Source organism: Pseudovibrio sp. W64, from assembly GCF_001623145.1.
Classification (GTDB): domain Bacteria; phylum Pseudomonadota; class Alphaproteobacteria; order Rhizobiales; family Stappiaceae; genus Pseudovibrio.
Window position 1 is genome coordinate 274,333 of sequence record NZ_LMCI01000043.1, and the last position, 50,597, is coordinate 324,929.

42 protein-coding genes and 1 pseudogene (1 of these 43 running past the window's edge) are annotated in these 50,597 nt (G+C 50.7%); 17 read left to right on the forward strand and 26 right to left on the reverse strand.

Annotated features, from left to right (window positions below; all coding sequences use genetic code 11):
- From nrdR to PsW64_RS25390, 9 genes are all read right to left on the reverse strand, one after another.
- Positions 1-377: the 5' portion of a transcriptional regulator NrdR gene (gene nrdR / locus PsW64_RS25350; RefSeq protein WP_063305413.1), read on the reverse strand. The gene continues 109 nt to the left of window position 1, outside the view; 377 of the gene's 486 nt are visible here — the first part of the coding sequence; the start codon lies at positions 375-377; its stop codon lies beyond the left edge, outside the window.
- 68 nt (positions 378-445) lie between these two features.
- Positions 446-1,759, reverse strand: coding sequence for a serine hydroxymethyltransferase (gene glyA / locus PsW64_RS25355; protein WP_063305414.1), 1,314 nt, complete (start codon positions 1,757-1,759; stop codon positions 446-448).
- A 183-nt stretch (positions 1,760-1,942) separates the two neighbouring features.
- A complete protein-coding gene (locus tag PsW64_RS25360; RefSeq protein ID WP_063305415.1) occupies positions 1,943-2,128 on the reverse strand; it encodes a DUF6898 family protein in 186 nt (61 codons plus the stop codon).
- A 160-nt stretch (positions 2,129-2,288) separates the two neighbouring features.
- Positions 2,289-3,635: a L,D-transpeptidase family protein gene (locus PsW64_RS25365; RefSeq protein ID WP_057464292.1), complete on the reverse strand. Its 1,347-nt coding sequence runs from the start codon at positions 3,633-3,635 to the stop codon at positions 2,289-2,291.
- Between the two features lie 504 nt (positions 3,636-4,139).
- On the reverse strand, positions 4,140-4,652 hold the full coding sequence (gene ldtR / locus PsW64_RS25370; protein WP_057464291.1) for a transcriptional regulator LdtR: 513 nt from the start codon (positions 4,650-4,652) through the stop codon (positions 4,140-4,142).
- A 155-nt stretch (positions 4,653-4,807) separates the two neighbouring features.
- Positions 4,808-5,752 (reverse strand): 3-hydroxyisobutyrate dehydrogenase, encoded by a 945-nt coding sequence (gene mmsB / locus PsW64_RS25375; RefSeq protein WP_244277358.1) that lies wholly within the window; start codon positions 5,750-5,752, stop codon positions 4,808-4,810.
- Positions 5,753-5,867: 115 nt separating this feature from the next.
- Positions 5,868-6,278: a DUF6163 family protein gene (locus PsW64_RS25380; RefSeq protein ID WP_057464290.1), complete on the reverse strand. Its 411-nt coding sequence runs from the start codon at positions 6,276-6,278 to the stop codon at positions 5,868-5,870.
- A gap of 58 nt (positions 6,279-6,336) precedes the next feature.
- Complete coding sequence (locus PsW64_RS25385) at positions 6,337-7,386, reverse strand: enoyl-CoA hydratase/isomerase family protein (protein ID WP_244277359.1); 1,050 nt, start codon at positions 7,384-7,386, stop codon at positions 6,337-6,339.
- Positions 7,387-7,547: 161 nt separating this feature from the next.
- Entirely contained in the window at positions 7,548-8,687 is a 1,140-nt protein-coding gene (locus PsW64_RS25390) for an isobutyryl-CoA dehydrogenase (RefSeq protein ID WP_063305416.1), read from the reverse strand.
- 467 nt (positions 8,688-9,154) lie between these two features.
- On the opposite strand from PsW64_RS25390, the gene hemB reads away from it, so the two are divergent.
- The 5 genes from hemB to PsW64_RS25415 all read left to right on the forward strand — a co-directional run bounded on the left by hemB (position 9,155) and on the right by PsW64_RS25415 (position 14,869).
- Positions 9,155-10,183 (forward strand): porphobilinogen synthase, encoded by a 1,029-nt coding sequence (gene hemB, locus PsW64_RS25395; protein ID WP_057464288.1) that lies wholly within the window; start codon positions 9,155-9,157, stop codon positions 10,181-10,183.
- A 34-nt stretch (positions 10,184-10,217) separates the two neighbouring features.
- On the forward strand, positions 10,218-11,459 hold the full coding sequence (locus PsW64_RS25400) for a threonine ammonia-lyase (protein WP_063305417.1): 1,242 nt from the start codon (positions 10,218-10,220) through the stop codon (positions 11,457-11,459).
- Between the two features lie 220 nt (positions 11,460-11,679).
- Complete coding sequence (locus PsW64_RS25405; protein WP_208981025.1) at positions 11,680-12,168, forward strand: RDD family protein; 489 nt, start codon at positions 11,680-11,682, stop codon at positions 12,166-12,168.
- 83 nt (positions 12,169-12,251) lie between these two features.
- On the forward strand, positions 12,252-14,084 hold the full coding sequence (locus PsW64_RS25410) for an SLC13 family permease (protein WP_063305418.1): 1,833 nt from the start codon (positions 12,252-12,254) through the stop codon (positions 14,082-14,084).
- 38 nt (positions 14,085-14,122) lie between these two features.
- A complete protein-coding gene (locus tag PsW64_RS25415; protein ID WP_063289211.1) occupies positions 14,123-14,869 on the forward strand; it encodes an arginyltransferase in 747 nt (248 codons plus the stop codon).
- A 16-nt stretch (positions 14,870-14,885) separates the two neighbouring features.
- Here PsW64_RS25415 and PsW64_RS25420 read toward each other — a convergent pair whose 3' ends face one another.
- Both PsW64_RS25420 and PsW64_RS25425 read right to left on the reverse strand, forming a co-directional pair.
- Positions 14,886-15,557 (reverse strand): uracil-DNA glycosylase, encoded by a 672-nt coding sequence (locus PsW64_RS25420; protein ID WP_208981026.1) that lies wholly within the window; start codon positions 15,555-15,557, stop codon positions 14,886-14,888.
- The gene (locus PsW64_RS25425) at positions 15,544-16,128 is read right to left on the reverse strand and encodes a LabA-like NYN domain-containing protein (RefSeq protein WP_057464284.1); all 585 of its coding nucleotides are present in this window, start codon (positions 16,126-16,128) and stop codon (positions 15,544-15,546) included. Before PsW64_RS25425 ends, PsW64_RS25420 begins: the two co-directional genes overlap by 14 nt.
- Before the next feature lie 823 nt (positions 16,129-16,951).
- Between PsW64_RS25425 and rpoZ the strand changes: the two genes are divergently transcribed.
- From rpoZ to recO, 9 genes are all read left to right on the forward strand, one after another.
- On the forward strand, positions 16,952-17,347 hold the full coding sequence (gene rpoZ / locus PsW64_RS25430; RefSeq protein WP_057464283.1) for a DNA-directed RNA polymerase subunit omega: 396 nt from the start codon (positions 16,952-16,954) through the stop codon (positions 17,345-17,347).
- A gap of 95 nt (positions 17,348-17,442) precedes the next feature.
- Positions 17,443-19,680, forward strand: coding sequence for a RelA/SpoT family protein (locus tag PsW64_RS25435; RefSeq protein WP_063305420.1), 2,238 nt, complete (start codon positions 17,443-17,445; stop codon positions 19,678-19,680).
- 24 nt (positions 19,681-19,704) lie between these two features.
- Complete coding sequence (locus tag PsW64_RS25440; RefSeq protein WP_057464282.1) at positions 19,705-20,298, forward strand: hypothetical protein; 594 nt, start codon at positions 19,705-19,707, stop codon at positions 20,296-20,298.
- A gap of 25 nt (positions 20,299-20,323) precedes the next feature.
- Positions 20,324-20,908 (forward strand): DUF2062 domain-containing protein, encoded by a 585-nt coding sequence (locus PsW64_RS25445; RefSeq protein WP_057464281.1) that lies wholly within the window; start codon positions 20,324-20,326, stop codon positions 20,906-20,908.
- Positions 20,909-21,060: 152 nt separating this feature from the next.
- Positions 21,061-21,480 (forward strand): holo-ACP synthase, encoded by a 420-nt coding sequence (gene acpS / locus PsW64_RS25450; protein WP_057464280.1) that lies wholly within the window; start codon positions 21,061-21,063, stop codon positions 21,478-21,480.
- Positions 21,481-21,625: 145 nt separating this feature from the next.
- Positions 21,626-22,375, forward strand: coding sequence for a signal peptidase I (gene lepB / locus PsW64_RS25455; RefSeq protein ID WP_206598980.1), 750 nt, complete (start codon positions 21,626-21,628; stop codon positions 22,373-22,375).
- A 140-nt stretch (positions 22,376-22,515) separates the two neighbouring features.
- Positions 22,516-23,223 (forward strand): ribonuclease III, encoded by a 708-nt coding sequence (gene rnc / locus PsW64_RS25460; RefSeq protein ID WP_057464278.1) that lies wholly within the window; start codon positions 22,516-22,518, stop codon positions 23,221-23,223.
- A gap of 46 nt (positions 23,224-23,269) precedes the next feature.
- Positions 23,270-24,190: a GTPase Era gene (era, locus tag PsW64_RS25465; RefSeq protein WP_063289384.1), complete on the forward strand. Its 921-nt coding sequence runs from the start codon at positions 23,270-23,272 to the stop codon at positions 24,188-24,190.
- A 63-nt stretch (positions 24,191-24,253) separates the two neighbouring features.
- Positions 24,254-25,009, forward strand: coding sequence for a DNA repair protein RecO (recO, locus tag PsW64_RS25470; protein WP_063305421.1), 756 nt, complete (start codon positions 24,254-24,256; stop codon positions 25,007-25,009).
- 21 nt (positions 25,010-25,030) lie between these two features.
- On the opposite strand, the gene PsW64_RS25475 is transcribed toward recO, so the two are convergent.
- Positions 25,031-25,345 carry a hypothetical protein gene (locus PsW64_RS25475; RefSeq protein ID WP_208981027.1) on the reverse strand — a complete coding sequence of 105 codons (315 nt, stop codon included), beginning with the start codon at positions 25,343-25,345 and terminating at the stop codon, positions 25,031-25,033.
- 371 nt (positions 25,346-25,716) lie between these two features.
- Here PsW64_RS25475 and parC point away from each other — a divergent pair, with 371 nt between their 5' ends.
- Positions 25,717-27,969, forward strand: coding sequence for a DNA topoisomerase IV subunit A (parC, locus tag PsW64_RS25480; RefSeq protein WP_063305423.1), 2,253 nt, complete (start codon positions 25,717-25,719; stop codon positions 27,967-27,969).
- A 108-nt stretch (positions 27,970-28,077) separates the two neighbouring features.
- Here the strand turns inward: parC and yjjX are convergent, their stop codons facing one another.
- The 4 genes from yjjX to dapA form a co-directional block, all read right to left on the reverse strand.
- Entirely contained in the window at positions 28,078-28,611 is a 534-nt protein-coding gene (gene yjjX, locus PsW64_RS25485) for an inosine/xanthosine triphosphatase (protein ID WP_063291603.1), read from the reverse strand.
- 119 nt (positions 28,612-28,730) lie between these two features.
- Positions 28,731-29,303, reverse strand: coding sequence for an orotate phosphoribosyltransferase (gene pyrE, locus PsW64_RS25490; RefSeq protein ID WP_063305424.1), 573 nt, complete (start codon positions 29,301-29,303; stop codon positions 28,731-28,733).
- 128 nt (positions 29,304-29,431) lie between these two features.
- A complete protein-coding gene (gene smpB / locus PsW64_RS25495) occupies positions 29,432-29,908 on the reverse strand; it encodes an SsrA-binding protein SmpB (protein WP_057464271.1) in 477 nt (158 codons plus the stop codon).
- A 67-nt stretch (positions 29,909-29,975) separates the two neighbouring features.
- Positions 29,976-30,854 (reverse strand): 4-hydroxy-tetrahydrodipicolinate synthase, encoded by an 879-nt coding sequence (dapA, locus tag PsW64_RS25500; RefSeq protein WP_057464270.1) that lies wholly within the window; start codon positions 30,852-30,854, stop codon positions 29,976-29,978.
- Positions 30,855-31,166: 312 nt separating this feature from the next.
- Here dapA and PsW64_RS25505 point away from each other — a divergent pair, with 312 nt between their 5' ends.
- Together PsW64_RS25505 and PsW64_RS25510 are read left to right on the forward strand one after the other, a co-directional pair.
- The gene (locus PsW64_RS25505) at positions 31,167-33,464 is read left to right on the forward strand and encodes a lytic transglycosylase domain-containing protein (RefSeq protein WP_063289220.1); all 2,298 of its coding nucleotides are present in this window, start codon (positions 31,167-31,169) and stop codon (positions 33,462-33,464) included.
- A gap of 299 nt (positions 33,465-33,763) precedes the next feature.
- Entirely contained in the window at positions 33,764-34,669 is a 906-nt protein-coding gene (locus tag PsW64_RS25510; RefSeq protein ID WP_063289221.1) for an alpha/beta fold hydrolase, read from the forward strand.
- Between the two features lie 66 nt (positions 34,670-34,735).
- On the opposite strand, the gene PsW64_RS25515 is transcribed toward PsW64_RS25510, so the two are convergent.
- The 10 genes and pseudogenes from PsW64_RS25515 to PsW64_RS25560 all read right to left on the reverse strand — a co-directional run.
- A complete protein-coding gene (locus PsW64_RS25515; RefSeq protein WP_063305425.1) occupies positions 34,736-35,968 on the reverse strand; it encodes a porin in 1,233 nt (410 codons plus the stop codon).
- Between the two features lie 485 nt (positions 35,969-36,453).
- Positions 36,454-37,602, reverse strand: coding sequence for a porin (locus PsW64_RS25520; protein ID WP_063305426.1), 1,149 nt, complete (start codon positions 37,600-37,602; stop codon positions 36,454-36,456).
- An 867-nt stretch (positions 37,603-38,469) separates the two neighbouring features.
- A complete protein-coding gene (locus PsW64_RS25525; protein ID WP_063305427.1) occupies positions 38,470-39,555 on the reverse strand; it encodes a porin in 1,086 nt (361 codons plus the stop codon).
- A 610-nt stretch (positions 39,556-40,165) separates the two neighbouring features.
- Positions 40,166-41,323: a porin gene (locus PsW64_RS25530; RefSeq protein ID WP_063289226.1), complete on the reverse strand. Its 1,158-nt coding sequence runs from the start codon at positions 41,321-41,323 to the stop codon at positions 40,166-40,168.
- A 763-nt stretch (positions 41,324-42,086) separates the two neighbouring features.
- A complete protein-coding gene (phnE, locus tag PsW64_RS25535; RefSeq protein WP_063305463.1) occupies positions 42,087-43,451 on the reverse strand; it encodes a phosphonate ABC transporter, permease protein PhnE in 1,365 nt (454 codons plus the stop codon).
- An 11-nt stretch (positions 43,452-43,462) separates the two neighbouring features.
- Entirely contained in the window at positions 43,463-44,338 is an 876-nt protein-coding gene (phnE, locus tag PsW64_RS25540; protein ID WP_063297570.1) for a phosphonate ABC transporter, permease protein PhnE, read from the reverse strand.
- 95 nt (positions 44,339-44,433) lie between these two features.
- Entirely contained in the window at positions 44,434-45,360 is a 927-nt protein-coding gene (gene phnD, locus PsW64_RS25545; protein ID WP_063305428.1) for a phosphonate ABC transporter substrate-binding protein, read from the reverse strand.
- A 40-nt stretch (positions 45,361-45,400) separates the two neighbouring features.
- Positions 45,401-46,246, reverse strand: a complete 846-nt coding sequence (gene phnC, locus PsW64_RS25550; protein WP_063289229.1) for a phosphonate ABC transporter ATP-binding protein — start codon at positions 46,244-46,246, stop codon at positions 45,401-45,403.
- A gap of 398 nt (positions 46,247-46,644) precedes the next feature.
- Positions 46,645-49,431: a bifunctional aconitate hydratase 2/2-methylisocitrate dehydratase gene (locus tag PsW64_RS25555; protein ID WP_063305429.1), complete on the reverse strand. Its 2,787-nt coding sequence runs from the start codon at positions 49,429-49,431 to the stop codon at positions 46,645-46,647.
- Between the two features lie 725 nt (positions 49,432-50,156).
- A pseudogene (locus PsW64_RS25560) lies at positions 50,157-50,597 on the reverse strand (hypothetical protein); the annotation flags it as partial.

Below are 50,597 nucleotides of genomic sequence, written 5' to 3' on the forward strand. Positions count from 1 at the left end.
CGCACATAAGCCACATCGTCAAGGGTTTTCAGCCCTTCCATGACCAAATGACCAATATCTTCCGCCACAACGTCACTTTCACCGGAGCTTTCCAGCTGCCGGACAAGCCCGCTCACCATACGCTCTATACGCTCAGGCTCAACAGGACGCTTGCGGGTTGCGATCAGAACAGAGCGCATCAGCTTTTCGCGATCAAAAGGTACTCGGCGCCCGTTACGCTTGATAACGGTCAGCTCGCGCAGCTGAACACGCTCAAAGGTGGTAAAACGACCACCACAAGTCTGGCAGACCCTGCGCCGACGGATAGCTGTATTATCCTCGGTCGGGCGCGAATCCTTCACCTGGGTGTCATCACCCCCGCAATATGGACAACGCATCTCGCCTGCCTCCTTACTTAAACACTAAAGAACCGCCGAAGGGTGTCCGGCGGTTCTTCTCGTTTAAATTAGTTTTTGTAGATTGGGAACCGGGCAGTAAGGGCCAGTACCTTCTCTTTGACCCGTGCTTCCACAGCTTCGTTGTCGTCAACGGAATTTGCTTTGCGCACACCTTCCAGAACCTCGGTAATCAGCTTACCGATTTCACGGAATTCTTCCTTACCAAACCCACGGGAAGTCCCAGCAGGTGTACCAAGGCGGATACCGGAGGTGATGGTCGGTTTCTGAGGATCAAGCGGAACACCGTTCTTGTTACAGGTGATGTTCGCACGGCCCAGAGAAATCTCTGCGTTTTTGCCGGTCAGTTCCATTGGACGCAGGTCAACCAGCATAAGGTGTGTGTCGGTACCGCCAGAAACGATATCCAGACCACCTTCAACCAGTGTCGCAGCCAGAACCTGTGCGTTTTCGACAACGTCTTTCGCGTAGGTCTTGAACTCAGGACGCAGCGCTTCACCGAAGGCAACAGCCTTACCAGCGATCACATGCATCAAAGGACCACCCTGCAGACCTGGGAAGATCGCGGAGTTGATCTTTTTCGCAATGTCAGCGTCGTTGGTCACAACCAGACCACCACGAGGACCGCGCAGGGTCTTATGGGTGGTGGATGTTGCAACATGCGCATGCGGGAACGGGCTTGGATGCTGACCACCAGCAACAAGACCTGCAAAGTGCGCCATGTCGACCCAAAGGTAAGCGCCTACTTCGTCAGCGATTGCGCGGAACGCAGCAAAATCGATCTCACGGGAGTAAGCAGAACCGCCAGCAATGATGATCTTTGGCTGGTGTTCTTTAGCAAGCTCACGCACCTCATCCATGTTGATGTGGCCAGTTTCAGTGTTCAGGCCGTACTGAACAGCGTTGAACCACTTGCCGGACAAGTTCGGGCGAGCGCCGTGTGTCAGGTGACCACCTGCATCAAGGCTCATGCCGAGCAGAGTGTCGCCTGGTTTCGCCAAAGCAAGCAAAACGGACTGGTTGGCCTGAGAGCCGGAATTCGCCTGCACGTTAGCAAAATCACAGCCGAACAACTCTTTTACGCGGTCGATTGCAAGACGCTCAACGATATCGACGTATTCACAACCACCGTAGTAACGGCGACCAGGATAACCCTCGGCGTATTTGTTGGTCAGGACGGAACCCTGCGCCTCAAGCACAGCGCGAGATACAATATTTTCCGAAGCGATAAGCTCAATCTCGTTCTGCTGACGAGTAAGTTCTTTATTGATTGCCTCGAGAAGCTCTGGGTCACCAGAAGCCAGGCTACCTGTAAAAAACTCTGGGTAGAGCGGCGTCGTAATTGGATTATCCGATACGGACATAGGTGGACCTCATGACAAGGTTGGAGCAACAAACTGACGAAACGTCCCAATATCGTTTCGCATTCCCATCCCGACAAGTTGTAGCTTCGGGTCCTAGCCCATTAACATATAGGGGGTAACGAACCAAGCGTTGTTCATAGGAATTGCGCAATACTATTGCTGCCATCACCCAAAATTTATGAATTACGCATCTTGAGGTTGTAATTTGCGTTCCAGCTTACGAAGTGCCAGCTGCTTCAGATGCGACTCGCTCGCATTACGAGGCCCCACAACAAACACCTCAACACCGCTGTGAGCACAAATTGCTGTCATGCGAACAGCATTCCCAACCACGCGCGTCTCAAAATAGACCTGCCCCAGCTTAGACATATGGCCCCTCGCCTTGCTTCTCTCAGATTCGTAAGTTGCCTGCCGTTTTAGCAGGTAAAACAGCGCAGCACAGGCATGCCCGCCGCCACATCCCCAAAAGAAAAGGGCCGCTCTGCATCTGGCAGAGACGGCCCTTCAAATCTGAAACTCTTGCAAAACCTTACTGAGCAGAGGCCTGCGCCATCGGATCAGCACTCGCGGCGTAAAGCCCATCCTTGTCGTAGATGTCATCCCGGAAGTGAACCATGCCATCGCTCAGCGCCCACGCAGTCACGTAGGACATGTGGAGCGGAATACGGCTCTTCATCTTCACATCCGTACGCTCACCTGAATTGATGGCTGCATCCACGCGGCTGCGGGTCCAGTCTGGTGTTGTCGACCCAAGCAACCATGTCACCAGCTCACGCACGTTCTGCACACGCACACAGCCGGAGGAATGGAAGCGATAACCTTCACCGAACAAAGACTGCTCTGGCGTATCGTGCAGGTACACTTGATGAGTGTTGTTGAAGTTGATCCGGATGCTGCCCATGGAGTTACCCTCACCCGGGTCCTGCGTAAAGCGATACTGGGTCGCTTCATCCGTATTCCAGTCAATCTCCTGCCACTGCTTTTCTTTGCCATACCAGTCATAGATATGAATGTTGTTCTTCGCCAGATACTGCGGATCCTTCTGCATCTTCGGAATCAGATCTTTCCGGATAATGCTGACAGGAACAGTCCAGTACGGGTTGAAGTTCACTTCATAAATCGCAGAGCTGAGGATCGGAGACTGGCGATCCTGCTTGCCAACAACAGCAGTGTGACGAGAGCGAACACGGCCATTTTCAACAACCTCAATGCGAGCTGCCGGAATGTTCACGTTCACATAGGTATCTGTCACGTTTTCAGCCAAAGCAGAAACGCGCTCCAGATTGGTCCGCAGCTGCTGCAAACGCACCTCAACAGGCACATTCATCGCAATCACGGTTGCCCGCCCCACAACACCATCCGGTGTCAGGCCATGGCGCAACTGAAAGCGGCGAACAGCTGAATCAACGTAACTGTCAAAAACCTCAGAGACGCCTGCATGCTGCGCCATGTCGCCTGAAACAATCAGGCGCTGTCGCAAAGCTGCAATTGCCGGTGCGCGCATACCAATGCGCAAAACTTTCTTGGTGGAGACCTCAGGCCAACCGCCATTGAGAGCGATACGTTCATAATCGAGAATCGCATCAATCATGTACTGGCTGGTCTGCTTGGAGATAATCGGAGCCACAAAATCAATCTGCTCCAAAGAAGAAACCCCCTCATCAAAGGTGTCTTCCCATTCCGTGCCCTGACCAACGATAGGCTGTGTAGGAGCAACCGGTGCCGGCTGACTGACAGCTTGCTGAATGCTGCCATTATAGGAAAGCAGGTCTGGAACCTTCACCTGTGCCTGTGCAGACATCATACCTGCAGAAAGGCCCGTACTCACAACGAGAGCCAGAGCAAACTTGCTGCGGTTTAAAAGAGGTGCCAACACGAATAGTTTCTCCTAGCAATCAGTCATTCTGTAAGATTCCATGTAACTTGGTAAACAGAGACTTAACATGGCAAATCTACATGGCATTATCTTGGCAAACTCGCAAGACTTCAGCCAAAAATCGGGGAGGAACATCTGTTGGTGAATTAAAGAAAGTGATCGATCCCCTGAACAAATCAGAGTTGACAGTTTCTAAATTTACAATGCCAACAGCACTTTTTCAGCCCGAAAAGTGAGAGCGTGTATTCCCCACTCAATGTGACCGTTTAATGGCTAATTACTCCAAGTGGGAAAAAGGTGGTTACGCAGCGAGCGTTGGTTTGCACCTAGTGCAAGAAAGCAACAATCAGCCCAACTTACTCACAGACGCCTTATCTGGAGCTGGCCCGCCACCCGCAGCAATCCCATACAAGCTTTGCCGCAAACCGGCCCTCATAACATGCAAAAACACCGCCCCCGGTGCATGGAAGCGGTGTTTTTTGAAAGCCCTGATATCGCCGAAAATTAAAGACGATAGAGGATTTGATCTGTCCAGAAGCGTTCCAGACGACGCAGGGACCGGTTCAGCTCTTCAAAGTTCTCGGTTGAGAGCTCACCAACCTGCTCAACAGAAAGAATATGACGACTGTAAAGGTCATCAACAATCTGAGCAATCTCGCGCCCTTTTTCCGTCAGGCTCACCCGCACAGAGCGGCGATCCATCTGGGAACGTTCGTGATTGATGTATCCGGTTTCAACGAGTTTCTTCAGATTATAAGAAACGTTGGAACCAAGATAATAACCGCGAGTACGAAGCTCGCCTGCAGTCAGCTCGGCGTCGCCAATGTTGAAAAGAAGCAGCGCCTGAACGCTGTTCACATCGGAACGACCCATCCGGTCAAACTCATCTTTAATGACGTCAAGAAGACGACGATGCAGACGCTCGATGAGCGTCAGTGCCTCGAGGTATGCAGGCTTAAGCCCTACCGTTTCTTCTTCTTGCGCCAAGACCTCAACGGCCCTGTTTGTATTGATCATCTGGTTGCGCCTCATGTCCATATTTTTCGTGCGTTCGTATTTTTATCAGCACTTGAAGCAAATTTACGCGACCGCTTCTAAGAACCGCTTAAGAGACACGATGAATTATTTCTTAATCACTAGCAAGCGTGTAGACCTTTCCGTTAACCCTCTGTTTACCCTGACTTCCGAAGCAAGTGGATGATGCCGGAGAAGTCGACGTTTTCCCCGCCATTGTTACAGTATTCCTCATAGAGCCGAGCCGCCTTTTCACCCATTGGTGTGTTAGCTCCGCTCGAATCTGCTGCCTCTTCCGCCAGTAGCAAGTCTTTCAGCATCATTGGCGCTGCAAAGCCGGGCTTATATTCATTGTTGGCTGGCGACGTCGGAACCGGTCCGGGAATCGGGCAGTAGGAGGTCAAAGACCAACACTGACCGGAGGACTTGGAGGAGATGTCGTAAAGCTTTTGTGGGTCCAGACCCAACTTTTCAGCCAAAACAAACGCCTCACAGGTACCGATCATCGAAATACCAAGCAACATGTTGTTACAGATCTTTGCTGCCTGCCCAGCGCCAGCATCACCGGCATGAACAATCGAGGCTCCCATAATATCCAGGAGCGGCTTAGCCCGTTCAAATGCAGAATCAGGCCCACCAACCATAAAGGTCAATGTGCCGTTCGCAGCACCCACAATACCTCCGGAAACCGGAGCATCGACCATGCCCATGCCAGCTTCGCTTGCTGCTTTTGCAACATCGCGACTGCTGTCCACATCAATAGTCGAGCTATCGATAAACAGCGTGCCCTTTGGTGCATGCGCAAGAATTCCATCTTCGCCCGTATACACGGCACGAACATGCTTCCCTGCTGGCAGCATGGTAACAACAGCCTGAACGTCGCGAACCGCTTCAACTGTTGACGAAGCAACTTGCCCGCCCGTAGCCTGAAACGCAGTACGCGCCTCTTCAGAAAGATCTACACCGACGACTTCATGTCCGGCTTTGACAAGATTTGCAGCCATAGGGCCGCCCATATTGCCAAGACCAATAAAAGCAACGCGAAGAACAGTTTCTCCCATTGCATCCTCCCGAAAATCGCCGTCCGTCAGGATTTTGAACATTTAGAACTTGCCCCAAGCTGATCACTTAGGGTTCGCTCAGATCAATTTGACGTGAACGGCAGTTTGCAAAACAGTAAATTTCAATGAGTTACAGACCAAACTGAACTTTGGTCGATCAGGCCCGTTCCTCTCGCTCTGCAAGGTAAAGCAGAACGAGATAAAGGGCGATTGCACTGATGTAGAATACGACCTCAGTCGGACTACGACCAAAGACCATGGGAAACACGGAATACATCACCACTTGAGCCAGTGAGCGGAACAGCCACATCACTGTTCCCCAGCTGGAAAGCAGCCACAGACCGATGGCAGTCACCAGATCGAGAATAGCGAAAAAGATAATGGTAGACTGCACTTGTACGCCGACGCTCTCAAACGGAGCACCGTCAATCAAGCGCACACCAAGTATTGCGCCCCAGTAGCTCAGGCCTGCAAACAGCATAAAGACGGCGAGCAGCCTGACATACGCATGCAGCAAAAACTGAAAGGAGGGAACCCTCTTCATCAGCTCTACAAAAACGCCAGGCATATCTAAAGCTCCACCTTACAAATCTGCCCCAATCAAAGGCAGTAAGCCCCTTGCCCCGTTAAAATACGAGGTCACCCCCCTTCGGTGACATAAAATGGGCCTCAACATCAACTGTTTTTATTTCATCGAGGCTTGAATGCTGCCATTTAGGGGCGTGATCCTTATCGATAATCACAGCTCGTACACCCTCATAGAAATCCTCGCCCAGCAGAATCTGCGAAACAATCCGATGCTCCATGACCATACACTCAGCCATGGAAAGCCCCGCACCGCGCCGCACCTGCTGAAAAGCAACTTCCATACTGAGCGGTGAGCGCTTGCCAATCGTTTCCAGAGCAGCAACTGCAAAGTCATCATGCTCCGAGCCCTGCAACTTGCGCAGACGGTCCACAACTTCCAGCGTACTCTCAGCGCCAAAGCACTCATCCACCACATCCGCTTTGGCATGTAGCGGCGCAGGCCCCGGATCAAACGCATAACGCGCCAGCACAGGCTCTACGTCCTGAGCCTCACACAGCGCCTCTGCCAACGCAGCCATATCCTCAGATTTCACCGCATGGGTCAAAATGCCGGTCCAGTAGCAATCCGCTTGCCTCAACCGCTCCCCGGTCATCGCGCAGTACATGCCCGTGTTCTGAGGCATTTTCGGCAGGAAGTGACTGCCGCCCACATCCGGGAAGAAACCAATCGCCGTCTCAGGCATGGCAAACATCGTCTTCTCACTGCCCACACGATACGCACCATGAACCGAGATGCCGACACCGCCGCCCATCACAATACCATCAAGCAGAGCAATCAAAGGCTTAGCGTAGCTTTCCATGTAAGTGTTGAGGCGATACTCATCCGCAAAGAACGGTAGGCTCACATCAATTTTCTCAGGCCCGTTTTCGGCAACCTGACGAATATCTCCACCCGCGCAAAAGGCCTTTTCACTGTTGCTCTTAATGAGAACATGATGAACCGCATCATCAATCAGCCAGCGCTCCAGCTGCCGGTGCATCGCAACGCACATCTCATGTGTCAGCGCATTCAGCGCCTTGGGGCGATTGAGAATGATAAGACCGGCATGGCCCTTCTCTTCAAAAAGAACATCAGTAGTTTCGGACAAGACTTCCCCCGCATATTCCTGTTGCACAGCGTACCTATTCATTTTGCTAAATTTGCTCAGCGTATCTCTGAAAAGTGGCGACCGGTTTTCGGATAAAGAAACGCAACATAAAAGCCAAAGCAGTTCCCTCCAAGCATCCTAGGAAGAACTGCTTCAGCAACTCAAGCTTTCATCAGCTCACGCGCCACGATGACGCGCATAATCTCGTTGGTTCCTTCCAGTATCTGGTGAACCCGCAAGTCGCGCAAATGACGCTCCAGCGGATAATCCTTCAGATACCCGTAACCACCATGGATCTGCAGCGCTTCATTGACCACCTTGAAACCCGTATCCGTCGCCAGCCGCTTGGCCATCGCCGCCATCTTGGTCGCCTGAGGGTCTTTCCGGTCCAGCAGAAACGCCGCCTTGTGCAGCAGCAAACGCGCTGCTTCCAGTTCCGTCGCCATATCCGCAATTTTGAACTGCAGCGCCTGAAACTGAGCCAGCGAGCGCCCAAATTGCTTGCGCTCATCCATGTATTGCAAAGCCCGGTCCAGACAGAACTGCGCGCCACCAAGTGAACAGGCCCCAATGTTCAGGCGCCCACCATCAAGCCCGGCCATGGCAATCGAAAAGCCTTGTCCCTCTGCGCCAACCAGGTTCTCAACCGGAACACGGCAGTCTTCAAAGATCACCTGCGCCGTCGGCTGGCTGCACCAACCAAGCTTATGCTCGTTGGCCCCAAAGGATAGACCCGGCGCATCCTTTTCAACCACGATACAGGATATCCCCTTCGGCCCATCCTCCCCCGTACGCACCATGCAGACATATACATCAGAGACACCGCCGCCAGAGATGAAGGATTTTGAGCCGTTGATCACATAATGATCACCATCCCGCACCGCCTTCGTGCGCAGCGACGCCGCATCCGATCCAGCCCCCGGCTCGGTCAGACAATAACTCGCCACCTTCTCCATGCTGCAAAGACCGGGGAGGAATCTCTGCCGGACCTCATCAGACCCAAACCGGTCCACCATACCAGCAGCCATATTATGGATAGACAAAAACGCAGAGGTAGAAACACATCCCTTGGAGAGCTCTTCAAAGATCAATGCCCCATCAAGACGTCCCAGTTGCGAGCCGCCCACATCTTCACGCACGTACAGCCCGCCCAGACCCAGCGCCGCTGCCTTGCGAAGCACATCCAGCGGGAAATGAGATTTCGCATCCCACTCTGCTGCAAAAGGCGCCATCTCCTCCTGCGCAAATCCGGCTGCCATATCCACAAAGGCACGTTGATCTTCGTTCAGTTCAAATTCCATGGAATCCGTCCTCCCGGCAAGCAGCCTCCCACAACCACCAGCCACAATATTAATGTAATTGCGTCAATCGGTAGACCCACACCAAAACTGCGTCAATTCTCGGAAAGACCAAGATAAGACCAATTGCTCAGTCAAAACAGCGCCCCGTACACAGCAACGTTCCAAAAACGCAATGCTTTCAAACCAACGCAACAAATCGCGCAAAGGTATAATCTACGAGTGATTCCCCGCTTGTTCCCCTCGCACTTCCAATCAGCCGAGAGGATAAGTCTGTCGTCCACCGTTTAATTGCTCTGAAAGCGAAAACCTTCCCGCGAATCTAAAGAACCTCTGGAACACAAAAAGAATTTGAGTTTCATCAAGCAAACTCCCCGTGCTATCTGACATCAAATGCCCTAGTAGTTTTGAGTAAACCGACGCTCTCAGAGCTAAAGACGCCACACAACAAGTCATTCAGGTGAGTTACCATGCCGTTTGCCAATGAATCGCATTCTTCCGTAGACATGAACCAGATTTTGAACGGCCGCCGAATGCGTCGCAATCGTCACAGCGATTGGTCCCGTCGTTTGATCCGCGAAAACACAATCACCACGGACGACCTGATCTGGCCAATCTTCCTGATTGATGGCGAGAAGAAAACCGAACCAGTCACCTCCATGCCAGGCGTTGAGCGCTATTCTGTCGATATGGCAGTGCGCGCCGCTGAGCAGGCTGCAGAACTTGGCATTCCGGTTATGGCACTGTTTCCAAACACCGACCCTGATTTGCGCGACGAAATGGGCACCGAAGCACTGAACGACAGCAACCTGACCTGCCGCGCGCTGCAAGCCATCAAGGCCGAAGGCTTCCCTGTTGGCCTGATGACAGACGTTGCGCTGGACCCTTACACCTCTCACGGTCACGATGGCCTGATGGCAGGCGACAAGATCATCAATGATGAAACCGTAGATCAGCTGTGCCGTCAGGCTCTTATTCAGGCAGAAGCTGGCTCTGATATCATTGCACCTTCTGACATGATGGATGGCCGTATCGGTGCAATCCGCTATGCGCTGGACAATAATAACTTCGAAAACCTGCAAATCATGGCCTACTCCGCAAAGTATGCCTCCGCATTTTATGGCCCGTTCCGCGACGCTGTTGGCTCCAACTCAAACCTGAAGGGCGACAAACGCACCTATCAGATGGACCCGGCCAACACGGACGAAGCGCTGAAAGAAGCTGAGCTGGATCTGGATGAAGGTGCAGACATGATCATGGTGAAGCCGGGAATGCCTTACCTTGATATTCTCCGCCGCATCAAAGACGCCTTCCTTGCACCAACCTACGCCTATCAGGTCTCCGGCGAATACGCCATGATCTGCGCAGCAGCGCAAAACGGCTGGATGGACAAAGACAAAGCCATGCTGGAAAGCCTGATGGCGTTTAAGCGTGCCGGTGCAGATGGTGTCTTAACCTACTTTGCACCTGAACTTGCGAAAAAGCTAAACGGCAAATAAAGCCCGTAAAACAAGACACCTGCGAGAACAAAACATGCCAAAGGTGGCCTCACCTCTTCTCACCCTTTCAAAGATTGAAGAGGCTGCAAACAACATCAAGGGCGCGGTGATATCAACACCGCTCCTGCCAGCCGCTCAACTGGATGCCATCACAGGCGCCACTGTTTTCGTCAAATACGAGAACATGCAGGCCACCAATGCCTTCAAAGAGCGCGGCGCCCTGAACAAGCTGCTTCACCTGACAGATGAAGAGAAAAGCCGCGGCGTGATCGCCATGTCCGCCGGCAATCACGCGCAAGCTGTAGCTCTTCATGCACAGCGTCTTGGCATCCCGGCACTCATCGTCATGCCCAACGGCACGCCTTACGTAAAGGTGGAGGCAACCAAAGCCTTTGGCGCCAAAGTCGTTCTTGCTGGTGAAACTGTAGACGATGCTAAGAATGAAGCTGACCGCCTGTCAGAAAAACATGGCTACATCTGGGTTCATCCGTTTGATGATCTGGAAGTCATCGCAGGACAAGGCACAATCGCTCTTGAAATGCTGAAGGCCCAGCCAGATCTGGACACGCTGATCGTACCAGTTGGCGGTGGTGGAATGATCTCCGGCATCGCAGTCGCAGCCAAAGCGATCAAGCCGGATATCGAGATCATCGGTGTTGAAAGCGAGCTCTACCCGTCCATGTACGCTGCCCTGCGCAACCAGCCAATGGAATGCGGTGGCAACTCTCTGGCAGAGGGTATCGCAGTCAAAGTGCCCGGCACGTATACTCAGCAGCTGGTCAGGCAATATGTCGACGATATTCTGCTCGTCAGCGAAAGCCAGATAGAGGAAGCCATCAACATCTTCCTCACCCGCCTGAAAACGGTGGCTGAAGGAGCTGGCGCTGCGGGCCTTGCCGCCATTTGCGCGCACCCGGAGCGATTTAAAGGCAAAAAAGTTGGGCTTGTCCTCTGCGGAGGCAACATCAATCCTCGCCTGCTGGCATCCATCGCATTGCGCCAGCTGGTCCGCCTTGGCAACATCATACACATCCGCTGCAACATCCCGGATCGTCCGGGCATCCTTGGCGAAATCTCAACTACGATCGGTCAGCTGGGCGGCAACATTTTAGAAGTCTCTCACCATCGCCTCTTCCTTGACGTCTCCGTAAAAGGTGCAACACTGGACGTGGCGATTGAGACCCGTGACAATCAGCACGCAAAAGAAATAGTTGCTGCGCTGGAAGAAGGAGATATTCACGTCTCCCACCTGTCTTCTGGCGAGATGCGATTCTAGGGTTATCCCCACTCGCAAACTGCAATTGAGATCAGCATCTGCGCCGAACACCGCGTTCGCGCAGATGTCTGAGTGGCAGCCTGCGCAAAATTATCCTCTCTTTGCCAGATTCTACAAAAATAGTTTGCTACCCCCGCTTGAAACTTGAAAATAGCACACCCAATTCTACTGAGAGACGCTGGGGAATGCCCCGGCACAGTTGAACCTGACAGAGGCAGAAATGAGCCAAGAAGTGAGCGCGCACCCGAACATCTATTATGATCCCTACCTTAATCCTCAGCTGTTTGACGGCGTGCGGAAAAAACGGATCTTTGCGTGCGTCATCGATATTATCGCGATCACCGTTCTCTCTACCATCGCTTACTTTGTCGTCGGCTTTCTCGGCATCCTGACACTTGGCCTTGCATGGCTGTTATTCCCTGCAATCTGGCCACTAGTTGCCCTAGCCTACACTGCATTTTCACTGGGTGGGTTTAACTCCGCAACACCGGGCATGCGTGCGTTTGGCTTGGAAATGCGCCTGAGCAACGGCGGACGTCCATATCCGCTCTATGCAGCAATCCACGTCCTGCTCTTTTATTTCTCAGTAACAATACTCAGCCCTTTTGTCCTCATAGTCTCATTGTTTAGTGACCAAAAGCGCCTGCTCCATGATATCGTGCTTGGTGCCGTTATTATGAATTCCCCGGTGGATAGTCTGCATCGATAACAAACCAATGATGCAACGTGCAGTGACGAACCTGCCAGGACCCTCTAATAACGTGTGAAAGTGTAGCACGAGCGGGGACGCGCATGGAGAACCTGAACATACCGATGATCCTGACCTTTGTGATCATCGGATTCACGATCGTCCTGTATGCGCTGGAACGCGTCGCCATCGAGATCGTAGCACTGGGCTCCATTGTAGCCCTCATGCTGCTGTTCATGGCTTTTCCCCAAACATTGAATGGAACGCCAATCAGGCCGGAGGACTTTCTCTCCGGCTTTTCCAATCAAGCGCTGATCACGGTGATCTGCTTGCTGATTGTCGGCCAAGGCCTCTTCCAGACGGATGCTCTCGACAAACCCGCTCAGGCGATCCTGCGCATCTCAAAACAGCGCCGCTGGCTGGCAACCGGCCCTTTGCTGATTACTGTTGGCATTGTCAGCGCATTTTTGAACAACACACCCGTTGTTGTCATCACGCTTCCAATTCTGACCACCGTCGCCGCCGCGCATAACACCTCCTCCTCTCGTTTTCTCATGCCCCTTTCGTTCATTACGATCCTGGGCGGCATGACAACGATGATCGGCTCCTCCACCAACCTGCTCGTAGCCAATGTCGCCAACGCAACTGGTGAAGTCCGTATCAACTTCTTCACCTTCACCGCATTCGGCTCCATTCTCGCAGCCGTCGGCGCAGTTTATGTTTTGGTGATTTTGCCGCGCCTACTCAAACCTCGCCAAACCATGGCAGAGGAGTTCACCGGCAAGGATGGACGCCAGTTTATCGCTCAGATTCCAATCGTTTACGGCCATCCTCTAGTGGGAGAAAAGGCTGTCGCAGGTATGTTCCCAGCGCTTAAGGAAATGACGGTTCGCCTGATCCAGCGCGGAGAACGTCCGCTCCTGCCGCCCTTTGAAGACGTTCAGCTGCAGCCGGGCGATACAGTAATCGTTGCCGCAACTCGTGACACCCTCACCCGCGCCATCAGCCAACGCCACCCTCTCCTTCCAGCTGATGCAAACGAGAGCCCAACCAGCGAAGCAGAACACGCCTCTCCATCTGGTACGCTCACTCTTGCAGAAGCAGTTATTGCCCCCGGCTCCCGCCTGATTGGCCGCACGCTCTCCATGACAAGCTTCCACGCCGACACCGGCTGTGTTGTCACCGGATTACAGCGTCGCAGCCGCATGCCACGCATGCCAATGACCGATATCCGTATGGAATCTGGGGACGTTTTGCTGATTGCCGGTAACCGCGAAGAGATCAACCGCCTGCGCGGAAACCGCGATGTCCTGCTCATGGACTGGTCCGCAACCGAGCTGCCACAACGACAATATGCCCGTCGCGCATTGGCAATCTTCGTCGCCATGATCACCTTAGCAGTGTCTGGTGTCGTGCCAATTGTGGTGGCATCAATCGCAGCAACCCTCGCCATGATCATGTGCGGTTGCCTCAACATCCGCCAGACACTCCGCACGATCGACAGCCGAATATTCATGCTGATCGGCGCCTCCATTGCCGCCTCCCTCGCTCTGGAAGCGACGGGGGGTGATAATGCCATTGCGCAGACATTGCTCAACATTGCTGACGGCAGATCTCCAGCCTTTGTCCTCTCGCTTCTCTTTGCCGTTGTTGCGGTTTTAACCAACTTACTAAGCAACAACGCTACAGCGGTGCTCTTCACGCCCATCGCAATCGAGATGGCACACAGAACAGGCGTACCCGTAGAACCCTTCATCGTCTGCCTGATTTTTGCAGCAAACTGTTCATTTGCAACACCAATCGGCTATCAGACAAACCTCATCGTAATGGGCCCAGGTCACTACCGTTTCTCAGATTTTCTCTTCGCCGGCACACCTCTTGCCATAATCATATGGTTGACCTTCTCAATTGTCGCTCCTTACTATTATAATCTGTAAGGCGAAAAGAGGATAAATAAGAGAAAGGGACACTCTAGGTGACACGGCAAGCCTATGATAACCCGCAGTTTTATCTGACTGCCCCTACGGATTGCCCCTACCTGCCAGATCGTAAAGAACGTAAAGTCTTCACGCATCTTGTCGGGCCCAATGCTCCTGCGCTCAATGACGTCCTCACACAAGGCGGCTTCCGTCGCTCGCAAAACATCGCCTATCGTCCAGCCTGCGAAGACTGCCGCGCCTGCGTGTCAATCCGCGTCTGCGCACAAGAGTTTCAATGGACAAAGTCTTTGAAGCGTGTCTGGAAAGACAATCAGGATCTGATCGGAACAGAACTTCCACCCGGCCCATCAACAGAGCAATACGATCTGTTCCATGAATATTTAAGTGCCCGCCACACCAACGGCGGCATGACAGAGATGTCCCCCACCGACTATTCCATGATGGTGGAAGACACACATGTAGAGACAGCCCTCATTGAATACCGCCGCAGAGGCCCGAACTCCTTCATATCCGGTGAAGGCGAAGGACCCCTGATTGGCGTTGCGCTAACAGATCGCCTTTGCGATGGCCTGTCCATGGTCTACTCGTTCTTCGACCACAACGAGACCACGCGAAGCCTCGGGACCTACATGATCCTGGAACACATCGCCCGTGCGCAGCACCTTGGCCTGCCCTACGTATATTTGGGATATTGGGTTCAGGGGTCTCCAAAAATGACTTACAAAGAACGCTTCAAGCCACAAGAGCACCTTGGTGCACAAGGCTGGGAAAAGCAGAAATGATATCCCCCTCTCCAATCTAAAGAGATTTCAGATAGTCCTGAACGCGCAGAAATACCGACGTAAACTCTTCAGCCGTAATGCGCCGCGTGTTTACGTTGTACTGCGAACAATGGAAGCTGGAAAACATTCTGAGAGAAGGCGTAAGCTGAATTTCGCTACCATGCGCAAAAGGATAGTCACGAAGCTTAAGCTCAAAAGCCTTGAGCAACTCTTCATGCGCTGTCCGCCCAACAGCCACAACAGCCCTCGTCGCATCACTAACCAACAGAGAATCCAGAAAGAATTCACGACATGTCCGGATCTCAGCAGGCTTCGGCGCATTCTTCGGCGGCATACACTTCACCACATTGGTAATGCGCACATCAATCGGCTCGATCCCGAGCTCAGGCTCTGCCTCATTCCTGTAAGCAGCAAAACCACTCGCCGTCAGCGCACCATTCAGCATCTCACCTGAAAAATCACCAAAGAATGGAATACCCGTACGGTTCCCCCCTTTGTGCCCAGGCGCCAACCCAACAACAATAAGAGAGGCATCAACTGGACCAAAATCCAGCACCGGCGCATTGTGCCAGTCAGGATGAAGCGCGCGCAACTCCTCCCTATACGCAACAAGCCGGGAACAGAGTGCACACTCTCTCCCCGGCTTCTGCAAACTTTCGATACCGTGACGAACCTTAGTAGTCGTCATCTCCGATCTCATCATCCTCTTCTTCAACACGAGGTGGACGTTCACTTGGGTCACGTCCAACACGCTGCATCAGCGTAGACAATTCAATGAAGTGATCAGCCTGACGGCGCAGGTCATCAGCAATCATTGGAGGTTGCGTCTGAAGTGTAGAAACAACAGAAACTTTACGGCCACGACGCTGAAGCGCCTCAACCAGAGAACGGAAGTCACCATCACCAGAGAACAGTACAATATGGTCAACATGGTCAATAAGCTGCATGGCGTCTACAGCCAGCTCGATGTCCATATTGCCCTTAATTTTGCGACGTCCTGCAGAATCCACGAATTCCTTTACAGGTTTAGTAACAACTTTGTAGCCATTGTAGTCCAGCCAATCGATCAGAGGTCGAATGGAGGAATACTCCTGCTCTTCCACCAACGCTGTGTAATAGTAAGCGCGTAGCAGGTAGCCCTTTGATTGGAATTCTTTCAAGAGACGCTTGTAATCGATATCGAAGCCAATAGCTTTCGCTGTCGAATAAAGGTTCGCTCCATCAATGAATAAAGCAATCTTTTCGCGGGGATCAAACATATTATTTTTAGCCTTTCCGCTGCACAGACGCGTAAGTCAGTAACTTGTTATAAGCAATCACTTTCTGGGCATGCCTGTTTGCTGTCGTGACATGCCTAGAATGTATGCCATTCTAATTGACCCGGTTGCACTCTACGTTAAATCGAATACGCATTCGTTACGGACAAACATAAAACCTTGCCCCTCAGCATATATATTGCATTGGCCTAGTTAATATTGGACCAATGCGGTTCGATTCACCGGCCAGAAACTAAAACAAGATGAATGAAATTTACAGATGTCATCTTGCATAAATTAACAGGAACCCACTAAATATTCCCAGTTTATATTATAGATCCAAGTTAGCTTAGAAACAAACCACCGGATATAGATACTAAAGGTTCCAATAGAAACAAGGTTTCCTTGTTTTTTCGGATCTAGTGCATCCCAAGAAAATCTAGGTCCCAAAATGGGTTAATCTCTTATGTTATTTTTTTTCATCTATTCCAATTCCAGTGTACAATTCACATCTTGAATAGCATTCAGGTGTTGCAGATTTGAAAATTCATTCCCCCAGAAGAAGCTGTAATAAAAAACTAATCCGACGCAGCACTGCACACTAAAACATCTCTTCACAATAGTATTTAAACTAAAATCATGCGCGATAGACCTAAAGCCCCAATTTTTCTATGGCCTAATCTTAAGCAGCAGAAAGATGGAAAAACGCTCCCCACATAATAAGATGTAAAGGAGTTGCACAAAAAATGCAGAAACGGCTCTTGCCTTGCAACAAGAAGCATTCTATGAGTGGCCTCTGAATTCCCAGATATTATGGAGTGATCGAATGGCACGTGTGACCGTCGAAGATTGCGTCGACAAGGTTGAAAACCGGTTCGAGCTGGTTCTACTTGCCAGCCATCGCGCCCGGATGATTTCAAGTGGTTCTCCACTGACAATCGACCGCGACAATGATAAAAATCCGGTCTGCGCACTTCGCGAGATTGCTGAAGAAACTGTGAGCCCTGAAGATCTTAAAGAAGATCTCATTCACTCACTACAGAAGTTCGTTGAAGTTGATGAACCAGAAGCTGAAACAGCTCCAATGGTTCCAAGTGACCCACAGCAGCTTCAGATTAATGCCGTTGATGATTCAGAAGTAGAATTTGACAGTATTACTGAAGAAGACCTGCTTAAGGGGCTTGAAGGCTTGGTACCGCCGGAACGTTCCGACGACTACTAATCGCCCTCTGCAAGATGTCGGCGTCGGCCGGGCCGGCGCCTCGCATTTTCAGGTCCGGCCCTAGCTTATTTTTAAAGTGAAGCGGCCGCCCGAAAATGATGCGTCAATACGAACTTGTTGAGAAAGTAACCAGCTACAATCCCAATGCGGATGAAGCACTGCTCAACAAGGCATATGTTTATGCCATGCAAAAGCATGGTACCCAGACCCGCGCCTCTGGGGATCCTTATATTTCCCACCCTCTTGAAGTTGCTGCAATCCTCACGGATCTGAAGCTTGACGACGCAACCATTGCTGTCGCTCTTCTTCACGACACCATTGAGGACACTGATGCCACACGTGCCGAGATTGACCGCATGTTTGGCGAAGAAATCGGCAAACTCGTAGAAGGGCTTACAAAGATCCAGCGCCTGGATCTGGTATCCAGAAAAGCAAAACAGGCCGAGAACTTCCGCAAGCTCCTGCTTGCGATTGCTGATGATGTCCGCGTCCTCCTTGTGAAGCTGGCTGATCGCCTGCACAACATGCGCACACTTCACCACATGCGCGAAGACAAACGCCTCCGCATCGCTGAAGAGACCATGGAAATCTATGCGCCCCTTGCTGGCCGCATGGGTATGCAGGACATTCGCGATGAGCTGGAAGACATCTCTTTCGAGACACTCTACCCGGACGCCCGCGATACCATTCGTGAACGCCTGGCAACTCTGCACGGCAAGAACGAAAGCCTGATCACGGACATTGAAGAGGACCTGACGCAGCGCCTCGCCGAACAAGGCATCACAGCCAAGATCAGTGGACGCGAAAAGCGCGCCTACTCCATCTTTCGTAAGATGGAAGAAAAGTCTCTCGGCTTCGAACAGCTCTCCGATATCTACGGCTTTCGCGCAATCGTGCCAACACCAGAAGACTGCTACCGTGTACTGGGCGTAATCCATACGGCTTGGCCATGTGTACCGGGCCGCTTCAAAGATTACATCTCGACGCCAAAGCAGAACGACTATCGCTCCATACACACAACCGTGGTTGGGCCGAAACGTCAGCGTGTAGAGCTGCAGATCCGCACCCAAGCCATGCACCGCATCGCTGAAAACGGCATCGCAGCACACGCGCTCTACAAAGACGGCGTCACCGGTGGTCGCAACATTCAGTCCATGACAGCAGAATCCCGCGCCTATGGCTGGCTGCGCGGCACCATTGACCTGCTAGCACAAGGGGAATCCCCGGAAGAATTTCTCGAGCACACCAAGCTTGAACTCTTCCACGACCAGGTCTTCTGCTTCACACCAAAAGGCCGCTTGATCGCACTGCCACGCGGAGCAACCCCAATCGATTTCGCCTACGCCGTTCACACGGATATCGGCAACACCTGCGTGGGCTGTAAAATCAACGGACGCATCTCCTCGCTGGTCACTGAGCTGACCAACGGCGATGAAGTTGACGTCGTCCGCTCACAGGCACAGACACCTCCTCCGGCCTGGGAAAACATTGCCGTCACAGGCAAGGCACGTTCTGCAATTCGCAAGGCAACCAAAGCTTCCGCACGCCAGCAATATGGCGGACTTGGCAAACACATCCTTGAACGCGCCTTCTCCCATGCAGGCAAGGACTTCGACGAAGCAGCTCTTGAAGCACACATCAAGAAGTTCACCATGGAAACCACGCTCGACTTGCTCGTCGCCGTGGGTCGCGGAGATGTACAAGCAAGCGCTATTCTGGAAGTTGCATATCCAGACTACGCACCAGCACAAACAGCTGACCGCAACCCAAGTGCACCACCCGCAGCAGGCTCAGCCTCAGAGGGCTGGTTCGATCTGGACAAAGGCAGCTCGGTTAAGTTCAAGATTCCGGAAGGATCTCAGGAGAGTTCCAAAAACGGCTCTCTGCCGATCCGCACCAGCGTCTCCAGCTCACTCCCTGTGCGCTTTGCCCCAAGTGGCGGCGCAGTACCAGGAGACCGCATTGTCGGCATCCTGACACCGGGCGTTGGCATCACCATCTACCCGATCCAGTCACCGGACCTGAAGGAATTCGACGATCAACCTGAGCGTTGGCTCGACGTGCGCTGGGACATCGACCCCAATGCACCGGAGCGTTTCCCGGCGCAGATCAGCGTGTTCGCGGTCAACGAACCCGGCTCACTGGCAGCAATCACCAAGGTCATCGGTGATCACCGCGGTAACATTGATAATATCAAAATGATCCGCAAAGCCTCCGATTTTCACGAGATGCTAATTGATCTTGAGGTATGGGATTTGAAGCACCTGAATCTGATCCTGAACCAGCTGCGTGCCAAACCCAACGTTTCCGAAGCGCAAAGGGTGAACGGCTAGCCGCTGAAGAAAAGAGGAAAACCCATGGGCCCCAATGCAGTCCTGGACGTTTTCAGAGAAACAAAAGCCCTGAAGGAAGGTCACTTCATCCTTCCTTCAGGCTGGCACGGCTCAGCTTACCTGCAACGACAAAAGCTGCTGGAATACCCGGATAAGGTCGAAACCCTAGCCTCCGAACTGGTGAAAAAAATTGCCGCTCACCAGCTCCTCAACTTCTCCCATTTCGTTGCCCCCAGCTTAGGTGGCCTGATCGTCGCACTGCAAACTGCAAGAATCATGCAGAAGAGTGCCCTCTGGCTTCGCCGCGAAGGCGGCTACCTCACCACCGGACCGGCAACCATCCCTCCAAAGTCAAATGTATTTATAGTTCAGGATGTTGTAGGAACAGGTCACCTATGCCTTTCCACAATTGAAGCACTGCAGTCACTGAGCATTAACACCGTAGGTATTGGTTGTTTTATCGACAGGAGTCTTGACGATACGGACTTAGGAGTACCTCTAATATCTCTTGCTCCTTTAAAACGACCGGTGTATGCAGCCGAGAATGTACCAAAAGAACTCGCTGAGATACCGGCTATAGAAACAACCCCAATCGAGCCGTTTAACTGGCGCGATTGAAAATAAGCAAAGTACTTGAACCGAAATGATTTTTAAACGGCGGGATAAACCAACAAGAATAGAACGTATCCGCGTGGCTGTTTGGCCGCGTCACAGTTGGTCTCGCTCTTTCAGGTACTTAACAAAACGGGTTCTCCGCCTTTCAGCCAGCCCAAGAAAGATTGCAGCAGGCTTTGCCGCAGGCGCCGCTGCTTCTTTCACGCCATTCCTCGGTTTCCATTTTATTCTCAGCTTTGTCTTGGCCTATATTCTGCGCGGCAACATGCTTGCCGCGGCATTAGGCACAGCCGTAGGCAATCCACTCACCTTCCCGTTTATCTGGGCCAGCACCTACAAGGTCGGTCTCTATATTATGGATCTGGAAGACAAGCCCCTTCCAGATTTAGGTGGCAAACTGGATCATTCCATGCTGTCTCAATCGCTGGATTCAATCTGGCCAATCTTAAAACCAATGTTGATTGGCTCAATCCCGCTCGGTCTGGCCGCTGGTGTCTTTTTCTATTTTATTGTTCTGGGCTCGGTTTCCACTTACCAGAAAGCCAGAGCACATCGTTTTCGCTTAAAAAGAAAGCTGGCAAAAAAAAGCAAAAATGTCGCTCAGGAAAAATAAACGGGATCGCCGGACCGGCACTCCAACACTGAGCGGACCAGCAGGAAACACGAGTTGTCTCCTTGAAAAGATTTGCACCACAACAACTTATTCAGAAGGCTTGTGAGTTTCGCGCTCACGCGCCAATATATCCGTCACACAACGAGGCAGAGATGATTATTGGCATTGGCAGTGATCTGAGCGACATTCGAAGAATAGAGAAAACACTCTCCCGTTTTCCAGATCGCTTCACAAAACGCGTCTTCACAGATGTTGAGCGGGCAAAAGCAGAAAGTCGCGCCAACAAGGCTGCAACCTATGCGAAACGTTTTGCCGCCAAAGAAGCCTGTTCCAAAGCCTTGGGCACAGGTCTTTCAATGGGCGTTGCCTGGAAAGAGATGGGTGTCGTAAACCTGCCGAGCGGCAAACCGACCCTGCAACTGTCCGGCGGCGCGAAAGAAAGACTGGATAAACTTGTGCCAAAAGGCTTTGTGCCACGAATTGACCTTACAATTACGGATGATTACCCGCTGGCACAGGCATTTGTCGTTATTTCGGCATGGCCAGAGGACTGGCCGGGTCTAGAGCCGTGAAAACGTAAATGAACTGGATTGCAGAAGTGGCCTTGAACCGCTAAGAGATCCACCTATGTGAATATTATTGTCAGGAGACTGACTCGCACTATTTAAGTGATGGGCATCGGGCCAAGCGAGTATTCTCTTACCACGAAGGATGAACATGAGCCAATCCAAAGAAAAGGAGCAGGAAGGCGGCGTATATGAGACCATTAAGGTCATCGCTCAAGCTCTGCTACTCGCTCTGGTTGTTAGAACATTTCTTTTTCAGCCATTTTTTATTCCTTCGGGCTCCATGAAAGATACTTTGCTGATTGGCGACTACCTGTTTGTCTCTAAGTACAGCTATGGCTACTCAAAGTACTCTTTCCCATTTGGACTGGCACCATTTGACGGACGTGTCTGGAGTTCCCCTCCAGAGCGCGGCGACATTGCCGTTTTCAAGCTACCAAAAGACAACTCCACCGATTATATTAAGCGTGTGATTGGCTTGCCTGGCGATGAAGTTCAGATGATCAATGGCATTTTGCACATCAATGGCAATGCTGTTGAGCGCAAGCGCATTGACGATTACATCGAAAAAGACGCTTATGGGAACATTCACAAGATCCCGCGTTATATCGAAACACTACCAAATGGCATAAGCTACCAGACCCTTGATATCACGACCAATGGCTCTCTGGACAACACACCCGTCTATCACGTACCAGCAGATCGCTATTTCATGATGGGCGACAACCGGGATAATTCGCAGGACAGCCGCGTTCTTTCCGAAGTGGGCTACGTCCCGTTCGAGAACTTTATCGGACGCGCTGAAATCATCTTCTTCTCTATTGAAGATGACCAGCCTGCATGGATGTTCTGGAAATGGCCTTGGACTGTTCGCTGGGATCGCCTTGGCGACGTACTCTAAAGCGTAGCGCCTGCAACGGCCTCCGGTTTTCGGAAAAAACTACGCCCAACCACACTTGAAGCAGTTTGAGTGATACAGTTAGTGACACAAACTGCTTCAGAAAGCCTGCAAAGCAGTCTTTGAAGGAATTAGCCGGAATTATGAGCAGAAGAAAAAGACCGGTATCAGACGCAGCTCTGGAAGAGCGCATCGGCTACAAGTTCACGAACAAGGAACTCCTTGTTCGTGCTTTGACGCATGCCAGTGCCCTTCCGGTTGCAAAGGCTTCCCTGCAGAGCTACCAGCGCCTTGAGTTTTTGGGCGATCGAGTGCTCGGCCTTGCAATTGCGACGATGCTGGAAGAAAATTTCCCTAAAGCAGATGAAGGGGAACTTGCTCGGCGCCTGAACCAACTTGTAAAGCGCGAGACATGCGCTGAAGTTTCCAAGGTCATCGACATTGGCCAGCATATGCGCGTCGGCGAAGCTGAAGCACATACTGGTGGACGATCTAAAACAGCAATTCTTGCAGACATGTGCGAGAGCCTGATTGCAGCAATTTACCTTGATAGCGGATTTGACGAAGCCGAGAGCTTCATCAAACGCTATTTTGCTGTAAGAATGGTGTCTTACACAGGTCCATTGCGAGATGCCAAAACAACTCTTCAGGAGTGGGCACAGTCCAAAGGACGCCCTACTCCGTTATACGAAACAGTCTCTCGCAGCGGCCCAGACCATGCCCCGATCTTCAAGATCCGCGTGAATGTGGAAGGCGTTGGTCCCGGCGAAGCCGTCGGAAGCTCAAAGCGCATTGCAGAACAGTCCGCTGCCGAGAACATCCTGCGCCGCGAAGGCGTGTGGAGCGAATAGGTCTTAAATGAACGACGAAAACAACAACAATGACCTGCCAGAGGGCATGAACTTCAACCTCGGCAAACTCAACGAAAACACACGCGCTGGCTTTGTCGCGTTGATTGGCGCGCCAAATGCGGGCAAGTCGACGCTGCTGAACCAGTTGGTTGGCACGAAGGTTTCAATCGTCACCCACAAGGTGCAGACAACACGCGCAATCGTTCGCGGTGTTGCGATTGAAGACGACAGCCAGGTTATCTTCGTTGACACACCAGGCATCTTCCGCCCGAAACGCCGTCTTGACCGCGCAATGGTCGACACAGCATGGGGCGGAGCCAAGGACGCTGACGTCGTTGCCGTTCTCATCGACGCCAAGAAAGGCATCAATGAGTCTGTAGAGCGTATTTTGAACGAACTGGAGCACATCAAACTCCCGAAAGTTCTGATCCTCAACAAGATCGACATCACCAAGCGCGATCAACTTCTGGCACTTGCGGCAAAAGCCAACGAGTACACCAAGTTTGATCAGACCTTCATGGTCTCTGCTATCAACGGTTCCGGTACAAAGGACATCCTAAAGTACTTCTCCGATCAGATGCCCAAAGGCCCATGGCTCTATCCGGAAGATCAGGCCTCCGACATCCCACTGCGTATGTTGGCTGCTGAGATCACCCGCGAGAAGCTTTACCTGCGCCTTCATGAAGAGCTACCTTACATCTCCACTGTCGAGACCGATAAGTGGGAAGATAAGAAAGATGGCTCCATCCGTATCGAGCAGACAATCTTCGTTGAACGCGACAGTCAAAAGTCAATTGTGCTGGGCAAGAACGGTCAGACCATCAAAGCAATCTCAAAAGCTGCACGTGAAGAGCTCACAGAAGCCTTTGAGACCACAATCCATCTCTTTGTGTTTGTGAAAGTGCGTGAAAACTGGTCCGATGATCCAGAACGCTATCGCAACATGGGATTGGACTTCCCACACTAGCGTATCCCCGAAAAGCGGATCCGGTTTCCGGACAAGGATACGCTGCGCTTAATGAGCACAATTATGCAGTGGCAGGCAGAAGGCATCGTCATTGGAACGCGCAAGCAAGGTGAAAACAACATCCTGCTTGAAGTTCTGACACCGGACAAAGGCCGCTGCCTGGGCTTGGTGCGCGGCGGCAGATCACGCCGCCAGCAACCTGCGCTGCAACTGGGTAATCATCTCAACCTCACTTGGCGCGCGAGGCTGGATGAACATCTGGGCTTCTTCACAGTTGAGCCCCTGCAATTACGCGCCGCCCACCTCATGCAAACAGCAAGAGCCATTCACGGCCTGCAAAGCCTGTGTGCGCAAGTCCGCCTTCTTCCCGAGCGCGATCCACATCCCAATCTGTTTCACGCGCTGGACGTCATTCTCGATCATCTGGAAGACCCTCGAATTGGTGCAGCACTCGTGCTCCGTTTTGAACTGGAACTGCTCAATGAGCTCGGCTTCGGCCTTGACCTCTCAGAATGCGCAGCCACTGGTGTCACCGAGGAACTGATCTGGGTTTCACCCAAATCAGGCCGAGCGGTTTGCAAAACAGCCGGACGACCTTACGCCGCCAAGCTCCTTACACTGCCGGAGTTCCTGAAAGCGCCCGAGTCGCGGCTCTCCCAAAACATTCAAATCTCGAAGGGGGATATGGAAGCAGGGTTCTCACTCACCGGCTACTTCCTGTTCAAATACATCTATGAGCCGCGCAGCATTGCATGGCCTCCTGCGCGAGACAATTATGTAACCGCGCTCAAAAAAGATTTCGCAGACCTGCCCGACTGAAACGAAGCCACACTAAGCCTATCAATCAGATTGCGGCCCATTCCCACCCGGCAAAACAATCACCGGACCAGTACTGTCTCCTCCCAGCGGAATATAACGTTTCCTGGGCGGCGGTACATAAGGGTGTTGATCCTCTGGTGGAGGCTGATACCAGCTGCGAAGCACACCCGGCGCCTCAATGACCGTGCCCTGCCCTGCGCCTTCCAAAGATGGCGCTTGCTGATCAGATGCACCTTGACCTGTTCTCCCATGATCCGCAGCATGGCTACAAGCCGTGATTGCCACGACTCCATACACCGCCATAAGACCTTTCAACGCCAAGCTTTGCTTCCTCACTATAACCTCCAGTCATCAACATGTTATCTCCTAAACAGCGACAACATCCTGCCATGTGCACGCTCTAGGATAGCCGAGCAAAAATCAGGTCGGCTTAAACCACCTCTGCAAATCCGAGTAATAATCGAAACCACCTGTTGCCTCTGCTAGTTGCGGTCGATTGGCGAGAATTCGCTCCACCAAAAATGATAGGGCATGATGCATGAATGCCAATGAACGTGACGTGCTCTAAGTAATCACCGCAGTGAGTCGCAAAACGCATGCCCGCTACACAGAATTAAACCTTGAAAAAGCGCTGTTTTCTGAGGATTTCATAGGTAGAACGGTGCGTTAGCATGGACAGAACAAGCCAAGAACGATAACCAAGTGTCATGGGACAGGAAGTGATCGGCCATGATGGCCCGGAAACAATCAATCTTAAAGATGCACTGGAAGAGCGCTACCTTAGCTACGCTCTGACAACCATCATGCATCGCGCACTACCAGATGTACGCGATGGCCTGAAGCCGGTGCACCGACGGATTTTGTATGGCATGCGCCTTTTAAAGCTCGATCCAAATCAGGGCTTTAAGAAGTGTGCGCGTGTTGTCGGTGACGTCATGGGTAAATATCACCCTCACGGTGACGCCGCCATCTACGACGCCCTTGTCCGTCTCGCACAGGATTTCTCCGTTCGCTATCCGATGGTGGATGGTCAGGGCAACTTCGGTAACATCGACGGCGATAGCGCCGCTGCGATGCGTTACACCGAAGCCCGCATGACCGACGTGGCCACCCGCATTCTGGATGGCCTCAACGAGAACGCTGTCGACTTCCGTGAAACTTACGACGGTCTGGATTCCGAACCAGTCGTTCTTCCCGGCAACTTCCCGAACCTTCTGGCAAACGGCTCCACAGGCATCGCAGTGGGCATGGCAACATCCATCCCCCCACACAATGCCTATGAGCTCTGCAACGCCTGCCAGCTTCTGATTTCCAAACCGGATGCGGAAATTGAAGAGCTCCTTGAGCACATCAAGGGCCCGGATTTCCCAACCGGCGGCACAATTGTCAACGATCAGGGCTCCATTGTAGAAGCCTACAAGACTGGCCGCGGCAGCTTCCGAACACGTGCGAAATGGCACAAAGAGGAAGGACAACGCGGCACCTACAACATCGTTGTTACAGAGATTCCATACGTCGTTCAGAAGTCCCGTCTGATCGAGAAAATCGCAGAACTCCTCATGGCACGCAAACTGCCGTTGCTGGATGATGTTCGCGATGAGTCCGCTGAAGACGTGCGCGTGGTTTTGGTGCCACGCAACAAAAACGTTGACCCTGAACTCCTCATGGCCTCCCTGTTCAAGCTGACGGATCTGGAAAACAGATTCTCGCTGAACATGAACGTTCTGTCCAAAGGCGTTGTGCCAAAGGTCATGAACCTGAAGGAAGTCCTGCAGGAGTGGCTAGAGCACCAGAAAGAAGTTCTGGTCCGCCGCTCCAATCACAGGCTTGACCAGATCAACCACCGTCTGGAAGTTCTGGAAGGCTACCTCATTGCCTACCTGAATATTGATGAAGTCATCCGCATCATCCGCGAAGAAGATGATGCCAAGGCGTCTCTCATTCGCGCGTTTGAGCTGACAGACGTTCAGGCGGAAGCCATCTTGAACATGCGCCTGCGTTCCTTGCGCAAGCTTGAAGAGTTCGAGATCAAAAAAGAACACGACAAACTCTCTAAAGAAAAATCAGGTCTGGAAGCTCTCCTCGCCTCCGACAAGAAACAGTGGAACCGCGTTTCTAAGCAAGTCGGCGAGATCGGTAAGGCCTACGGCCCTGAGACCGAAATCGGCAAGCGCAGAACAGACTTCAGCACCGCAACGGACCACGATCTGGAAGAGATCCACCAAGCCATGATTGAGAAAGAACCGATCACGGTTGTTATCTCAGAAAAAGGCTGGATCAGAACGCTTAAAGGCCATGTACAGGACGTGAGCACCCTCACCTTCAAGCAAGGCGATCAGCTGCACCTGTCTTTCCATGCAGAAACCACCAGCAAGATCCTGATCTTCACCAGTGGTGGTAAATTCTATACCCTCGGCGCAGATAAGCTACCAGGCGGCCGCGGCCACGGTGAACCAATCCGCCTGATGCTGGATATGGATGAGACGCAAGAAATCATCAGCGCCTTCGTACATGACCCTGAGCGCAAACTCCTCATGTGCACCGATGGAGCATATGGTTTTGTCGTTCAGGAAAAGGATGTGATCGCCAACACCCGCAAAGGGAAACAGGTGCTCAACGTGACAGCCCCAGCAAAGGCTGTCCTGTGCGTACCGGCTATGGGAGACTATGTCGCGGTCATCGGCCACAACAGAAAACTCCTCACCTTCCCGCTTGCGCAAATCGCAGTCATGACGCGCGGTCGAGGCGTGCGCCTGCAGCGCTACAGAGATGGCGGCATCTCCGATATCAAGACCTTCAGCTCAGAAGAAGGCCTGACATGGACAGATGCATCTGGTCGCACCTTCAAACGCTCTCTGGAAGAAATGCAAGACTGGCGCGGCGACCGCGGTCAAGCCGGACGCCTACCACCAAACGGCTTCCCGAGAACCAACAAATTCGATGGAAGTTCAACTGGTTAAAGCGATAATCAGAATCTATTTCTGCGCAATCTACCTAGTACCTACAAAAACAGAGCCCATGAGGCTCTGTTTTTCGTTTTAGATGAATCTACCTCTCAGCAACACCCTCTAAGCATCTCTAAATGCTGGAGATCTGAACGGCAGCAGCGCACAAAAGAGAGTATCTACGTAGGTCGAAGTCCGCGTTAGACGACCACCGGTCAGCAACCCAACTGCACCAGCCTTTTGCTTGATGTTATCAGTGCCATAAATCTCATCAATAGCGTGCCCAAGCTCCATTCCCGAGCGCACCAACTGCATGACTTTCTCTGGCAGCGGCAGCAGCATGGAACGGCTGGCAGAAATCTGCCCTTCGCGCGAAATCACCACCATCCACGCAAACGTGTAGGCAATGCCGTGCAACTCACAGATACCGCCTTCCAGCCCCACACCAAAGTCCGCATCAGCTTGCGCTTCCAAAGCGTTCTCAGCACGCACCACAGCACCCTGACGCGTTTCTTCATCACTCATTGGTTGATCAGAAACACCAGAAGGAACACTTGCAGAAACCAGCTCAATGTCATCAGCCGGAAACTGAGCCCTGAACGCCTCAAGCGTCGCATTCACCTTGACCGGATTTTGAGAGGCAACAACGACTTTCATTCAAAACACTCCAGAACAATCAGAGCTCTTTAGCCCGCACTTTGAGCTAACAGAAACAGGTCTCGATACACTTGCGAGCGAAGCACGCGCAAACAAAGGCAAAATCACTTCAAACCGATTCACTGAGTTTCCATTTGGTTTGCCTGATCACCGAGCGATGTCTCAAGGTCGCTCCGCGTAAAAACCGGATACACAGGCAACTCAGGAGCAGCGTGAATTGCAGGAGCACCGTCCCCTCGCCAAATTGCGCAAACAACGGCGCGAACATCTGCCCCCTCTTGCGTAGCTAAACGCAATGCATCAGCAACAGCCCCACCAGTTGAGATAACGTCTTCTACGAAGACCACTTTTCGCCCAGTCAGATTTTGTCCTTCGATCGCACGACAAGTACCGTAAGATTTAGGCTCTTTTCGAACAAACGCTGCAGGAAGGCCAGTTTCCAGAGACATCGCAGTAACAAGAGGGACACCTCCAAGCTCAAGACCAGCGATAATTTCCGTTTCAGGCGGAAGCAGCTCGCTCATTGCCCGTGCGAGCGGTCGCAAAATGTGAGGAAGTCCTTCGAAGCTGTACTTATCGAAGTAACGCTCAGAAACCTGCCCGGAACGCAGCACAAACTCACCTTCGAGCGTTGCGACCTTCGCAATCTGCCTCGCAAGATCGGGCAACAACAACATTGTTTCGCTAGACATCCGCTCCACCTCCAAACACAGTTGCCCCTTATTAGAAGGAATGCAACTTTCCAGCAAGTTCTCGGACCAGCCTTATCTTTGCAGGCGTAAGGCAAAAAGCTGGAGCATCACCAGCTATGTGAGATGCTCTAGCCGTTCTTAAGCAAGCGTTGCTTTTCGCGGTTCCAGTCGCGTGTTTTTTCGGTCTGGCGCTTATCGTGAGCTTTTTTACCACGGCCCAAAGCGACTTCCATCTTTGCCCGCCCATCTTCATTAAAGTAGATTTTCAGGGGCACGATGGTCTTGCCTTCTTTTTGAACGGCAGCAAACAGCTTGTTCAACTCGCGGCGATGCATCAGCAGCTTTCGAGGACGGCGAGGTTCATGGTTAAAGCGGTTACCCTGCGTATATTCAGGGATGTAGACGTTGTAGACCATCATCTCCCCCCGATATTCAGCAGCATAGCTTTCAGCAATATTGCTTTTGCCTTGGCGAAGAGACTTTACTTCAGTGCCCCTCAGCTCAATACCAGCCTCAAACACATCTTCAATTTCGTAGTTAAAACGGGCCTTCCGGTTATCCGCAACAACCTTGCGCCCGGGAACGCCACCTTTTTTGGCAGCCATTTCTTTTCCTTATTTCATTCAATAAATGTCTCCGCGCACACTCATATTAGGTGCGCGGAGCAATAGCTTAATTGATCAGGCCTGCATGAACCATAGCCTTGCGAATGCTTTCCTGAGTTTCTTCACTTACTGTGACCAAAGGCAGGCGCAACTCGTTTTCCATTTTGCCAAGCAGAGACAAAGCATACTTTGGCCCAGCTGGATTTGGCTCAATGAACAGGGCCTGGTGCAGCGGTGCAAGACGATCCTGAATGGAAAGCGCAGTTACAAAGTCGCCTGCAAGGCACGCTTCCTGAAACTGAGAACACAGCGCAGGCGCAATGTTTGCTGTCACAGAAATACAGCCCTGACCACCGTGAGCATTAAAGCCAAGTGCAGTGATATCTTCACCAGAAAGCTGGATGAAGTCATGACCACATAAGTGGCGTTGCTCAGAAGCCCGTGCAAGGTTTGCCGTCGCATCTTTTACGCCGACAATGTTGTCCACTTCATGAAACAGATCAGCCATCGTCTGGCTTTCCATATCAATGATGGAACGACCCGGAATGTTATAGATGTAGATCGGAAGATCTACAGAAGCAGCAATCGCCTTAAAGTGGCCCTTCAAACCAGCCTGATTAGGCTTGTTGTAATACGGCGTAACGGACAAAATCGCATCTGCCCCCACTTCCTGAGCGTGCTGCGCAAATTCGATTGCTTCAACCGGATTGTTGGAGCCAGCACCTGCCATAACAGGGACACGGCCAGCAGAAACCTCAACAGCCATCTGCACGACACGCTTGTGCTCAGCAAAGGAAAGAGTTGGGCTTTCTCCGGTTGTTCCCACAGGCACAAGCCCGTGGGAGCCCTGTTTTATCTGCCAATCCACGAATTCCTGGAAGGCCTTCTCATCCACTTTGCCATCCTTGAAAGGTGTGACAAGTGCTGGAATTGATCCTCTAAACATCTCAGGTTCCTCGTTGGATTACATATATACAGAGCAAAATTTGCCAGTGCCCTCAAAGGGGTGGCATACAATAATGTGATCTAGCCTATCTCGGCAACATCACCAAGACCTTCTCTTATAAGATTCGGGAATTTTTTTGTGCTCATATTTAGGCCAGTTTCGACTGTAAGTATTATGGTCCCCTGAGTGAAACATTAAACAGATATTTACCCTGTTTGTGGCAAGCAGAATGAGGGACTTTTTGGGAATTAAACCGTCCGGTGCGTTTTTGCCGGATAAACAACACTCAGGTGAGACGGGCCGACGAGTAGTATGCGTATCCGTGAGTTTCTTCTAGTATCGACACGTGTGAGTGCATTTGCCATTGCCACGACTGTTTCCGCATCGGCATTTTCCGCTGTATCCTCTTTAAATCACAGCGTTATTCCGGCTCCAAACCCTGCAAAGGTTGTGCGCACTATCGCCTTGAGCACGCAGCATGCTGCTGTTCAAAGCAGATCGCTTGCCGCCACACCACGCTCCAAACCTCCAGTGATTGGCAGGGGCAGCGCAGGTGGAACACAGAACTCTCAGCTGTCCAGCTATGCCCCCGCTGCACCTGTCAGCAATGGGCGAACTGCAATTTCGACCCGCCCTTCCAGCCCGCAAAATGCACTCGAAGCAACTGCTGCGCTGACAAGTTCTTATCCACAGGGATTGAGCACAGCTCAAGCAACAGGATCGGTTGAACCACTTAAAACCGTTCTCCAGCACGTTAAATCCGGACGGCTGAACGAAGCGCTGCGCGCTCGAAATGCTTTGCCGGATAATCTTGATCGTCGCGTGGCGGATTGGTTCATTATGCTACGGGGCGGCCCAAAGACACCGGTCACCCATATCGCCCAGTTTGCAGCCAGCGCACCACACTGGCCAACAGCAAAAGTCGTACGTGCTCGTGGAGAAGCCGCCCTCGCCGCATCCAACCTGACACCCGCTCAGATCATCGCAGCATTCGGTTCTACTGTCCCGGAAACAAAGGACGGCAAACTTGTCCTTGCAAAAGCACATTTAGCCAAAAGCAACAAGACTGAAGCCGCCAAACTCATTCGCCCACTCTGGCAAAAAACCGTCTTTGAAGCTCCCGAAGAAGCAACAATTCGCTCTGCCTTTGGCAGCCTCCTACGGCAAAAAGATCATCGTCTCAGAGCAGAAATGCTCCTGTATCGTGACAGAGCACGCGCAGCAGAACGCCTGCTTTCCGAACTGTCAAAAGACGAACAAACATACATCAAAGCCCGCATAGCGAGCATCCGCAAAAACGGCAATGCGCTCAGCAAGTTAAAGAGCGTTCCGCGCTCTATGAAATCTGACAGCAATTACCAGTTTGCACTCATCCAGCACTATCGCTTGCAGGGGGATTACGACACCGCTGCAAAGTTGATGGAAGCAGCTCCGACTGATCCGGCCGCCTTGCTCAATGGTGACAGCTGGTGGAAGCAACGCCGTGACATTTCCCGCGAGATGATAGAGGCTGGCAAGCCGCGCCTCGCCTACAATATAGCAGCCCATCACGCAGCAGAATCTCCAGGCATGATCGTCGAGGCCGAGTTCCATGCCGGCTGGTTTGCCCTGCGCTATGTAGGTGACCCGCGCCTGGCTGAGCCCCATTTTAAACGCATCGTAAAACTCGGCAAAACAGCACAAACGCTATCCCGTGCCTATTACTGGTTGGGCCGCACCCGCGAAGCTTTGAAAGATACAGACGGCGCCGTTGACTACTATAAACAGGCAGGCGCTTTCCAAACTGCATATTACGGTCAACTGGCACTCGCCAAACTCGGCATCAACCAAATGCCTCTGGCATCCCTACCGGATGTGACAACAGCAGACCGAACCGCCTTCAACCAAAACGAGCTTGTACAAGCCATCAAGCGAATGGATGAAGCCGGACTGCACAATGATACACTGTTGTTTTATACGCACCTGGCACGGACACTGCCAACAAACGGTCAAATCAGACTTCTGACCGAGCTGGCAGAATCTCGCGGCGTCTATCAATGGGCGACAATGGTTGGTCGTCTGGCGCAGGCAGAACGTGTCGAAGCGGCACCGCTCGCTTACCCGACCAACGCAATTCCGCGCAAAACACGCATCACAAAAGGTGTAGAAAAACCAGTCGTTTACGCGATTGCTCGACAAGAGAGCTCATTTAACCCAAAAGCGCGCAGCAGCGCAGGTGCATTGGGATTACTCCAACTCATGCCGGGGACAGCTCGCGACACGGCTCGCAATCTGGGGGTCTCCTACAAGAAGTCCCGCCTGACATCTGACCCAGCCTACAACGCCACACTCGGCGCAGCCTTTTTGGGAGAGCTGGTGGACGAGTTCGGTGGCTCCTACATCCTCACCTTCGCCGCGTACAACGCTGGTGAAAACAAAGTGAAGGAGTGGATTGAGCGCTTTGGTGACCCGCGAGATCCAAAAATAGATCCAATAGATTGGGTTGAATCAATCCCTTACGGGGAAACGAGGAACTACGTGCAGCGCATCACGGAAAACCTTCAGGTCTACCGTTATAAGCTGGAAAACAAGCCTCTCACGATCACACAAGATCTCACACGCGGCTACTAATCCCACTACAAAACAGCTCGAAACAATCAAAGCCCGGTGAATTAGCCGGGCTTTTTATTGTCAGCAACAGAACATAAACCTTCCGGGCACCCTTGTATCTCACCCTCCAACTTTGACAAGACACGTGCATAAACCTGCCCTATGGTGAGGATAATTGATCCAGCGATTCATCAGGCTGTTTTCACAGTAGCAAACACACGCACTGAGAAAACCCGTCTAACAGCGCCCTTCAGAAGCCGGAATTTAAACCGGACCGCATTGTAATCGCTGAAAACACCGAAGCATTTCGGGAGGAACTTATGCTTCAAGCCCCAGATTACATTGATGTCGACCTTCAAAACGTTGCGGGCGCAACCCGTTTCACTTGGAAAGCCAGCGACGAACTAACCTTATCTGCACACATCTGGGACCCGGATATTCCCCGCAACCCAACAGTCCTTTGCCTTTCTGGCCTGACGAGAAACACAAGAGATTTCTATCACCTAGCAAACTTTTTGAGAGAAAATGGTCACCGCGTCATCGCAATGGATTATCGTGGCCGTGGCCTGTCAGATCACTCTGAGGATTTTGAGACCTACAGTCTTGATCAGGAAGCTGACGATATTGACAGGGGCATCGAAGCGCTCGGACTTGAAAAATTTGCACTCATCGGCACATCCCGCGGCGGCCTCCACTCTTTCTCCATGGCCAAACGATACCCAGAGCGCCTGCTATCAGTCATTATCAACGACATAGGCCCAGTCATCGAACCTCCAGCCCTCAACGACATCATTGCCTCAGTCGGCACCGTCATGTCCCAACCAAACATGAAAGCCGCAGCAGAGCGCCTCGCTTCCATCCATGCAACAGCGTTCACAGCCATGTCAGAAGCGGATTGGATAACATTCGCCAATCAATTATACGCTCCCAATTCCGACGGCGTATCATTACGCTATGACAAGCACTTGGGCGATACACTCCGTGGAGACAAGAAAGCAGCATCTGAAGACGATCTCTGGATGTCTTTCAGCGCGCTAAAACCGTTTCCTCACCTCTTACTCCATGGACAAAACTCACGTCTTCTTACAGCAAAAACTGTCGAGAAAATGCAGCAGTTACACGAGAAGATGGAACTCTCAGTCATCCCCAACCAAGGACATGCGCCTTTACTCTGGGACCACTCTACCCAAACGCGCATCCTCAATTTTATAAGACAGCACGCTTAGCAAACACAAAAAAGAGGAGTTGGCTCATCAGATCCAACTCCCAAGTTCTTCAAGAAACTTAATGTCTTAGAAGGTTCTTTGAACTCTGAAGAGCGCACTGGCTTCATCAAAGTCTTTTTCATCCTCCGGCGATGTTCGTGCATAGCCAAGGTCAACACCCATTTCCATTCCACTGACCGGTGACCAGACCAAATCCCAATCCAGAGCAAACCGATCAAAGTCTGGAAGCGCGGCACCAGTTGGTGTGTCAACAACCGCGTAACTCGCATCAAAATCTGTCCGCACTTCAGGCGTCACATAATGCGTAAGCCCACCTGAAAACGATAGTGCTTCGGTCTTTCTGGTATCGCCGTTGATGTAGTAAGCGTCAAAAACTTCATCGTCATCAATACCCACATAGGAAACAGCACCGTTTCCATACTGGAACTGCAGAGCCATAGCATCCTGACTACCCATCTGAGGGAGGTTAATTATCATTCCTGCCCCCAACGCCCAGCCAACTTCACCAGGTACATAAGCGGCTTCTGGTCTGATATTCGTCACAGCCGCCGCGAGCTTCGCACTGCCCCAATCGCCATCCATTCGGAAGGCCGCCACTGCGTCAGGGGCCTTATTCCCGGCCTTTCCATTTTCACTTGCAACGCCAGTAAACACGCCATGCGCACGATAAACTGGGTCTTCAATGGAAACAGTGACGGAAACTCCACCATCAAACACCTCCGTATAAGCTGCAGCCCAGGAGTTGGTATCAGACCAATCCCTATGCACAGCACCAAAGGTAGCTCCCGTAAAGAAATCAAACAGAGAACCAGTGCGCCCAATCGTAAAGCCACCAAACTGAATATAAGCTTTGTTCAGATCCATTTCCGGAGAGTCACCATATCGTTCAGTATCTGAATCCACTGTCGCTCTAAGCTCAGAAAAAGTGCGAACAAACCCAAATTCGGTCTCAGACCGTGCATCCATGCGGATGTAGGAGCGAGCACGAAAGCGCATCGAGTTCAAATCACGCCCTTTAAGATCACCATCAACCACGCCGCCCCAGTTATTTGGCTTTTTGGGAAAGCGTCGATACTGCGCATCGGTACGCACCCGGCCACTCAGCCGCAAGCAAGTCTGCGTACCAGGGATAAAGAAAAAACCCTCACCATACGCATCACACACCTGCACATAGTCCAAGGGCTCCACCAGATTGAGCGGCTCAGGCTCTGCCTCAAAAACAGGTTTAGGCAAGTCTGTAGCCTGTGCTGTAACTCCGAATGACAGCAAGACCGGCAGGAATATCAGCTTCTTCGTCATAGTATTGAACCTCCATCCGTCACTCGGAGTAGTCCAGTGCCCACAAATGCAGCGATCAAAATCAGCTGCAATGACTACCCCTGTGCAACTAGACAATTACGCCAAGGTTCAATTTTCGCAATTACTATGGATTGGGCAGGATTATCTCACCCAATCGAAACGGGCAGGAAGTTCAACTGAGCAAAATTTCACAGCTTGGGAGGTCACCATGGCGTAATACTCATTGAAAACTTAAGTACCACGCACAAATGGGAAAGCCCGGCGGGTTGGAACCGCCGGGCCTGAGAGACTGATTGAAAGATCAGGATATATGAACTTCAACCAGATATAGATTAGAAGGTTTTGAGCTAAACCGAAACTCATAAAATCTTGAAGTAATACCTTCCTATACCTCTTGCACATGCAAGTCTGTGGCAGGTATCACATCAAGGCTTTATAAAGTGGTCCCGGCGACACCGCCGCCGAGACCCTCAATCTAAGAGATCTTAGAAGGAGTACTGTACACGAGTAGAAACTTGTGCAAGCTCACCGTCTTCAGAGTCACGAGCAACACCACCGTCAAGTACGAACTTGAGGCCAGCTACTGGCGCGTAAACTACAGATGCGTTCACAGTAGTAACGCTAGCGTCGAAGCCAGAAACATCAAGAGAAGTATAAGATGCGTCAAGTGCTGCGGTCACAGTATCGGAAAGACCAAACTCTGCACCTGCTACGAGGTTGTAACCAGTTGTACCAAGAGCGTCGGCAAATTGAGTGAAGTCACGATCTCCGCCGATGTAAGACAGTGCTGAGTCAGCATAAGCAGCACCGAAACCAACTTTCACGCTGTCGGAAATATTTGCTTCAACCTGAGCAGCAAATGCATAACCGTAATCTACATCCTGCGCAGTAGTAGTAGCAGCGTCAGCATCATAAGCGTGTGCAGCAGCAAAAACAGATGCAGAATACATGCCCTGTGTCATGGACAGGCCAGCTTCGAAGTTAGCTGCTTTGGTTGCGCCGCCGTATGCATCAGAATCAAGAACACCGAAGGAAGCTGTCAGACCATTGCCGAGGTCAGCAGTTGCAGAAATCTGCAGTGCGTCTTCACCACCTGCAACTGGGCCAACTGTTCCGATTTCAGAGTAACCACCGAATGGATCAAATACTCCACCTGAACGACCGATAAGAACGGATACGTTATCAAAGCCTAGCTGAACATAAGCATTACCTAGGCCAACAATACCCTGGTCACCATCGTCGTTTGCATCGTCATTCCAAGTTGCAGTCAACTCAGTGTAGGTCTTAATAGAAGCAAACTCAGTGTCAGTCATAGACTCGAGGTAAACGTAGCCACGAGCATATGCATCGTAAGCATTTGCAGAAACGTCGTCTGCATTATCTGGAATTCCGTCTGGATCATAAGCTGTTGCTTCATAATCTTTAGTCAGATCGTGAGTGGTAAAGTTGGTGCGGATACGACCATGAACGCGAATGCAAGTGTCTTGACCTGGCAGCTGGAAGTAGCCAGCGCCGAATGCGTCACATGCCTGTACGTAGTTTACTGGTTCAGCAACTACTGGAAGGTCAGCAGCCATTGCTGGAGTTGCTGCTGCTGCAGCAGCGGCTGCGATAGCGATTTTCTTGAAGTTCATCACAAGCTTCCCATAATATGGATTTTAAACTTTATTTAAAACAGATCATCAAACCGCAATTCAGGTGCAAGCACCGTCATCAAACGTGTCTGAACTGTCCCCGTGAACCCTCCGCCTCAATTCAAGCGCCTACTTGAAGAGAAAGCCCCCTGAAGGTTCGTGAGGAGAAATTACAATGTTAGGAGTTTTAGGCAAGCCTATTCAGAGCACTAACTTGCCTATTTATACTTGTGATTTTTTACATGTGTCTTTTTGACAACACGAGAAATAGGCAAGCCAGGCAGCAACCCTCTAACACATAAGACATTCAACTCTTAAATGTCGGGAAACATTGTTCCTGCACCTTATAATAAAATTAATTATTTCTGTTTGATATCAATAGTTTACCTATTAATCATATATAATCAGCATCTCAACCGTGATCAGTAGGAGTCGTCGATGCGACTGAACTAAGTATGTAGTAACATACAGTCACTCTGTGTGAATAAAGATATCGTAGAATTAGGCAATTTAGAAAAACAATATCAAGGATGGGCAGTTTATCTTGTCCAGGCTGCTTTGATAACAGCTTATTCGCCGCCATTCGCCATTCGAAGGATCAGGCAAGGCAATCGAGCCTAATGCTTCTATTGGAGTATAAGCATCATTGACCGCGAAACATTCACGCAACATAAAGTCCTAGCCCCACGCCCAACACCCCAATAGAGCTTAGCTCCACACTTCAGGACTAATCAAATTTAGCGAAGATGTCCGAAGTCATTCGCTACGCTTGCCCTCTTCCTCATAGACAACAAAAAAGCCCCGGCAACCGAAGTCACCGAGGCTCAAAATCAAACAGCAGTAAAGCTGTTAAATTTTCACACCAAATTAGAAGGTGTACTGTACACGAGCACCAACTTTAGAGATGTCGGTAGCTTTAACATTGTCAGCATCTGCCTGTTCCCAACCAGCAGCAACAGCAAACACCAGGCCTGCAACTGGAGCATATGCAACAGATCCGTTCACAGCAAAGCGTGTAGAATCGTTGTCATCATCCAGCGCCAGGTAAGACATATCCAGCTGCGTGGAAACTGTGTCGGTCAGGGAAGTCTGGAAACCAGCAGCCAGTGAGTAACCGGTAGCGTCTGCATCAGTAACATCGATGTACTTACCTGCTTCATCCGCATACTGAGCCTGGAAAGTAACTTCAGTACCTTCTTTCAGCATGTCGAGGTTGAATACTGCAGTTGCACCTACACCATAGCCGTAATCATCGTGACCTGCACGGTCATGCAGAACGCCAGCCAGTTTGAAGGAACCCCAACCCTGAGATACCTGAAGTGCGCCGAGGAGGTCCGCTGCATTCTCTTCACCACTGCGGTAAGTGGAGTCCTGAGCTGCAACAGATGCAGTTACACCATTTCCGAGGTCAGCAGTGAACTGAACCTGAAGAGCAGAGTCATCAGAAAGATCTGTGTCTACAGGACCAATGTATGTGTAACCGGTGAAGGAGTCGAACAAGGAAGCTGTACGACCAACCAGGAATGAACCGTAATTAGTTCCGAGCTGCAGGTATACATCACCAGCTTCGATTTCTTCGTCAGTGGTGTCATCAGACCATTTAGCGGTCAACTCTGTGTAGGTTTTGATTGTACCAATTTCAGAGTTGGTCATTGAAGTGAAGTACAGATAGCCTTTTGCGTATGCATCGTACTCATCACCATCATTAGACTTGTTCTTGTCATCACGATCGCCTTTGTCAGCAGAAAGATTGCCAGATACAACCTGTGCACGAATACGACCGCCGAGCTTGATGCAAGTGTCTTTGCCTGGCAGCTTAAAGAAGCCTGCGCCAAATGCATCACATGCCTGTACGTAGTCAACTGGTTCAGCTGCTACTGGCAGATCTGCTGCCTGAGATGAAGTTGCAACTGCAGCAGCTGCTGCAGCGAGTGCAAGAGTTTTAACGTTCATAATCCTGACCTTCCAATGTCTCTCAATAGAAAGAAGAAACTGGTGTGACCTGTTTGGAGCAGCTCACATTTCCTCTTTTCCCTGCGACACGAGAACCAGAGAGGCTCGCCATAATTTGGCAAAGCATTCAATCGGCTCGACCGCGTCGATGGACATATTGATGCCCGACGAGATGGAAGATCGCAATATCAACCTAGTAGTTTGAAAGGGGAGAAACATCACCACGTTAAAGTAGTGTGTTTTTTTTGACACAACAGCTTCTATGGATGCCCGATGCACTCAACTCAGACATCACAGATCATAGTCGTTCTAATTTTCTCTAAACCATTGAATAGTATTATATAAACAATATCACAACGCATCTAGGTCGGTACATTTAACTGCTAGACGAACGTAATTCCCCTGAACGCGCGCAAAAAACTACGCACTGGGGATTAAAATGCCGACTAAAATTTAATATGCAAATTCAAAATAGAAATAGGCAAGAGTGCCCGCATACACATAGCCTCAAACAGAGGAACCCGGTGGTTTTGGACACCACCGGGAATGAGAGACATTGGAAAATCAGGATTATTGAAAGTCCAATGAAGGTCTAAGGCTTAAGTCAGCCTTAGAAAGAACGCTGTACGCGGAAGTTTAAGACACCCGCATCTTCTTTAGATGCACCATCGACATCATCCTGCTTCCAACCAGCGCCAGCAGAGAACAGCAGACCGGAAACTGGACGGTACTCAAGAGTACCAGCTACAACAACCTGATTGAAGTCAGCATCGCCAGCACCAGCTTCAACATCTAGGTAGGAAGCTTCTACACCTGAAGACAGTTCACTTGTCCAATTGTGCATATAACCACCAGCAACAGACCAAGCTTTATTGGTTTCAATGTCACCATCAGCGTCAAGGACTGCGTCTGCGACATCGCCTTCAGCACCAACATAAGCCATAGCACCATCTGCATAAGCAGCCTGGAAATTAATCACGTCACCAGGAGCAATCATGTCTAGATTGAAACCAACAGCACCGGCAACAGCGTATCCAACTTCAGAGGAGTCACGACCAACTGATGTATCAACTTTGGTTACAGCACCAGAAAGACCAGCATAGCCCCACCCTTGATTCAACAGAACCTTCGCAACGAAGGAAGGAAGGGTGTTGCCCGCTTTATTCAGATCGTCAGTACCAACGAATACACCCTGCTCGCGGTCAGCGTTGTCTTCAATAGACGCAGCAATCGTCAGGCCATTACCCAATGCGTGGGTGTAGGATGCCTGCCATACGGTGTCATCAGCCAGGTGACGATCAAACAGGTTGGAAGCCAGTTCGCCAGTCCAAAGATCGAATGCAGAAGTTGCAAGACCGAAAGTGAAGCCACCAATCTGAACATAACCCTTGTCCAGTTTAACACCTGCAGAATCACGCGAGTCGGAATTAGAAGTGTACTGGAAATCCATGTATGTACGGATCAGACCCAGCTCAGACTGTGTACGGGTATCAATACGCAGGTTCGCACGGGAACGGAAGTTGTGGTTGTTGTCTTCTCTGCTGTAATCTTCATCGTCCAGCAGGTCTGTAAAGCGTGCTTCAACACGAACACGGCCGCCGATTTTGATTGCAGTTTCAGTGCCTGGCAGTACGAAGAAACCTGCACCGTATGCATCGTTGATGCGAACGTAATCTACTGGTGCGATGTCAGCTGGAAGATCAGCAGCCTGAACGGAAGTTGCAGCGGCAGCAGCAGCTGCTGCGATTGCTATAGCCTTGAAATTCATAATTCTAACTTTCTTTAAAACCAGAGCAGCTCGACCACATGTCGATCCCTGACCACTCTGGCTCCCCACTTGCGCATCCTGATCAAAGCAATGTTTGAAACATCACTTTATTCAGCGGGCACCGGTAAGTGCGCCCCGCGCTGTTCACAACATCAATATTTGTGATCTTTAGTTTTTAATCAATAATTCAAATGAAGTTTGAAAGTCATCGAAATACGATGTGGCACAAATAACACAGGGAATTTAGGGGAGATAAGCCGAACCAGGAACGGCAACACGCACTAGAAACAAACCATTTCAAAGCAAAAGCGAAGATTAAACCCATAATTTATTGTTATGTTCCGAGTTACTGGAGAGGTGTTGAGACCGGGCCGGTATAACTTAAGAAAACCAAACATAAATCATCACTTATTCAGTCAAAAACCTACTATCTCAAAGCTCTTTCCTTCCAAGTCAGCTGCAACTGACTGCAAGAATACATCAACACAAACAACAAATAATAATACATAAATATTTTTGATGTTAAATACACTAGTTCCACACAACCAAGAAAAATACATATAAATCAATAAGTTAACTAAATTCACATAGGATCACTGCGATTTATCAGCCTAAAACGCATTAACTTTTGCAGTCTACACGATGTGGACAAATCCACCTCAGCGAGCATTTTTCACCCGAAGGACAACTGACTGCCTACCAAAAAACAAAGAGGGCAGCCACTTGAGTAACTGCCCTCCTCCATAAAACTGAGTGTTTTGTCCTAGGCTTGGCCTTCAATGAGTTTGCGACGTAACCATCCTGAGAGTTGATCCATCATCATCACCACCACAATGATCAGAAAGATCAGGTAGAGAGTGTTCTCCCAATCCTGTCTGGTTCGCATAGTCTCTATAAGCTTTAGGCCTATTCCCCCTGCTCCCAATGCCCCAATCACAGTGGCACTGCGTGTATTGCTCTCCAGATAATAAAGCATCTGAGATATAAAGAGAGGTAGGATTTGCGGAAACAGCCCGAACCGGTATTTCTGAACCGGAGAAGCTCCCGTTGCTTGCACGCCTTCCGCCTGTTTCTTATCTGCATTCTCAATCGCCTCAGAGAACAACTTGCCGAAAGTACCCGTATCAGTGAAGAAGATCGCAAAAATCCCGGAGAGCGGCCCAAGTCCGAACGCCCGTATAAAGATGAGCGACCAGATAAGCATATCGACCCCGCGTAGGAAATCGAAGAACCGGCGCACGCCTGTTCGCGCTAGCCTCACCGGATTAACATTCGCAGCAGCAGCAAACGCAAGCGGCAATGCTAGAATACCCGCAATCAAGGTACCGACCACGGCCATGATGAGAGTTTGCAGCAATGCGAAATAAACCTCCCCATGCTGCCACTCACTGTTCATCCAAAACTCATTGAACATAAAGCGCAGGTTGGAAACATCAGGATCCAGTCTTTCCGAAGAGAACGCCAGGGACATCAGCTGACCAGCACTCAGCCCGTTCAGCTTGCTGTCAAAGTCAAACCAGAAGTTCTCCCACCCAACGAAATAGCGATGCACCTCAACTTTGCTCTTTGTCAGCCAGATACGTGTATATAAAGAGGGTCGCGCATTAACCTGGGTTTTCGAGACCTTCAGCCAGTCAGCCTCCGCTCCACCAATAAACTGCGGAACCCCATCTCCAACTTTGAATGTAAAAGGCTCATCAAACTCTGGATGAGTGTAAGTCACCACATCATCTGCAAAATGAAGCACCCCATCTTCACCGAGCAGAATGGAGGATTGCCCACGTGATTGCTCAATCCAATCTGGCTGCTCTTTATATATAGCCCGTCTGTTGCCCTCCAGGCTAACAACAAATCCCTGATCAGCCTTCTTGAACTGATACTTTGCATGCACCTTGTGGGCATAAGCATCCAGTGCAAACAGTTGAGCCATGTCCCCACGAGCCTTCTCCATCACGCCCGGAACATCAAACGCGAAAAAGCAGAGAGCCAAATAAACAACAACCAACAGCGACAGCACCGGACCAAGCAAGCGTTTTTTCAAATCCAGCCCGAGAACACCGGGATACAGCTCCTCCAGTCGTTGCTCTTCATGATGCGACGTCCCACGCAAGGCACTAATATCTGTCATAGAACGCTCCATCAAACTTGCCCCGTCTGACCAATAAGTTTTTGTCGCATCCAGCCACTGAGGTAATCGATGGACGTAATTGAAAGAACCAGCATGAAAATGATGACAAGAATGTCAGCTCCATAGTTCCAATCGACAACCATCTTCAACTCAGCACCAAGACCTCCAGCCCCAACAAACCCAAGGATCGCAGAGGCCCGCACATTCACTTCCAGCCGAAGCAGCGTGTAAGACAAAAAGTTCGGAAGCACCTGAGGCAGAATGCCGAAGCGAATTTGCTCCAACCAGTTGCCACCTACACTGCGAATGCCTTCAGCAGCCTTCAGGTCACAGTTCTCATTCACCTCAGAAAACTGCTTAGCGAGTGCACCAATTGTATGCGTTGTCACCGCAATCACAGCTGCAACCGGACTTGGCCCAAAAATCAGAACCAGCAACAGCGCAATCACAATCTCTGGAAATGCGCGAAAAATATCCATCACCCGGCGCATCGCAGCAACGGCAAGCCGATTGCTCACCAAGTTACGGCTGGCAACGAAACTCAGCGCCCCACCCAGAAAGAATGCCAGAAGAGTTGAGACCAAGGCGATGTTGACGGTCTCGATTAAGTACGGAAGATATTGAAGAACAAGTGCGAAGAGCCCAACCAGCCCTTCCTCATAAGCACCAATGAACAACTCAGCCGGATAATCAAAGAATTTACCCAAGCCGGTCCAAAAGCCACCAGAATTTGCTTGGTCCGCAACAAACAAGCCACCGAAGATGCTCAGGACACAAAGGCCGAGCAGAGAAAGAGTATATAGCGTTCGGCGCCGGGCAACACGCTCATAGGCCTGAGAAATCTCGGCCAGACGGGAAGCTTCGGCAAGCGCCAGATGAGCGGCCACTTCAACATCCTCCAAACAGGGAAATGATGAGAGCCACCACGGCCCCCATAAAGAAAGGGCGCGGTCAGATCCGCGCCCCTTTACTACTCTGAGAATTAGTTAGCTTTTTTTGCTTCGATCTTACGGCGACGCGCTTCAACAATGGTCTTGTAAAAATCGTGGTTCACTTCCACAAAGTCAGCGTACTCACCACCCTGTGCGGAGTAGAAGCACTCGGTGTTATCAGTCACCATAGACTTCAACGAGGCAACAACCTTCTGCTTTACGTCGGATGGAAGCGACTTACGTACAACAAGCGGACCATTAGGGATCAGCGGAGACTGCCAGACCTGAACCAGATCAGACATATCAACCATGCCTTTATCTACCATCTTACGCAGGTTACCAGAGGTGTAGCCCTCTTCCCATTCACCAACACCAGATGCCCAGGTGACACCGCCGTCAACATCGCCATTCAAAACGGCAAGAACGTTCTGCTCGTGTCCACCAGAGAACTGCATAGAGGCAAAGTACTCTTTCAAGTTCAGGCCCATATCGTCAAACGCAACAGAAGGAACCAGATAACCGGAGGTGGAGTTAGGGTCAGCAAAGCCCATCCGCTTGCCCTTCATGTCTTCCAGCGTTTCAATGCCAGAATCTGCACGAGCAACCAAAACAGAATAATAGCCTGTTGCGCCATCTGTCTGCTTGGTGGTCAGCACTGGCTCAACTGCATCAGGAGCTGACAGGTAAACAGCAGAGTAACCGGAAGCGCCAAGCTCGGCATAATCCAGGTTACCACCCTTCAGGCCTTCAATAGTGCCAGCATAATCAGCTGCCGGGAAAAGCTTGACAGGAACACCCAGCAGCTTTTCAAAACGGTCAACCAGACACTGGTTGGAACGAAGACGATCCGCCTCATTCTCACCACCAAGAATACCAATGCGGAATTCAGTGATTTTCTCTTCAGCCAGAGCCATAGGCGCAGCAAGAAGGGTTGTGCTAACAGCAAGAGCTGCAGCGACTTTACCGATGATTTTCATCAGAGCACTCCAATATCAGAATATAAATCTAAACCCGCTGCTATTCGGCAGCAGAGACAACAGGCGAAGCATCGCCTTTCGCCAGTTCCAGGGCAGCGATTTTTGCACCTTCGCTACCCAGAGAAGTTGAGGTCATCCCCTCCTCAAAACTGTCGTCAGCACCGTAGATCTCACGGGCTACTGCGGTAGAAAGCTCATCCGGTTTCCCATCAAAAACAATCTCACCATCACGCATGCCAATCACGCGGTCACAGTAATTACGGGCAGTATCAAGAGTATGGAGATTACAAATAACTGTCAGGCCATCTTCCGTGTTGATCGCCTTAAGAGCGTCCATCACCACCTGCGCATTCATCGGATCCAGCGAAGCAATCGGCTCATCGGCCAAAAGCATTTTCGGTTCCTGCATAAGAGCACGAGCAATCGCAACACGCTGTTGCTGACCACCAGAAAGATTTTCCGCCCTTTTCAAAGCCGTTTCAGCAATACCAAGTCTTTCAAGTTTCAGCAGAGCCTGAACCCGCTCTTCACGAGTGAACAGCTTGAGCATGCTGGAAACTGTTCCATGCGCATTCAGGCGACCCAACATAACGTTGGTTAAAACATCAAGGCGAGGAACCAGGTTGAACTGCTGAAAGATCATCGCGCAATCACGCTGCCAGCGGCGCTTATACGCCCCCTGCAAGGCAAGCACATCAACACCATCAACAAGGACACGCCCGTCGGTTGCCGGGGTAAGTCTGTTGATCATCCGCAGCAACGTGGATTTACCCGCACCAGAACGACCAATAATGCCGATCATCTGAGGCTTCTCAACAATGAAGCTCGCCCCTTTGACAGCAACATGCGCGCCAAATTCTTTTCTAACGCTTTCAAACTGGATCAAGAGCTCAACCCCGGTACCTATTAAAATTTAACGTAATAGGCACACGCGATTGTTACAGCGAAATGACGCTCACTTACAAAGCAACCCCGTCAAAAAACCGTCACACCCCACCTCCCCCACATAGCTGGCAAAACGAGCATTACATTACGTTTCTATGACAGAAGGAAAAGCCAACCGGCTTTCAAACCAAGGTGTCGAAACTCTGCTTTTCAGGGAATCAAAAACCATCGATTGAACGCTAAGCACTCTAAATACTCAGTAGGGCTGAACACCTAACTTCTGAAAGCATCGACATTTAAAAAGCAAATGGGCGGTACTGTTAGGTACCGCCCATTCGAATATAAATTAGTGCTGTTTGCCAGCTGCTAGGTCTAAGGCCGCTATCCTGCGATTAGACCCTAGAAGTGAACTGACTTCGCAGCAGCAGGTTTCTGGAGTGGTGGGGCGAACTTGGTGAGGTCGATGCCTTCCACTGCTGCCTTGTACTCATCCATGTTTGGAGTTCTGCCGAGGATTGCGGAAAGAACAACAACCGGAGTGGACGCCAGCAGGGATTCACCCTTCTTCTCAGAGGAATCTTCTACCACACGGCCCTGGAACAGGCGGGTAGAGGTTGCCAGAACGGTATCACCCTTAGCAGCCTTCTCCTGGTTACCCATGCAAAGGTTACAGCCAGGACGCTCCAGGTACATAATGTTTTCGTATTCGGTACGTGCTTTTGCTTTTGGCAGTGCATCATCGAATTCGAAACCGGAGTACTTCTGCAAGATCTCCCAGTCGCCTTCTGCCTTCAGCTCATCAATAATGTTGTAGGTTGGCGCTGCAACAACAAGCGGAGCATTGAACTCGACCTTACCGCCGTCTTTCTCAAGGTTCTTGAGCATCTGAGCAACAATCTTCATGTCGCCTTTGTGCACCATGCAGGAACCAACGAAGCCCAGATCAACCTTCTTGTCACCACCGTAGTAGGAAACAGGACGGATGGTGTCGTGGGTGTAACGCTTGGAAACGTCATCATTGTTTACGTCAGGATCAGCGATCATTGGCTCATCGATCTGGTCCAGATCGACAACAACCTCAGCAAAGTACTTCGCGTTGTCATCAGGTGTCAGCGCAGCTTTCTCGCCAGACTTGATTTCTGCAATGCGTTTGTCTGCTTTATCGATCAGGCCTTGAAGAACTTTGGCATCATTTTCCATGCCTTTGTCGATCATGATCTGAATGCGGCTCTTCGCAATCTCAAGTGATTCAACCAGAGTGTCATCCTGAGAAATACAGATGGAAGCTTTTGCCTTCATCTCAGCAGTCCAGTCAGTGAACGTGAACGCCTGGTCAGCAAGCAAGGTTCCGATGTGAACCTCAATAATGCGACCCTGGAAGACGTTATCGCCAAACTGCTTCAGCATCTGAGACTGTGTTGCATGCACCACATCGCGGAAATCCATGTGGTTTTTCATGGTGCCTTTGAAAGTCACCTTCACAGATTCAGGGATCGGCATGGTGGCTTCACCAGTTGCCAGTGCCAGCGCCACGGTGCCGGAATCTGCACCAAACGCAACGCCTTTGGACATACGGGTGTGGCTATCGCCACCGATAATGATCGCCCAATCATCAATGGTGATGTCGTTCAACACCTTATGGATCACGTCTGTCATGGCGTGGTAGACGCCTTTTGGATCGCGCGCGGTGATCAGGCCAAACTTGTTCATGAACTTCATGAGTTTTGGAATGTTAGCCTGCGCTTTCAAATCCCAAACAGATGCAGTGTGACAACCGGACTGGTAAGCACCATCAACAGTTGGAGAAATGACGGTTGCCGCCATGGACTCCAGTTCCTGTGAGGTCATCAGACCAGTGGTGTCCTGAGAACCAACAATGTTCACCTTCACACGAACGTCAGAACCAGCATGCAGAGTTGCACCCGGAGTGGCGCCAACAGCATTGCGGTTGAAGATCTTCTCAACAGCAGTCAGGCCCTGACCTTCATGAGAGATCTCTTTGGCCGGAGCAAAAGCGGACTTCAGCTCAATGCCAAGTGTTTCAGATGCAAAAGTCTGCAGCTTTTTACCAAACACAACAGCATAGGAGCCGCCAGCTTTCATAAACTCAACTTTTTGAGGTGTGAACGCGGAAGAAACATCAACCAGCTCTTTATCACCGTCATAAAGCTTCTTGGTTTTAGTGTTGATGGTGAGCACCTTACCAGTCTCAACTGAGTAGGTCTGCTCAAGAACAGGATCACCATTTCCATCCAGAACGGTGTTGCCATCAGCATCTTGTTTCTTAACCCAGTTTTTCAGGTCAAGCCCGATACCACCGGTTACGCCAACAGTGGTCAGGAAGATTGGAGAAATGCCGTTGGTACCAGCAACAATCGGCGCAATGTTCACGAAAGGAACGTATGGGCTTGCCTGTTTACCAGCCCACAGCGCAACGTTGTTTACGCCAGACATACGGGAGGAGCCAACGCCCATGGTGCCTTTTTCAGCAATCAGCATCACGCGTGCATCAGGATTTGCTTTCTGCAGTTCCTGAATTTCCGCCTGTGCTTCAGGTGAGATCATGCACTTGCCGTGTAGTTCACGGTCAGAACGGGAGTGTGCCTGATTGCCAGGAGAAAGAAGGTCGGTTGAGATATCGCCTTCACCTGCGATGAAGGTCACGACTTTGATTTCTTCGTCTACATCAGGAAGTTTCGTGAAGAACTCAGCCTTTGCATAGCTTTCCAGAATGTCTTTTGCAATCGCATTACCTGCTGCAAAAGCTGCCTTCAAACGCTCGGTATCTGCCTCATACAGGAACACCTGGGTTTTAAGGACATCCGCGGCTTGTTGCGCAACAGTCGCGTCATCGCTAAGCGCCAAGTCAAGAAGAACCTCAACAGAGGGGCCACCCTTCATGTGAGACAGCAGTTCAAAAGCAAAGGACTGAGAAATTTCCTCAACAACAGAGTCGCCAAGAATGATCTCTTTCAAAAACTTCGCCTTTTCGCCAGCTGCGCTGGTTGTGCCTGGCAAGGTGTTGTAGATAAAGAATTTAAGGGAACCGTCTCTGTGTTCGTTCTTGAGATCTTTAATCTGCGAAATGATCTCATTCACAAGTGCGCCATCTTCAATCGGCTTGGGGTTCAAACCCTCGGCTTTTCGAGTGTCAATCTCATTCAAGTAGTCAGTGTACAAGCTCATGATTATTCCGACGCATTTGTGTTAGACGATTTATGTTTGGTGTATCCTGAACTCTATGTCAAAACCATCTCTGGCAAACCGGTCCAAGTTTGTTGTATGCGGTCGTATACCAAATGACATTGGCATGCAAGATGTTTCCAGCAGTTGCAGAACTCCAACCCCACCCGCATCACTAACAAGCTTATCTATCCACCAGACCCAGAACAATAAATTCTGCGAGAGGCTTATTCACTCCCTCTGCATTCATTGATATTGGAACAGGCAAAGATACCCGAGTGGTCATTCCTGCGATTTAGACGCTTGGAAGAAGAAAAGCCCTATAACGAAAACATCGCAAAACCTAAGAGTGCGAATTGCACGCAAAACTTCCCGTAGTCTTTAAATAAGGAGTAGACCAAATACTGAGATCATCCAACCAACAACAGAAGTCGAAGGGAACCGGCAAAAATTCGTATTTTTAAGAAAGGAGGATGACGGACACGGAGAGAGTCCGTTAAAAAATCGAGCTTTCAGTCTAAATCCTTTTTTCTCTTATATTTCAATATAGTAACTCGATTTATATCAAATTCATATTGCTCAAAATACGCAATTGTTATGTAATTTGTTATGTAGCTCACGACCCGATTATGCTGTGAAACCCGTATGGAAATGAGTGCTGTCTGGTTATAGCAAAAATTAGCGCCCGCAACTGATGATTGCGAGCGCCTTGGATTTCTCAGCATCGACTAGATGAACAGGAAATCATCCGGTTGAAGCTCAGCAGGTGTCACACCTTGCAAAGTGATCGAAGTGTCTGTGTCGATTGTGATCACTGTATTTGAATCACTCATCTCTGCAGCATCCATAATCGCTATGAAGTCCACAAATAATGCGGCTTCAACCTGAATGACATCTGTTGCATCGAAATCAGTAAGGACATCGTGGCCGGTATCGCCAGCAGCAAACACAAATATGTCACTGCCTTCACCGCCATTCAGCTGATCATCACCAGCACCACCTGTGATCAGATCATTACCTCCATTTCCGTTGATAATGTCTGCTCCATCACCGCCTACGAGAGTTTCAGCTGCATCATTACCAATAATTTCGAGAGATGCAGCCCCAAATGTCTCAATCACTGGCTCCTCATGAGGGAGGAAGTGCATTCCGTCTTGCCCGACATAGAA

Excerpts from the sequence above, each read along its gene's own strand:
- glyA (WP_063305414.1), bottom strand. The coding sequence starts at position 1,759 with ATGTCCGTATCGGATAATCCAATTACGACGCCGCTCTACCCAGAGTTT.
- PsW64_RS25360 (WP_063305415.1), bottom strand. The coding sequence starts at position 2,128 with ATGTCTAAGCTGGGGCAGGTCTATTTTGAGACGCGCGTGGTTGGGAAT.
- ldtR (WP_057464291.1), bottom strand. The coding sequence starts at position 4,652 with ATGATCAATACAAACAGGGCCGTTGAGGTCTTGGCGCAAGAAGAAGAA.
- mmsB (WP_244277358.1), bottom strand. The coding sequence starts at position 5,752 with ATGTTCAAAATCCTGACGGACGGCGATTTTCGGGAGGATGCAATGGGA.
- PsW64_RS25380 (WP_057464290.1), bottom strand. The coding sequence starts at position 6,278 with ATGCCTGGCGTTTTTGTAGAGCTGATGAAGAGGGTTCCCTCCTTTCAG.
- PsW64_RS25390 (WP_063305416.1), bottom strand. The coding sequence starts at position 8,687 with ATGGAATTTGAACTGAACGAAGATCAACGTGCCTTTGTGGATATGGCA.
- hemB (WP_057464288.1), top strand. The coding sequence starts at position 9,155 with ATGCCGTTTGCCAATGAATCGCATTCTTCCGTAGACATGAACCAGATT.
- PsW64_RS25400 (WP_063305417.1), top strand. The coding sequence starts at position 10,218 with ATGCCAAAGGTGGCCTCACCTCTTCTCACCCTTTCAAAGATTGAAGAG.
- PsW64_RS25405 (WP_208981025.1), top strand. The coding sequence starts at position 11,680 with ATGAGCCAAGAAGTGAGCGCGCACCCGAACATCTATTATGATCCCTAC.
- PsW64_RS25410 (WP_063305418.1), top strand. The coding sequence starts at position 12,252 with ATGGAGAACCTGAACATACCGATGATCCTGACCTTTGTGATCATCGGA.
- PsW64_RS25420 (WP_208981026.1), bottom strand. The coding sequence starts at position 15,557 with ATGACGACTACTAAGGTTCGTCACGGTATCGAAAGTTTGCAGAAGCCG.
- PsW64_RS25425 (WP_057464284.1), bottom strand. The coding sequence starts at position 16,128 with ATGTTTGATCCCCGCGAAAAGATTGCTTTATTCATTGATGGAGCGAAC.
- rpoZ (WP_057464283.1), top strand. The coding sequence starts at position 16,952 with ATGGCACGTGTGACCGTCGAAGATTGCGTCGACAAGGTTGAAAACCGG.
- PsW64_RS25435 (WP_063305420.1), top strand. The coding sequence starts at position 17,443 with ATGATGCGTCAATACGAACTTGTTGAGAAAGTAACCAGCTACAATCCC.
- PsW64_RS25440 (WP_057464282.1), top strand. The coding sequence starts at position 19,705 with ATGGGCCCCAATGCAGTCCTGGACGTTTTCAGAGAAACAAAAGCCCTG.
- PsW64_RS25445 (WP_057464281.1), top strand. The coding sequence starts at position 20,324 with ATGATTTTTAAACGGCGGGATAAACCAACAAGAATAGAACGTATCCGC.
- acpS (WP_057464280.1), top strand. The coding sequence starts at position 21,061 with ATGATTATTGGCATTGGCAGTGATCTGAGCGACATTCGAAGAATAGAG.
- lepB (WP_206598980.1), top strand. The coding sequence starts at position 21,626 with ATGAGCCAATCCAAAGAAAAGGAGCAGGAAGGCGGCGTATATGAGACC.
- rnc (WP_057464278.1), top strand. The coding sequence starts at position 22,516 with ATGAGCAGAAGAAAAAGACCGGTATCAGACGCAGCTCTGGAAGAGCGC.
- era (WP_063289384.1), top strand. The coding sequence starts at position 23,270 with ATGAACTTCAACCTCGGCAAACTCAACGAAAACACACGCGCTGGCTTT.
- recO (WP_063305421.1), top strand. The coding sequence starts at position 24,254 with ATGCAGTGGCAGGCAGAAGGCATCGTCATTGGAACGCGCAAGCAAGGT.
- parC (WP_063305423.1), top strand. The coding sequence starts at position 25,717 with ATGGGACAGGAAGTGATCGGCCATGATGGCCCGGAAACAATCAATCTT.
- yjjX (WP_063291603.1), bottom strand. The coding sequence starts at position 28,611 with ATGAAAGTCGTTGTTGCCTCTCAAAATCCGGTCAAGGTGAATGCGACG.
- pyrE (WP_063305424.1), bottom strand. The coding sequence starts at position 29,303 with ATGTCTAGCGAAACAATGTTGTTGTTGCCCGATCTTGCGAGGCAGATT.
- smpB (WP_057464271.1), bottom strand. The coding sequence starts at position 29,908 with ATGGCTGCCAAAAAAGGTGGCGTTCCCGGGCGCAAGGTTGTTGCGGAT.
- dapA (WP_057464270.1), bottom strand. The coding sequence starts at position 30,854 with ATGTTTAGAGGATCAATTCCAGCACTTGTCACACCTTTCAAGGATGGC.
- PsW64_RS25505 (WP_063289220.1), top strand. The coding sequence starts at position 31,167 with ATGCGTATCCGTGAGTTTCTTCTAGTATCGACACGTGTGAGTGCATTT.
- PsW64_RS25510 (WP_063289221.1), top strand. The coding sequence starts at position 33,764 with ATGCTTCAAGCCCCAGATTACATTGATGTCGACCTTCAAAACGTTGCG.
- PsW64_RS25515 (WP_063305425.1), bottom strand. The coding sequence starts at position 35,968 with ATGACGAAGAAGCTGATATTCCTGCCGGTCTTGCTGTCATTCGGAGTT.
- PsW64_RS25520 (WP_063305426.1), bottom strand. The coding sequence starts at position 37,602 with ATGAACTTCAAGAAAATCGCTATCGCAGCCGCTGCTGCAGCAGCAGCA.
- PsW64_RS25525 (WP_063305427.1), bottom strand. The coding sequence starts at position 39,555 with ATGAACGTTAAAACTCTTGCACTCGCTGCAGCAGCTGCTGCAGTTGCA.
- PsW64_RS25530 (WP_063289226.1), bottom strand. The coding sequence starts at position 41,323 with ATGAATTTCAAGGCTATAGCAATCGCAGCAGCTGCTGCTGCCGCTGCA.
- phnE (WP_063305463.1), bottom strand. The coding sequence starts at position 43,451 with ATGACAGATATTAGTGCCTTGCGTGGGACGTCGCATCATGAAGAGCAA.
- phnD (WP_063305428.1), bottom strand. The coding sequence starts at position 45,360 with ATGAAAATCATCGGTAAAGTCGCTGCAGCTCTTGCTGTTAGCACAACC.
- PsW64_RS25555 (WP_063305429.1), bottom strand. The coding sequence starts at position 49,431 with ATGAGCTTGTACACTGACTACTTGAATGAGATTGACACTCGAAAAGCC.